51 protein-coding genes and 4 pseudogenes (1 of these 55 cut by a window edge) are annotated in these 56,614 nt (G+C 62.5%); 27 read left to right on the top strand and 28 right to left on the bottom strand.

Translation table 11 applies throughout. The annotated features are described in order from the left end of the window. Window positions 1–126 precede the first annotated feature (126 nt). The 6 genes and pseudogenes from F6X37_RS27630 to F6X37_RS27650 all read left to right on the top strand — a co-directional run. Window positions 127–234, top strand: a pseudogene (locus F6X37_RS27630) (IS6 family transposase); the annotation flags it as partial. A 359-nt stretch (window positions 235–593) separates the two neighbouring features. Continuing rightward, window positions 594–2,303, top strand: a complete 1,710-nt coding sequence (locus F6X37_RS27635) for a phosphodiester glycosidase family protein (protein ID WP_187613493.1) — start codon at window positions 594–596, stop codon at window positions 2,301–2,303. Window positions 2,304–2,694: 391 nt separating this feature from the next. Then, window positions 2,695–3,855, top strand: a complete 1,161-nt coding sequence (locus F6X37_RS27640) for a phosphodiester glycosidase family protein (RefSeq protein ID WP_187613494.1) — start codon at window positions 2,695–2,697, stop codon at window positions 3,853–3,855. Between the two features lie 196 nt (window positions 3,856–4,051). Further along, window positions 4,052–4,375: a hypothetical protein gene (locus tag F6X37_RS27645; RefSeq protein WP_187613495.1), complete on the top strand. Its 324-nt coding sequence runs from the start codon at window positions 4,052–4,054 to the stop codon at window positions 4,373–4,375. 6 nt (window positions 4,376–4,381) lie between these two features. After that, window positions 4,382–4,540 carry a hypothetical protein gene (locus tag F6X37_RS37175; RefSeq protein ID WP_262420046.1) on the top strand — a complete coding sequence of 53 codons (159 nt, stop codon included), beginning with the start codon at window positions 4,382–4,384 and terminating at the stop codon, window positions 4,538–4,540. A 26-nt stretch (window positions 4,541–4,566) separates the two neighbouring features. Then, window positions 4,567–5,193: pseudogene (locus tag F6X37_RS27650) on the top strand (MBL fold metallo-hydrolase); the annotation flags it as partial. A 209-nt stretch (window positions 5,194–5,402) separates the two neighbouring features. Here F6X37_RS27650 and F6X37_RS27655 read toward each other — a convergent pair. Then, entirely contained in the window at window positions 5,403–6,332 is a 930-nt protein-coding gene (locus F6X37_RS27655; RefSeq protein ID WP_187613496.1) for a LysR family transcriptional regulator, read from the bottom strand. 303 nt (window positions 6,333–6,635) lie between these two features. Here F6X37_RS27655 and F6X37_RS27660 point away from each other — a divergent pair, with 303 nt between their 5' ends. The 3 genes from F6X37_RS27660 (at window position 6,636) to F6X37_RS27670 (ending at window position 10,421) form a co-directional block, all read left to right on the top strand. After that, on the top strand, window positions 6,636–8,516 hold the full coding sequence (locus F6X37_RS27660; protein WP_262420047.1) for an ATP-binding protein: 1,881 nt from the start codon (window positions 6,636–6,638) through the stop codon (window positions 8,514–8,516). A 229-nt stretch (window positions 8,517–8,745) separates the two neighbouring features. Then, entirely contained in the window at window positions 8,746–9,858 is a 1,113-nt protein-coding gene (locus tag F6X37_RS27665; protein ID WP_187613497.1) for a BMP family ABC transporter substrate-binding protein, read from the top strand. Window positions 9,859–9,884: 26 nt separating this feature from the next. Beyond that, a complete protein-coding gene (locus F6X37_RS27670; protein ID WP_187613498.1) occupies window positions 9,885–10,421 on the top strand; it encodes a nucleoside deaminase in 537 nt (178 codons plus the stop codon). A gap of 149 nt (window positions 10,422–10,570) precedes the next feature. Here F6X37_RS27670 and F6X37_RS27675 read toward each other — a convergent pair whose 3' ends face one another. Further along, a complete protein-coding gene (locus F6X37_RS27675; RefSeq protein ID WP_187613499.1) occupies window positions 10,571–11,638 on the bottom strand; it encodes a purine-nucleoside phosphorylase in 1,068 nt (355 codons plus the stop codon). 175 nt (window positions 11,639–11,813) lie between these two features. On the opposite strand from F6X37_RS27675, the gene F6X37_RS27680 reads away from it, so the two are divergent. Beyond that, entirely contained in the window at window positions 11,814–11,936 is a 123-nt protein-coding gene (locus F6X37_RS27680) for a hypothetical protein (protein ID WP_410451432.1), read from the top strand. Here F6X37_RS27680 and F6X37_RS27685 read toward each other — a convergent pair. The 6 genes and pseudogenes from F6X37_RS27685 to F6X37_RS27710 all read right to left on the bottom strand — a co-directional run. Beyond that, window positions 11,929–12,162 (bottom strand): annotated as a pseudogene (locus tag F6X37_RS27685) (GntR family transcriptional regulator); the annotation flags it as partial. The gene F6X37_RS27680 and the pseudogene F6X37_RS27685 overlap by 8 nt on opposite strands. Before the next feature lie 52 nt (window positions 12,163–12,214). Beyond that, window positions 12,215–13,825 carry a histidine ammonia-lyase gene (gene hutH / locus F6X37_RS27690; RefSeq protein ID WP_187613500.1) on the bottom strand — a complete coding sequence of 537 codons (1,611 nt, stop codon included), beginning with the start codon at window positions 13,823–13,825 and terminating at the stop codon, window positions 12,215–12,217. A 19-nt stretch (window positions 13,826–13,844) separates the two neighbouring features. Continuing rightward, window positions 13,845–14,636, bottom strand: coding sequence for an ABC transporter ATP-binding protein (locus F6X37_RS27695; RefSeq protein WP_090811163.1), 792 nt, complete (start codon window positions 14,634–14,636; stop codon window positions 13,845–13,847). A 25-nt stretch (window positions 14,637–14,661) separates the two neighbouring features. Then, a complete protein-coding gene (locus F6X37_RS27700) occupies window positions 14,662–15,408 on the bottom strand; it encodes an ABC transporter permease (RefSeq protein ID WP_184012210.1) in 747 nt (248 codons plus the stop codon). An 18-nt stretch (window positions 15,409–15,426) separates the two neighbouring features. After that, window positions 15,427–16,149, bottom strand: a complete 723-nt coding sequence (locus F6X37_RS27705) for an ABC transporter permease (RefSeq protein ID WP_187613501.1) — start codon at window positions 16,147–16,149, stop codon at window positions 15,427–15,429. Between the two features lie 94 nt (window positions 16,150–16,243). After that, window positions 16,244–17,104: a transporter substrate-binding domain-containing protein gene (locus F6X37_RS27710; protein ID WP_187613502.1), complete on the bottom strand. Its 861-nt coding sequence runs from the start codon at window positions 17,102–17,104 to the stop codon at window positions 16,244–16,246. Window positions 17,105–18,090: 986 nt separating this feature from the next. Here F6X37_RS27710 and F6X37_RS27715 point away from each other — a divergent pair. Together F6X37_RS27715 and F6X37_RS27720 are read left to right on the top strand one after the other, a co-directional pair. Beyond that, complete coding sequence (locus F6X37_RS27715; protein ID WP_184058641.1) at window positions 18,091–18,690, top strand: LemA family protein; 600 nt, start codon at window positions 18,091–18,093, stop codon at window positions 18,688–18,690. Between the two features lie 52 nt (window positions 18,691–18,742). Further along, window positions 18,743–20,692: a M48 family metallopeptidase gene (locus tag F6X37_RS27720; RefSeq protein WP_187613503.1), complete on the top strand. Its 1,950-nt coding sequence runs from the start codon at window positions 18,743–18,745 to the stop codon at window positions 20,690–20,692. 83 nt (window positions 20,693–20,775) lie between these two features. On the opposite strand, the gene F6X37_RS27725 is transcribed toward F6X37_RS27720, so the two are convergent. Next, window positions 20,776–21,693, bottom strand: a complete 918-nt coding sequence (locus F6X37_RS27725; protein ID WP_184058637.1) for a mechanosensitive ion channel family protein — start codon at window positions 21,691–21,693, stop codon at window positions 20,776–20,778. A 438-nt stretch (window positions 21,694–22,131) separates the two neighbouring features. Here F6X37_RS27725 and F6X37_RS37180 point away from each other — a divergent pair. From F6X37_RS37180 to F6X37_RS27750, 5 genes and pseudogenes are all read left to right on the top strand, one after another. Then, window positions 22,132–22,454 (top strand): annotated as a pseudogene (locus F6X37_RS37180) (hypothetical protein); the annotation flags it as partial. Next, window positions 22,447–22,698 carry a helix-turn-helix transcriptional regulator gene (locus F6X37_RS27735; RefSeq protein ID WP_187613505.1) on the top strand — a complete coding sequence of 84 codons (252 nt, stop codon included), beginning with the start codon at window positions 22,447–22,449 and terminating at the stop codon, window positions 22,696–22,698. The pseudogene F6X37_RS37180 and the gene F6X37_RS27735, both read left to right, overlap by 8 nt. Before the next feature lie 150 nt (window positions 22,699–22,848). Beyond that, the gene (locus tag F6X37_RS27740) at window positions 22,849–23,334 is read left to right on the top strand and encodes an Hcp family type VI secretion system effector (protein WP_187613506.1); all 486 of its coding nucleotides are present in this window, start codon (window positions 22,849–22,851) and stop codon (window positions 23,332–23,334) included. Window positions 23,335–23,346: 12 nt separating this feature from the next. Next, window positions 23,347–23,865 (top strand): DUF2778 domain-containing protein, encoded by a 519-nt coding sequence (locus F6X37_RS27745; protein WP_187613507.1) that lies wholly within the window; start codon window positions 23,347–23,349, stop codon window positions 23,863–23,865. Then, window positions 23,846–24,106: a hypothetical protein gene (locus tag F6X37_RS27750; protein WP_187613508.1), complete on the top strand. Its 261-nt coding sequence runs from the start codon at window positions 23,846–23,848 to the stop codon at window positions 24,104–24,106. The genes F6X37_RS27745 and F6X37_RS27750 overlap by 20 nt, the downstream gene beginning before the upstream one ends. A 268-nt stretch (window positions 24,107–24,374) precedes the next feature. Here the strand turns inward: F6X37_RS27750 and F6X37_RS27755 are convergent, their stop codons facing one another. Beyond that, entirely contained in the window at window positions 24,375–24,638 is a 264-nt protein-coding gene (locus F6X37_RS27755; protein ID WP_187613509.1) for a DUF1348 family protein, read from the bottom strand. Between the two features lie 91 nt (window positions 24,639–24,729). Continuing rightward, entirely contained in the window at window positions 24,730–25,587 is an 858-nt protein-coding gene (locus F6X37_RS27760) for an oxidoreductase (protein ID WP_187613539.1), read from the bottom strand. 115 nt (window positions 25,588–25,702) lie between these two features. Here F6X37_RS27760 and F6X37_RS27765 point away from each other — a divergent pair, with 115 nt between their 5' ends. Together F6X37_RS27765 and F6X37_RS27770 are read left to right on the top strand one after the other, a co-directional pair. Further along, window positions 25,703–26,677: a LysR family transcriptional regulator gene (locus F6X37_RS27765; RefSeq protein ID WP_187613510.1), complete on the top strand. Its 975-nt coding sequence runs from the start codon at window positions 25,703–25,705 to the stop codon at window positions 26,675–26,677. A 199-nt stretch (window positions 26,678–26,876) separates the two neighbouring features. Next, window positions 26,877–27,734 (top strand): MBL fold metallo-hydrolase, encoded by an 858-nt coding sequence (locus F6X37_RS27770; RefSeq protein WP_187613511.1) that lies wholly within the window; start codon window positions 26,877–26,879, stop codon window positions 27,732–27,734. Between the two features lie 180 nt (window positions 27,735–27,914). On the opposite strand, the gene F6X37_RS27775 is transcribed toward F6X37_RS27770, so the two are convergent. Further along, window positions 27,915–28,847 (bottom strand): LysR family transcriptional regulator, encoded by a 933-nt coding sequence (locus F6X37_RS27775; protein ID WP_187613512.1) that lies wholly within the window; start codon window positions 28,845–28,847, stop codon window positions 27,915–27,917. A 189-nt stretch (window positions 28,848–29,036) separates the two neighbouring features. On the opposite strand from F6X37_RS27775, the gene F6X37_RS27780 reads away from it, so the two are divergent. From F6X37_RS27780 to F6X37_RS27790, 3 genes are all read left to right on the top strand, one after another. Next, window positions 29,037–29,837, top strand: coding sequence for a putative hydro-lyase (locus F6X37_RS27780; protein ID WP_260330548.1), 801 nt, complete (start codon window positions 29,037–29,039; stop codon window positions 29,835–29,837). Between the two features lie 149 nt (window positions 29,838–29,986). Continuing rightward, window positions 29,987–31,294: an MFS transporter gene (locus tag F6X37_RS27785; protein WP_187613513.1), complete on the top strand. Its 1,308-nt coding sequence runs from the start codon at window positions 29,987–29,989 to the stop codon at window positions 31,292–31,294. Window positions 31,295–31,344: 50 nt separating this feature from the next. After that, complete coding sequence (locus F6X37_RS27790; RefSeq protein ID WP_187613514.1) at window positions 31,345–34,977, top strand: hydantoinase B/oxoprolinase family protein; 3,633 nt, start codon at window positions 31,345–31,347, stop codon at window positions 34,975–34,977. 145 nt (window positions 34,978–35,122) lie between these two features. On the opposite strand, the gene F6X37_RS27795 is transcribed toward F6X37_RS27790, so the two are convergent. The 5 genes from F6X37_RS27795 to F6X37_RS27815 all read right to left on the bottom strand — a co-directional run bounded on the left by F6X37_RS27795 (window position 35,123) and on the right by F6X37_RS27815 (window position 41,149). Beyond that, window positions 35,123–35,458 (bottom strand): helix-turn-helix domain-containing protein, encoded by a 336-nt coding sequence (locus tag F6X37_RS27795; RefSeq protein ID WP_409259726.1) that lies wholly within the window; start codon window positions 35,456–35,458, stop codon window positions 35,123–35,125. Window positions 35,459–35,538: 80 nt separating this feature from the next. Then, on the bottom strand, window positions 35,539–37,494 hold the full coding sequence (locus tag F6X37_RS27800) for an ABC transporter ATP-binding protein (protein WP_187613515.1): 1,956 nt from the start codon (window positions 37,492–37,494) through the stop codon (window positions 35,539–35,541). Beyond that, window positions 37,494–38,486 carry an ABC transporter permease gene (locus F6X37_RS27805; RefSeq protein WP_090811125.1) on the bottom strand — a complete coding sequence of 331 codons (993 nt, stop codon included), beginning with the start codon at window positions 38,484–38,486 and terminating at the stop codon, window positions 37,494–37,496. Before F6X37_RS27805 ends, F6X37_RS27800 begins: the two co-directional genes overlap by 1 nt. Then, complete coding sequence (locus tag F6X37_RS27810) at window positions 38,483–39,436, bottom strand: ABC transporter permease (RefSeq protein ID WP_026226132.1); 954 nt, start codon at window positions 39,434–39,436, stop codon at window positions 38,483–38,485. Before F6X37_RS27810 ends, F6X37_RS27805 begins: the two co-directional genes overlap by 4 nt. 132 nt (window positions 39,437–39,568) lie before the next feature. Further along, complete coding sequence (locus tag F6X37_RS27815; RefSeq protein ID WP_187613516.1) at window positions 39,569–41,149, bottom strand: ABC transporter substrate-binding protein; 1,581 nt, start codon at window positions 41,147–41,149, stop codon at window positions 39,569–39,571. Between the two features lie 315 nt (window positions 41,150–41,464). Here F6X37_RS27815 and F6X37_RS27820 point away from each other — a divergent pair, with 315 nt between their 5' ends. From F6X37_RS27820 to F6X37_RS27830, 3 genes are all read left to right on the top strand, one after another. After that, the gene (locus F6X37_RS27820; protein ID WP_187613517.1) at window positions 41,465–42,355 is read left to right on the top strand and encodes a GNAT family N-acetyltransferase; all 891 of its coding nucleotides are present in this window, start codon (window positions 41,465–41,467) and stop codon (window positions 42,353–42,355) included. A gap of 260 nt (window positions 42,356–42,615) precedes the next feature. After that, a complete protein-coding gene (locus F6X37_RS27825) occupies window positions 42,616–44,016 on the top strand; it encodes an aspartate aminotransferase family protein (RefSeq protein WP_187613518.1) in 1,401 nt (466 codons plus the stop codon). Window positions 44,017–44,104: 88 nt separating this feature from the next. Further along, complete coding sequence (locus F6X37_RS27830) at window positions 44,105–44,608, top strand: Lrp/AsnC family transcriptional regulator (RefSeq protein ID WP_090811115.1); 504 nt, start codon at window positions 44,105–44,107, stop codon at window positions 44,606–44,608. A gap of 92 nt (window positions 44,609–44,700) precedes the next feature. Here the strand turns inward: F6X37_RS27830 and F6X37_RS27835 are convergent, their stop codons facing one another. The 11 genes from F6X37_RS27835 to F6X37_RS27885 form a co-directional block, all read right to left on the bottom strand. Further along, on the bottom strand, window positions 44,701–45,102 hold the full coding sequence (locus F6X37_RS27835) for a helix-turn-helix domain-containing protein (RefSeq protein ID WP_184071916.1): 402 nt from the start codon (window positions 45,100–45,102) through the stop codon (window positions 44,701–44,703). An 11-nt stretch (window positions 45,103–45,113) separates the two neighbouring features. Next, window positions 45,114–46,286, bottom strand: a complete 1,173-nt coding sequence (locus tag F6X37_RS27840) for an NAD(P)/FAD-dependent oxidoreductase (RefSeq protein ID WP_187613519.1) — start codon at window positions 46,284–46,286, stop codon at window positions 45,114–45,116. Beyond that, entirely contained in the window at window positions 46,283–47,659 is a 1,377-nt protein-coding gene (locus F6X37_RS27845) for an NAD(P)/FAD-dependent oxidoreductase (RefSeq protein ID WP_187613520.1), read from the bottom strand. The genes F6X37_RS27840 and F6X37_RS27845 overlap by 4 nt, the downstream gene beginning before the upstream one ends. After that, window positions 47,638–47,949 carry a (2Fe-2S)-binding protein gene (locus tag F6X37_RS27850; RefSeq protein WP_184044624.1) on the bottom strand — a complete coding sequence of 104 codons (312 nt, stop codon included), beginning with the start codon at window positions 47,947–47,949 and terminating at the stop codon, window positions 47,638–47,640. The genes F6X37_RS27845 and F6X37_RS27850 overlap by 22 nt, the downstream gene beginning before the upstream one ends. Continuing rightward, on the bottom strand, window positions 47,946–48,722 hold the full coding sequence (locus F6X37_RS27855) for an amino acid ABC transporter ATP-binding protein (protein WP_187613521.1): 777 nt from the start codon (window positions 48,720–48,722) through the stop codon (window positions 47,946–47,948). Before F6X37_RS27855 ends, F6X37_RS27850 begins: the two co-directional genes overlap by 4 nt. A gap of 18 nt (window positions 48,723–48,740) precedes the next feature. Then, window positions 48,741–49,397 carry an amino acid ABC transporter permease gene (locus F6X37_RS27860; protein WP_018422365.1) on the bottom strand — a complete coding sequence of 219 codons (657 nt, stop codon included), beginning with the start codon at window positions 49,395–49,397 and terminating at the stop codon, window positions 48,741–48,743. 114 nt (window positions 49,398–49,511) lie between these two features. Next, window positions 49,512–50,315 (bottom strand): ABC transporter substrate-binding protein, encoded by an 804-nt coding sequence (locus tag F6X37_RS27865; protein WP_090811104.1) that lies wholly within the window; start codon window positions 50,313–50,315, stop codon window positions 49,512–49,514. 77 nt (window positions 50,316–50,392) lie between these two features. Then, a complete protein-coding gene (locus F6X37_RS27870) occupies window positions 50,393–51,670 on the bottom strand; it encodes an NAD(P)/FAD-dependent oxidoreductase (protein WP_187613522.1) in 1,278 nt (425 codons plus the stop codon). An 81-nt stretch (window positions 51,671–51,751) separates the two neighbouring features. After that, window positions 51,752–52,420: a haloacid dehalogenase type II gene (locus F6X37_RS27875; RefSeq protein ID WP_187613523.1), complete on the bottom strand. Its 669-nt coding sequence runs from the start codon at window positions 52,418–52,420 to the stop codon at window positions 51,752–51,754. Between the two features lie 106 nt (window positions 52,421–52,526). Next, entirely contained in the window at window positions 52,527–54,020 is a 1,494-nt protein-coding gene (locus tag F6X37_RS27880; protein WP_187613524.1) for an aldehyde dehydrogenase family protein, read from the bottom strand. A gap of 459 nt (window positions 54,021–54,479) precedes the next feature. Beyond that, on the bottom strand, window positions 54,480–55,094 hold the full coding sequence (locus F6X37_RS27885) for a cupin domain-containing protein (RefSeq protein ID WP_090811100.1): 615 nt from the start codon (window positions 55,092–55,094) through the stop codon (window positions 54,480–54,482). 317 nt (window positions 55,095–55,411) lie between these two features. On the opposite strand from F6X37_RS27885, the gene F6X37_RS27890 reads away from it, so the two are divergent. Both F6X37_RS27890 and F6X37_RS27895 read left to right on the top strand, forming a co-directional pair. Continuing rightward, window positions 55,412–56,296 (top strand): GNAT family N-acetyltransferase, encoded by an 885-nt coding sequence (locus tag F6X37_RS27890; protein ID WP_187613525.1) that lies wholly within the window; start codon window positions 55,412–55,414, stop codon window positions 56,294–56,296. 6 nt (window positions 56,297–56,302) lie between these two features. After that, a protein-coding gene (locus F6X37_RS27895) for a 2-hydroxyacid dehydrogenase (protein ID WP_187613526.1) crosses the window boundary here: on the top strand, window positions 56,303–56,614 show its start. 612 nt of this gene lie beyond the right edge of the window; only the first 312 of its 924 coding nucleotides appear in the window; its start codon is at window positions 56,303–56,305; its stop codon lies beyond the right edge, outside the window.

Genomic DNA, 56,614 nt, shown 5'->3' on the forward strand with positions numbered 1-56,614 from the left:
GCTGCCGCCCTTTCGATGTTCGATCATGATCGCCGCGCGTTCTTCCGCGCTCAAATGCTTGTAGTTCTTCTTCATCGCAACACCCTACCTCATTCAAGGTGTTGCACTTGGAACTAGAGACTAAGCATCCTGCTCGGTGGCATCGAGGTAGCTCACATGATCGCCAAGGGGCAGATGCAAAACAACGGGGCCCGACAAACTTTCGCCGAGCAATTCTATTCGTTGGTGAAATAGGTAGTCCTAGTCATATCCGGCTTTGCTCAAATTGCAATCGGTATCGCGACAAAACCGAACCTCTACTGCCGACTTCCACGCGCATCAATCCGAAGCGATAGCAATTCCCGCCTCCGCCGTCAACGACATTCTGGACGGTACCGGTCTGATGCTTACGATATATTCGCAATGAATTATCTCAAAATCAATTTCGTTATTGATGCGTACTGCATATCAAATAATCTTTCACAGTGATGTCACCATAGCAAATTAATATTCAGTTAAGCTAAGGTTGTTCAGGGTTATGATCTGAACAGGCCTGATTCGCTTCTTTGACGATTTGACAAGTAAGAAGAAAATTTGATTTGGAGAGTCGGTTGATGAAGAAGTTGGCGGATAGATATGTAGTTGGAGAATTGGTACTGGCGGCTGCGGCAGCCTTGATTCTATCGGGGTGTGGAGATTCCATTTCTGACGGATCTTCGTCGTCCTTATCTACTGCGGCGCCCTCCCCGGCGGTCTCATGGCAACTACCCGCGGGCGAATTGCCGCTCGGACCGCCGGGGCTACAGGAAGCGCGTACGACCACACAGGTCAGCCCCGGTGTCACGTATTACCAGATCACTCGCGGCCAGGCGGCCAGCACCGATTCCTGGACGGTCACGGTTCAGTTCGCGAAGACACAGATCGCTGCGGCCCCTGCCGCTGCAGCGATGGCGGCAGCAGGTTATCAGGTACGCTATGACCCGGCGGGAACCGGACCGGACGGGTCGCCACTTGGTTTCAACGCGTCGATCGGCCAGTATGCAACTCAGGCCGCTGCACAGGCTGTTGCAACGGCAATCGCTCAACAAACCAGCAACGCGTATAAGCCCACAGTCCGCAATACAGGTCTTGACGGTAACGCGTCGTCGACCGGGCCATGGCTCGTCAATGTCCTGGCCATTTCACCTACGTTCAACGGAAACCTTCAGAACATAATCGCGGGCGGCAATGCATCCGGCAGCGGCGGCATGCTGGGCACGGGCGGCGAAACGCCCCAGGCAACGGCCGCGCGCCTGGGGGCCATTGCTGCAATAAACTCCGGTTTCTGGTCGACCAATGCCAACCCCGCCGGTGTCCAGTTGAAGGGTGCAGCCAGCACGATTGTCTCCAACGGCAAACTTGAGGGTATGGCTGCTAATGGAGAGCCGGGTGTTTCGTTTGCGCAGGTGGACGGGCACCCAACCGTTGCTTTTTTACCCAACCTGTCGACGACAGTGACCGTGACCAGCGCGAAAGGCACGAGCACGCCAATCGTCGCGTTTAACAGCTCGATTCTTGGTCAGATATTCAATTGTGGCAGCCCGGATGAAACGCCTGCCCCGGAGCGTGCACACGACTACACGTGTACAAACTATAACGATCTCGTGCTGTATGACAGCAATTTCAACGGTGGCCTGACGTCCTCAACCACGGTTGATCCGGGCTACAGCGGGCCGACCTACGAAGTATTGGTGAGCAGCAATGGTCAGGTCCTGTCAGGAAGTGCGACGCTGGGGGCGCCCCCGCCTAATGGCGGTTACGCTTTGCAAGGGCTTGGTACGAGCGCCGCATGGCTGCAACAAAATGCGCCGGTTGGGACGGCGCTGACAGTCGCGTCGCAGGTCAAGTCGAACAACGCTCCGGTGACACTGTCGCCGGGCGTGTCGCTGACCGCTGCCGGCCCAACCTTGTTGCCGGCTGCGACAGTTCAGGAAAGAGCCGTGACAGAAGGCTGGTCGCCTGACTATGCAGGCGTCGATCGATCAAGCTTTTACTGGGGATGGTTCAACGCACGTAACCCGCGCACGATGATCGGCACGGCTGCGGACGGCACGATCCTGCTGGTCGAGACTGACGGACGGCAACCCGGCCTTGCTTTGGGTACGACAATCCAGGAAACAGCAAACGTCATGGAGTGGCTTGGGGCGAGCAAGGCGATCAATCTCGATGGTGGCGGGTCGAGCGCGATGATCGTGAACGGTGCGGATGTCGGTCACCCATCCGACAGTGCGCCGGCGAATCCGACACAACGGGCGGTAGCGTCTTCAATCGTATTGACTCGGTGAGCCACGTCCCTCACGGTGTGCGAGGCGTAGGTTTGGTTGTCCTAAGGATTGGGAAAGGCCATCGCCAACCCATTTTAAATGACGAGTACATCGAAGCAGCCCGATTTCTGATTTCTCGTTGCAAGAAGTTCTACGAAAAATTGAACTGCTGGATTTTTCAATTTCTCATTTATGGTCAAATCAGAGTGATATGCAAATATAACTCAGTGATGAAATATCAAAAATGGTGCTTGCATCGCCATTTTTAATACTACCCTATGGAAAGATCATGCCAAAACACTGCACGTCACTAGTGAATTCGCTCGCGAGTGCCTTGGTAGTTTCAATCGCCCTTGGAATCAGCGGGTGCACGGGTTTGAATCGGGAGAAGTCAACATCCTCATCGCCCCCCTTGCCACTTGCCGTCGGCAATCCAATTTCAGAATGGCGGGCAAGTCTTAAAAAAATACAGGATGAAATCGCGAACAACAAGGATTCACCTTTATTATATTCATTCGATAATGATCATCTCATTCCCGTGGTTAAATATATTTTTATTCGGAGCGCCAAATACGACTACAATTCAAACTCCGACTCCAATCCATATTTCAATCTTTTTCCTATTGCCAAAGTTGAAGTATTGAATCAGCCTGCCACATTACTCATAATACCAAAATTCAGGAATTTAGGAATTTTCCCGGTGTTGCTGGGAGACAGAAATAGTGCTGCCGATGGTTCGAATCGCTGCGAAAATAACCCTTCTGCAAAGACAGTTGCCGACAACACCCCACAGACGGCGGAAATTTTTACGCCAAGCGAAGCTTATTCAAGATTGAAAGATCCTGAATTCATGATTAACGCAAATTATTTTGATGTGCGCCCACAGCTAAATGGGCAAACATGGAAAACTACGAAATGTTCTGTTCCCCTTGGTATTTATTACGATAACTACAGTAGTGGCCCAACTGGAGGAACCCATAATAGCGGCGCGGGTGACGAAAAATATTTCGCCGGACCGCGACATTACATTAACGAAGATGGGCAAAATGTTGCGCCGGTAGACACAATGATCTTTTATGAGAGTGCGCCGTCCAGTGATTACGTTCGTGTTATAAACAATGATCTTAATTCCTCCCAGTCGCTGGGTGTAATCAGGACGCTAACGTCCCGGACCGTTGGAATCTCAGGAAGCAGCCTGTTTGGCAGATCGGAGAGTGGCACTGCTCCAGACGCTGGCAATAAGCAAACGACCAGGGTTGCTCTAGGTTACGATTCGTCACTTGATCGTCTCTACATCTTTGAAGGTGGGAACTACAGCAATGGGGTTTCCCGGGAGCAGGTTGCCGGCCTCTTCCGATCGCTTCATGTCCCTGTCGCACTCGAACTAGATGGAGGAGGGTCTGCTTCACTCGCTGTATCAAGATTTTATGCCAAGAGTGTTGGTGGAACATTACCGACCTCGTCGTGCCAATCACTCACAGGAGTTTGGTGTTCGCCTGTTACGGCAAGCGACGGACCTCGGCCAGTTCCATCCTGGATCGGCTTCCTGCCGACTGCAACTTCATCAAGATAAAATTCTACCAGACGTGACAAGGAGATTTCATGTATCGGTCAATAGTGCCAGCAATATCTTGACGTGGAGCGAGCTCCAATATTTTTGCGCCGGCTATAGCCATCACAACGATCATTGAGTTCGATTGAGCATTGCATTATCAATATTCTTTGCCTTGAAGGTCCACCTTGCAGTTATCAATTCAGGAGATTACATCATGATCGAAAACAAGCTCATTAAATCTGTTTTTTTTCTTTATGCGATACTTATGCCAGTATTGTCATTCGCTGGGCCATATGATGAGACTGGTTACATAACGTTGGTAAAATCTAACAATCAAGGCAACACTTGTTACATCGATTTGGGGAATGCGGCTGGCACTCTTATTCAGAGTGGGGAGTGGAATTGTAATTCGGCCGTCGGGCAAAGCACACTTTCTTTGGCGACAGTCGCCAAAACGCTTGGGCTCAACGTAAGGGTAACCTTCGAGGGAAATGGCGCGGTTTCCAAGCCGGTTTATGCAATTGCTATATTAAAGTAATATTGAGTGTTTCGCGTCGAGCAGGCCTGCGAGCATGGTGCCGGCGAGATCGCGCTCGGCCTCGATCTGCCGGATGCGGTCGTGCGCATCCCCGAGCACCGCGCGCGCGAACTGCAGTTCGAGTGCCGCGTCGCGCGTACCGGCAGGCACCCGACGCGCAGATAGCGGCGAGGTTCAATCGTGGGTCACCCTCAGGGGGCATCAAGCGATGGGGCGGCCTCCTGAGAACTAATTTATCGCTTGCTGGCGTCGAACCATCGGAGATCGACACAATCCTGCTCACACACGCCCATCCCGACCATGTCGGAGGACTAGTGGACACAGCCGGACAAGTTACCTTTCCGAATGCGGAACTTGTTGCTCATCAGCGAGAGGTCGAATTTTGGCAGGATGACGGAAATCTAAGCCGTGCCAGCGAGCGTGCCCGCGGTAACTTCCTGATAGCCCGTCAAGTGTTCGACGGCTACCGCGACAAGCTCCGTACTTTCGACGAGGGCGAAGTGCTGCCCGGTATCAGAGCGATGCCGCTACCGGGACACACAGATGGACACTCCGGATATCTCCTCGAATCCCATGATCAGGGCCTGCTTGTTTGGGGAGATATTGTTCATTTTCCTCACATCCAGATTAAACGGCCAGACGTATCGATTGCATTCGATCAAGACCCTGCCCTGGCAGCCACCACACGTTCACGACTTCTGGACCTGGTCAGCTCGGAGGGACTTTTGATCGCCGGTATGCATTTGGGGGAACTCGGCTTCGCGCGAATAAAGCGAACGAGCGGAAGCTACGGTCTGCTTTACGAGACCGAAGCATGAGGCCGCGAACAGAAGCAACCATGTCTGATACCGGTCCGGCACTCTGCACTGGACCAACGACGAACGCTACGCCAGCGTTCCCACATCAACGCCTTCTGGCTTTCGCTGTAATAGATCCGGCGCCTCTGTTTCATTTGCAACACTCCCGCCGCTCATGCGACGTTCATTGTGTTGCATCGACCGGTTGAATCCGCTGTAGTCGATCCGGGCTAAGCTTGACGCGCCCACGCAGTCTGATGCCGAGTCGCCCCGTTGCCTCCAATCTCGCCCATCAGATAATCGATGAACGACGCTATTCGCGAAGAAACGGCTGTATTGCGGTAATAGACAGCATGGATTGGCTGACGGACGTCCTTGGTCTGACGGGCGAGGATCTGCACGAGACGCCCTGTTTCGCGGTCCCGGTCGGTCATGAAATCCGACAGGCAGACAACGCCCACGCCTTCGAGCGCCAGTTGACGAAGCGTCTCGCCGCTCGATGAACTTGCCACCGGCTCGATACGGTACGGCTCACCGTCGGCACCGAGCAACGGCCAGACATTGAGCGACTCTGGTTGTGTAAAGCCCAGCAGTACGTGCTTGCCAAGGTCAGCGACCTCGCGCGGATGTCCGTGCGCCTCAAGATAGTCGGGACTCGCAAGAACACGCATGCGGCTACTGCCAACAAGCCGGCTATGCAGCGTCGAATCCTTGAGCCGGCCAATTCGAATAGCGACATCGGTGCGGCTCTCGAGTAGATCGATGATGCCGTCGTTCGTGTTCAGCTCCAGGTGAACGTGCGGATAGCGCACGCGGTAGCCTTGCACAAGCGGTGCGATCACGTGCAGCATGAAAGGCGACGCTGCATTGATCCGCAGGAGCCCCGATGGGTTTTCCCGCCGCGCGACCATCTGTTCCTCCGCGCTTTCCACGGAATCGATGATGGCGCGCGCGTGTTGAAGGAACGCGCGCCCTTCCTCGGTCAGCTCCATCCTGCGCGTGGTCCGGCGCATCAAGGTCGTTTTCAGCTTTTCCTCGAGGCGCCCCAGCGTCCGGCTGGCCGCCGACACTGTCAGGTCGAGATGTTGGGCAGCTGCCGTCATCGAGCCGGTATCGACCACGGCCATGAAAGTCGCCAATTCGTCGAGGGTGATATTCATTCTTGATTTCTTTTCAAAAGAATTTTGTTTATAGAGCGGTTTGTGAACAAAAGTAAAGCTGGCAGACTCGGTCCGTCAGAATCCTCAATTCCTTCACGAGGGAATACAGCCGCCGGAGGGCGAGACAAAACTTTCTCCAATGTCACGGAGATTTAATAAATCCAACAGGCTGTTTCTGGAGACATACGCCGCGACGTTCAGGCTTGCGCAGACCAGGCGGGCAACTACTCTGCTTAGCCGGAATGCGACTGACACCGGCATAAAGCCGGCGCGCAACTCACCTCGATCAATGCGAGCACAAACATGACGGTTACCGAGCGACCCGCGAATTACGGCACCAGCATGATCGACCTGGGCCGGTTTCAGATCGATTTGGAGATGCGGACGCTGCACCAAAGCGGCACGCTCGTACCTGTCGGATCTCGCGCCTTCGATATTCTTGCCGTGCTCGTGTCGGCCGCTGGACGACTCGTTACGAAAGACGAATTGTTGGATAGTGTCTGGCCGAAAACCGTCGTCGAAGAAAACAATATCCAGGTCCATCTGTCCGCGTTACGCAAAATACTTGGTGAGGATCGCAACCTGATTGTCACGATCCCTGGTCGCGGGTATCAGTTGCGACGACGACCCGTTGAGAGCCCGGCTCCTGCGGTCGAGTCCCGAGCCTTCAGACGTAGCCTGCCGCTACGCGAAACCCGGCTCACAGGCCGCGACGCAGCCGTTCGGCAGATCAGCATGTTGCTCCAGACTACGCAGGTATTGACGCTCACTGGAGCCGGCGGTATAGGGAAGTCGAGCCTGGCTATAGAGGTAGCACGGCAGGCATCGAACGATTCTTCCCGCGCTGTGTGTTTTGTCGAACTTGCCACGGCAACAACCGAAGATGCGGTCCTATGCGAGGTCGCCGAAGCATGCGGGCTGTCCACGCTCGATGCTGCAGTCGACATTGCGCAACTGGCTGCGGCGGTTTCCGGCAAACGTCTGCTCCTCGTGCTGGATAACGCCGAGCATGTGATCGACGCGGTCGCGCGGATCGTCGACGCACTCGCAGCGGCAAGCAAAATTCTGCGTGTGATGGTAACGAGTCGTGAACCGCTTCGCCTGATGCAAGAGACGGTGTACCGGGTCGAGCCACTCGACGTGCCGCCTTCGCATTCAACCCATGCGGAGATCGTCCAGTTTTCAGCGGTAAAGTTGTTTTTGCTGCGCGTCAATTCAATCCAACGGTATGCATACGCCGGCTGCGAGGAAATTCATCTCATCGGCGAGATCTGCCGCCGGCTGGACGGCATTCCTTTGGCGATCGAGCTGGCAGCGGCGCGCGTCGCTGGCCTCGGCATTGGGGGTGTTCATCGCTATCTGCACGACTGTTTCAGTTTGCTGACGGGCGGCTACCGGACCGCTCTGCCACGCCATCAAACCTTACGTGCGACGTTCGACTGGAGTTTCTTCATACTGAATCCATGCCATCAGTTACTGTTCAGGCGCCTCGCGGTATTCAGCGGCGGCTTTACGTTCGATGCGATGTGCGCGGTGGTGTGCGACGAGAAATACGCTGTGGCGGACGCGATCGGCGGCATCGGCGATCTGGTGGCGAAATCGCTTGTCAACATTGAGCTGGAGGGGCCGGTAAGCAGGTATCGCCTTTCCGATTCGGCACGTGCCTATGCGCTGGAGAAGCTGCATGCGCAAGGCGAGCAGAGGCTGATCGCGGCGCGCCATGCACGCTATGTCTCCCATTGCTTGCGACCGTGTCTGGCTGACAGTGTCGCTGAACAATTGGACCTGGAAATCGATTTCCGGCAGTCGCTGGATGATGCACGCAGCGCTTTCGATTGGGCGTTCTCGCAGCATGGCGATACGCGGATTGGAGTCGAGCTCGCGGCAGGTCTCACAGAGGCGCTGCTCGATGCGGGCCTGATTCACGAATGCTGCACGCGTGCCGAGCAGGCCATCGATGCGCTTGAAGAACTGCCCCCTGCCTCGGTGGACTCAGACACCGAAATGCGCGTACGTGCCACTCTCGCCTCGGCATTGATCTATGCTCAGGGGCCCGTGTCAAAGTCGGCACAATCGTGGACGGAAGTGCTGGCTCTTGCTGGCGATACAGGCGACGGTTCTGGTGCAAATAGTGAAGGTGAATCGGTTAAAGTGTTGCCGCCCGATCTCATCATCCGACAATGATGTCCGAGCGCGGCCTGTCGCTGGCCCACACGACGATCGCTGTCTCCTATTCGAACTCCGCGATCCGCAGGCCGATTTCCCAATGGCTTCATATCCATTCCGTTATACAACACATAACGAATCAATATTTCGGCCTTGATATTGACTCACCATCATCGCTGACGCGACGCAGCCAGTCGTCTGGACCACTGGCGTCGTCTCCTTCCCGTTCCCTATCTTCGGAGACTCCATGAGAACAAACTTCGCTCGCGCGGTGGTGCGCTCACTGCGCCCTGCGGTTACGCTTTTAGCCGCGCTTGGCATCTATGTCGCGTTGAGCCCCACTGCCACCGCCGCGGTGCCGATGGGCGTCGCGTTCGTCTACCTCGGCAACCCCGGTGACGCTGGCTGGACCTACGCACACGAACAGGGTGTGAAGGCGATCGAAGCGAGGTTCGGTGACAAGATCAAGGTCACGCGCGTCGAGAACGTACCCGAATCCGCTGACTCGGAGCGCGTGTTTCGCGACCTCGCGAACAAGGGCAACAAGATTATCGTGGGCTCGAGCTTCGGATTCCAGGACTTCGAACTGAAGACTGCAAAGGATTATCCCGACGTCGTCTTCGAGCATGCGACCGGATACAAGAAGGCCACGAACTTTGCGACCTATGACGTGCGCACGTACCAGAGCGCCTATCTGGCTGGGCTCGTCGCCGGCTATACGACGAAGACGAATACGCTCGGCTTCGTCGCCTCGGTGCCGGTCCCGGAAGTGGTGCGCAACATTAACGCCTTCACTATGGGTGCGCGTTCGATCAATCCGAATGCGAAGGTAAAGGTCGTATGGATCAATAGCTGGTTCGATCCAGGCAAGGAGAAACAGGCGGCCGAAACGCTGATCGGCCAGGGAGCCGACGTGCTGATCCAGAACACCGATTCGACGGCGACAATGCAGACTGCCGAGCAGAAGAATGTGCACGCGTTCGGTTGGGACTCGGACATGAAGAAGTTCGGCCCGAATGCCCAACTGGGCGCATGCGTGAGCTACTGGGGCGTCTACTACTCTCACCTGATCGAACAGGTGCAATCCGGCACGTGGACCAACGCGCCGACGTGGTGGGGTCTCAAGGAAAAAGCAATCGACCTCGCTGACATCAACACTTCAGCCGTATCGCCTGCCGCGCAAAAGGCGCTGGCGCAAAAGCGCGACGACATTATCGCGGGCAGATTCGATCCGTTCTCCGGACCGATCAGGGATCAGAATGGCGCGATCAAGGTGGCAGCCGGCACGTCGCTGCCCGACGCCGAGTTGCTGCGGCTCAACTGGTTCGTGCAGGGGGTCGAGGGCACGTTACCGAAGTAACTCAGCCAACGTGGAGGAGACACACTTTGAGCCTTGTCACTTCTCCGAAACAGAACGCGTCGGCGTTCCCTGAGCGGGGGCTCGCGCCGACACGCGAGCAGATCGTCCGCCATCTGCGTCATGCAAGCGTCATCGCAGAACGTGCGATGCTGTTGGGCCGTCACCCGTTTGGCGCCATACTCGTCGGGGCCGATCAGGAGTCGGTTCTAATAGAACAGGGCAATGTCGATTCCGTCAATCATGCGGAAGCGGTGCTCGCGCGTATCGCCGCGCTCAACTTTACGCCGCAATTCTTGTGGGGTTGCACGCTCTATACGACGGTTGAGCCATGTTGCATGTGCGCAGGCACGGCATATTGGGCCAACATTGGGCGGGTGGTTTTTGCAATGACGGAAGAGCGCCTGCTGCAAGCCACGGGCAATCATGCAGAGAATTCGACGATGAGTGTGTCGTCGCGGTATGTCTTCGACCATTGCCAGAAGCGCATTGAACTGGTCGGGCCCGTGGCCGAGGTCGAGGAAGAAGTGATGCAGGTGCAGCGCAGGTTCTGGGGACGCCGATGAGCATGGCGCATCGCGGCCTTATGTTCGCATCATGCCGCGCGCGGAGCCGCCACCGCCCGCGCAGCGGCCGCCGCGGCAACTGACGACAACGGTGGACACGATCGCTGTGCAGACCGGCACGCGGTACGCTCCACCACGCCGCAAACGCGCTACCGCTGCGGTACGCCGTCGCGCCACTCGCCCCAATGCGTGACGATGTCCTGCACGAGCGGATTGCCCGCGAGGAACAGATTGTCGATCGCGATCGTGAAGCCCCCCTGCGACGAGTAGTTGAGCAGATTGTCCGCGCTCGACTGGCCCGCGTACGGCCGGTCGAAGTCCGAGCCAGCGCGCAGCACCGCGACACGGTTCAAGTCAACGCGATGCACGGTCGCCGCGCGCGTCAGCGCCTCGAAGGTGGCGTTGTCTTCCTGCTGCGTCGTGCAATAGGTGCCCTTGCCGTCGGTCAGGATCTTCGTCCATTGCCGCGCGCGCTCGCCGAGATCGGTGCCCGACCACCAGGTATCGCCCGCCAGCGTGTCACACTGGATCACGGTCGGCGGACGGTTCGCGGGCGCATAGTTGTATTTGGCGCGGGCAGCCTGCGCCTGTGCGTCGTCGGTCAGCGTCACGTTGCGCGACAGCGCGAATGCCGCGTTCGAAAGCGCCGGATTGAGCTGGAACACTTCGGTGCGATAGTCGAGCGGCGGCTTCTGCGTCGGGCCCGTCGTGTTGATGCCGAGATAGCCGGTATTCCAGCCCGGCGGAATTTCGCGTCCGTCGATTTCCCATTGAATCCCGAAGTCGACGAGCCAGTTCGCCCACGCAGCGGAACCGACGGTGCCCTGAAGCGGATCAATACCAGCGATGCCCGCCACCATGAAGTACGTATGACGCAAGTCGAAACGCGGCGAGAACGTCAGCGCCATGATCGATGCGGCGGCATTCGCGTGCCCCATGCCCGTCGTCATCACGCAGACCTCCTGGCGATTGCAGTGTACGGCAGGGTAGTCAGGAGACAGGCCCGCGACGGTGATGTCCTGCCACGGGCCGAGATGATCGAGCCACACCTTGCCTTCCGGACCGAACATCGAAATGATCATCACCTTGACCGGCCGGCCATGCGACGCGCCGTCGTCCTGCGCGAAGCTGTCGTCGGCATGCGCGATGGCCGGTGCAACTGCCGCGCCTGCCACGAGCAACGATGAAATCGCTGCACCAAAAGCACGATTTAGCATAAGAGGTCCCACCTGATATGTAAGAACTGCGGTTGCGAAAAGTGAGTCGCGTGCCGTGTTGTCGACTGACGTCGTGGTTTTTTGTCGGCGTGCAGCGTGGGACCTGGGCGTGAGCCGTTCAGGTGACAGTGAGTATAAGCAGAGAAAAATCTGAATTGCCAAGCGGACGAATGTCATGCTCGGCTTCAACCGTTTCAGGAACGCCGCGATCACTCTGGCAGGCATTGAGTTGACGCATCGCATTCGCAAAGGCCAATTCAACCTGGCGAAGCTCGGCCTCAAAGATACCGCCGCGTGAGCACACGTTGTGCGCTCAACTCGCGCAACACGCGCGAAACGGTCATGCGTGCGACTCCGGACTCCTTGACCAACTCGGTTTCCGAAGGGATTGCGTCTCCAGGCTTCCAAGTGCCATCGGCTATGCGCTCGATTACATAGCGCTTTATCTGTTCGTATGCTGGCGCAAGCTTGCGCTGCAGCTTCAACCGCTTCGCCTCTCCACCCGCCTGCGCCGCCTCAGTCATGACTGTCCTGGTTGCACCGTGAACGATTTGCGCGCGCCGCGCGACGCCAGCCTCAAGTACCCACCGCCCCGGGCAAAGCATCGTTCGCCGAGGCCGCCGCGCTGCCCGCCACGCAGTCCGTTGGTGCCGGAATGCAGAAATCCCGTGAGGGCCGGACCGTCAGCGGGCCGGGCAACGGCGGCGGACCATCATCCATGATCATGTGGAATGCGCGTGTCATGTCGTCCGCAAGCGGACGGTCGTCACGGTAGGTCGGCAAGACAGCGCGAACCTGGCTATACAACGCCTGCGTATACGGCGCGCGCTCGGCCGCGACAGGCTGCAGGTCGTATGCCTGAACCGCGGCAAGCAGTTCAATGCCAAATATGCGGCCGCTGTTGTCGATGACGGCAAGCGCCTTGAGCGCGGCCGGCGTGGCGTGGCAAAGGTGATCTTCCTGCAAGCCGGACGTCACACCGCCGTCGAGGCTCGCGGGCGCGGCCTCGCGGCGGTTCTGCGCGACCAGCGCCGCCGCCGTGTATTGCGCGATCATGAAGCCCGAGCGCGTGCCGCTCGCTTGCGCGAGAAACGCGGGCAACCCGCTCACGAGCGGATTGACGAGACGATCGAGACGCCGCTCCGCCATCGCGGCCACCTGCGCGAGCGCAACCGCGAGGCTGTCCATGGCGAGCGCGATCGACGCGCCGACGGCGTGCGCCTGCGAGAACACGCGCGGCTCCTCGGGCGTGCCGGCGATGATCGGATTGTCAGTCGTCGAGGCGAGTTCGCGGTTCACGACTTCGGCCGTCGCAGCCAGCACATCGCGCGCCGCACCGTGCACATGCGGAATCGTGCGCATGCTGAGCGGATCCTGCGTACGCCGTCCGAGTGCCGCCGCCAGCAGACCGCTGCCCAGCAGCGCCGCGCGCATGCGCGCGCCGACCTGCGCAAGGCCCGGTGAGATGCGATACGCGAGCGAGCCCGCGTCGAACGCCACCATCTGCCCGCCGAGATTCTCGAAGCTCATCGCCGCCACGGCGTCAGCCCAGTCGAGCAGCCGGTGCGCGCGTTGCAGCGCGAGCGCCGCGAGCCCGGTCACGCATGGCGTGCCGTTCACGAGGCTCAAGCCTTCTTTCGCTTCGAGCGACAAGGGTTCGAGCCCCAGCCGGCGCAGCGCCTCGGCGCCGCTGATGCGCTCACCGCGCCAGTTCACGTGCCCCGCGCCGACGCACACGAGTGCGATATGCGCCATGTGGCTCAGATAGCCGACCGAACCGAGCGCGGGCACTTCGGGCAGGCAATCGGCCTGGAGCAGCGCGACGAGCCGCTCGACGAGTTCGACGCGCACGCCCGAATGCCCGTGCGCGTAATTGTTGATGGCTGCGGCCATGATCGCGCGCGTCTCCTGCGCGCCGAGCGACGCGCCGACGCCCACCGCGTGGCTCATCAAAATGTTGTGCGAAAGCGTGTGCTGTTCGGCCGGCGACACCACCACGTCGCACAACGCGCCGACCCCGGTGTTCACGCCGTAGGCGCGCATGCCGCGCGCGATAATCTGCTCAACGAGCGCGCGCGCGGCGCCAATGCGCTCGCGCGCTTGCGCGGAAAGCTCGAGCGGTGCGCCTGCCGCGACGGCGCAGACTTCGCGCCAGTCCAGCGGGTTTCCGGTACGGATGACGGTCATGATGAACCCCGACGATGGATCAATGTGCGTTGCGGTCCTGATGGCTCGACACGAACTGGCGGAAGCGCTCCGACTTCAGTTCGCCGAATACCTCCGCGGGCGTGCCGTCCGAATCGACCTGGCCCTGATCCAGGAACATCACGCGATTGGAAACGTGTTTCGCGAAGCCCATCTCGTGCGTGACGACGAGCATCGTGCGGCCCTCGTCGGCAAGCGTGCGCATGACGCGCAGCACTTCGCCCACGAGTTCGGGATCGAGCGCCGAAGTTGGCTCGTCGAACAGCATCACCTTCGGATGCATCGCGAGTGCGCGCGCGATTGCCACGCGCTGCTGCTGGCCGCCCGAGAGATGTGCGGGATAGTGGCCGCGCTTGTCGGCGAGGCCGACCTTCGCGAGCAGCGCCTCGGCTTCCTCGACCGCTTCGGCGCGGCTGCGCTTTTGCACGCGCATCGGGCCTTCGATCAGGTTCTGCAGCACCGTCATGTGCGACCACAGGTTGAAGTTCTGGAACACCATGCCGAGCTGCGAGCGCACGCGGTCCACCTGGCGGCGGTCGCCCGGTTGCAGCTTGCCGTCACGGCGGCGCTTCATCTTCAGCGCTTCGCCGGCAAGCGCGACGGTGCCGTCGTCGGGCATCTCAAGTAGGTTCAGGCAGCGCAGGAACGTGCTCTTGCCCGAGCCGCTCGCACCCAGGATCGAAATCACGTCGCCTTCGTGGGCGTCGAGCGAAATGCCCTTGAGCACGTGATGGTCGCCGAACGACTTGTGGATGTTCCTCACGGACAGGGCGACCGGTGCGACTGCGTTCATACGATTCTCCGGAAAGATGGGCCGATCAAGACGCGACGCGGCGGGTTTCGAGTTGCGTGGCGGGACGGCGCACGACGGTGGGCGCGGCGCGCAGATGGCGCGAGAGGCGCCGCTCGACGAGGCCGATGAGGCGCACCACGAGGAAATTCAGGCATAGATAGATCAGCGCAGCGCACGTGAACACCTCCGTCGTGCGATAGGTCTGCTGAATGATCTGTTGCGCGACACCAGTCACTTCCCAGACGGTGACAAGGCTTGCGAGCGCCGTCGACTTGACGAGCAGCACGGCTTCAGTCGAATAGGCGGGCAGGCACTGCCGCAACGCGATGGGGCCGATCACGCGGCGCAGCAGCGCGAAGCCCGACAGGCCGATTGCATGACCCGCCTCGATCTGCCCGACCGGCACGGCCATCAGGCCGCCGCGGATGATCTCGGCGGTGTAGCCCGCCGTGCACAGCGCGAGCGAGAGCACGGCGCACACGTAGGGCTCGCGCAGCACGGGCCACAGGAAGCTTTCGCGGATCACGCCGAACTGTCCGAGCCCGTAGTAGACGAGAAACATCTGGATCAGCAGCGGCGAGCCGCGGAACACGAGGATATAGGCGCGCGCGAAGCGGTTAGGCAGCCAGTGCGGCGAGACGCGCATCGTGACGATCACGAGCGAAAGCAGGCCGCCGAGCACGAGCGAGGTGAAAAAGAGGCTCAGCGTGGTCGGCACGGCGGCAACGAGCTGGCGCGTCGTGTCGAGAAGAAAATCGAAATCGATATGCATGATGAGGCCGCCCTTGCGTCAGTTGCGCGCGAAGTTGCGCTTGAAGGAGCGGCCGACGATCGTCTCCGCCCGGCCGAACACACGGTTCGAAACGCCCGTCATCGCGAGATAGAGCGCTCCGCCAACGACGAAGAACAGGAAGTACTGGTGTGTCGATCCCGCCGCGACCTGGCTGGCACGCAGCAATTCGACGAGACCGGTGACCGAGATCAGCGCCGAGTCCTTGAGGCTCAACTGCCACACATTGCCGATACCCGGCAGTGCGAATCGCAGCACCTGGGGAATAAGGATGCGGCGCGCCATGGTGAGCGTCGGCATGCCGATCGCGCGCGCAGCTTCGAGTTCGCCGCGCGAGACGGCTAGCACGGCGGCGCGATAGACCTCCGTCTGATATGCGCCGGAAATCATGCCCACCGCGAACGCGCCGATCACGAACGGCGGCACGCCGATGAAGCCGTCGGCACCGAACCACTGCCCGATCGAGGACACCAGCGTCGAGCCGCCAAAGTAGAACAGATAGATGACAAGCAGTTCCGGCACGCCGCGGAAGACGGTCGTGTAGAAGTCGCCGATCACGCGCGCCGTGCGAAAACGCGAGAGCTTTGCCGCTGCGACGAGCGCGCCGAATACCGCGCCGATCGCGAGCGCCGCAAGCGTCAGCACCACCGTCATGAACAAACCGAGCAGGAGCAGGCCGCCCCAGCCATCGGTCCCGAAGCCGAGCATTTCGAAAAGAGCCATCAAGCCACCTCACCAAGCCTGCGAAACAAGCCGCGCGGCATCAGCCTTTCGAGCCGGATCAGGCCGAAGCGCGCGGTCACGTTGTGAGCGACGCTCAGGGCGTCACGTCGGTCTTGAACCACTTCTCCGAAAGCTTCTTCACAGTCCCGTCGGTAATCGCCGACGTTATCGCCGCGTCGAACTTCGCCTTCAGGTCCGCGTCCTGCTTGCGGAACGCGAGGCCTTCGCCCGGCCCCCAGATCAGGCCGCCGATCTTCGGGCCGGCCGTCACCGTCGGCACCGCTTCCTTCTTGTCGGCATTTGCGGCGTAGTACGTCACATCGTCGAACGACGCGTCGATGCGGCCATTGGACAGATCGAGATCGCGTTCCGGCGAGGTCTTGTAGACGCGGATCGACGCGACATCCTTGAAGTTCTCGTTGATGAAGCGCGTATAGACCGTGCCGGACTGAATGCCGATGGTCTTGCCCTTGAGCGCCGTGCGCAGCGCCTGGACGGCGGGCGCGTTCGACTTGGCGTCGGTGTCGAGCTTCAGCGACGCCGGGGTGTCGGTTGCCTTCGGCAGGATCTTCGTGTCGGTGACCGCGAAGGTCGCCGGCGTGGACGCATACGGCTTCGAGAAGGCAATGATCTTCTCGCGCTCTGGCGTGATCGAGATCGCATCCATCAGAACATCGAACTTTCCGGCTTGCAAGCCGGGAATCATGCCGTCCCAGTCCTGCGCCACGAGATTGCACTTGAGTTGCGCCCGCGCGCACAGGTTAGCGGCGAGTTCGGGTTCGAAGCCGCCCAGCTTGCCGCCCGGCAGCGTCATGTTCCAGGGCGCATAGCCGCCTTCGAGGGCGATCGTCACTGTCGTCCAGTCCTTCGCCTCGGCGGTGTTGCCCGCAAGCGCCGCCGCTCCAAATGCGGCACCGATCAAACTCTTGACCAACCATCTGCACTTCGCCTGCATGTCCACACTCCTTGGATTGCCGAAAACTTCATTACGGTAGCGCGCCAATCGCGGTTTCGTCTTGTCTAGACAAGATGCGGGAAGTCGAATTTTGGCGCAAGCGCAATTTCTGAAAATGTCGCCGATTCAGGGTATCCACCAGGTCAGGGTCTCGGATCTGGCGCTTTACCCCGCCTGGCGGCGAACGCACAGTGGCAGTCACGGGTAATCGCATCAGCGACGATGCCGATGCAGTTCGTCGCTGGGCGATAGCCGGGGAAGGCCTTGTCTGCAAGTCGCGACTGGACCTCATCGACGATCTGAAGGCAGGCCTTCGCCGCTGCACTTGATTTGTGCTCACCGTGCGCAACTGACACCGACGATCAGCGCGTTGAATGCCTTCCTGCGCGAGCGCTGCTCTGCATTGCTGGCCAGCTACCTCTCGGGAGGCTCCCGATCTGCGTAACGAAGTTCGCCCTTTCCTGATCGTCTCAATGAGTCGACCGAAGGCTCAGGCGCTAGCTCAGTGTCTTGAACTGGATACCCGGCCAGGTGAGTTTTGGCAGCCTGCTTTCCAGGCAGGTGCGGAGTTCCGGCACCTGCGCCGCTTGGTCGGAATCTTCCGGTCTGATGAGGTAATACGCGTCACCACTTCCAACGGCGGTTTTAAACGGCAGCACGAGTTGCCGCTCGTCGATCGCGTCCTGTCGACCAGTTGCATCTCGCCGACGACGTTGCGCTCGCTGTCCGCGCGAACGTCGCGGTCATCACGACGCTCTCCGCACGGATCGCCATCGTGGAAAAGCGTCTTCGAAAAAACGTCGCACACACGCGGACTGCGCCCTCTTTACTCCAGTACCCGGCAATTGATGAAGCACGCTTAATTCGCACCCTTTGTCTTATAACAGTTTCACGAATTGATTGAATTAAATGTCATTTCACTTATCCTGTTTCCATAGTCGCGCGATGGTCCAAACCAGCAGTCCTCTCGTCGGAGGTCACGGCCAATGAGTCCCGTCGTCGTCACCCTGCTCGTGCTGCTGGGGGTCGGGCTACTGCTCGCGCTCCGCCTCATGGGCATCTACAACGGGCTAGTTGTCGCCCGGAACCGCTTCGCGAACGCCTTCGCCCAAATCGACGTGCAGCTCAAACGCCGCTACGAGCTGATTCCGAACTTAGTCGAAGCGGTCAAGGGCTACATGGGTCACGAAAGGGAGACGCTCGACGCCGTCATCAAGGCCCGCAACAGCGCGATGGCAGCCGAGCAGAAAGTCGCCGCCAACCCCAGCGACCCGGCGGCCATCAGGGGGTTTAACGAGGCCGAGGCCCAGCTCGGCGGCATTCTGGGCCGGCTCTTTGCGCTATCCGAAGCGTACCCGGACCTCAAGGCCAACCAGAACATGCTCGCCCTGCAGGAGGAACTGAGCTCGACCGAGAACAAGATCGGCTTCGCCAGGCAAGCCTTCAACGACGCCGCCACCGACTACAACAACCAGCGCGAAGTCTTCCCAGCCGTCATGGTGGCCGGCATGTTTGGTTTCAAGGAAGCGTCACTGCTCGAAACCACAGAGGCCGAGCGCGCAGCGCCCAAGGTGTCGTTCCGGTAACCCGGAACCGCCACGGCTCCGTGCGCTTCACGCTCTCAAAACCGCGCCGACCATGGCCACCAATTTCTTTCAGCAGCAGGATTCGGCACGGCGCAAGACCTTCCAGCTGGTGGTCTATTTCGTCCTCGCGATCCTGATTCTGATCGCCCTCGTGTACGGTCTGTTGGTGGCGCTCAGCATGTATGGCGCTCACGAGCCAGTGTCCTGGTGGCAACCTGACATGCTCCTGCTCGCGGCGCCGGCGGTGGGCATCCTGGTCGGCGGTGCCAGCGCGCTCAAGGTGGCCCAGCTCGCTTCTGGCGGGCAGGCCGTCGCCTTGATGTTGGGCGGTAAGGAGGTGCCCGGCACGACCACCGACGCGCGGCAGAAGCGGCTGCTCAACGTCGTCGAGGAGATGGCCCTCGCTGCGGGAGTGCCGGTGCCCCCCGTATATGTTCTGCCGGAGACCGGCATCAATGCCTTCGCGGCCGGCTACGCCCCGGGCGATGCTGTGGTCGCCGTCTCCCAGGGCTGCCTCGACTACTTGACCCGTGACGAGTTGCAGGGCGTGGTGGCGCACGAGTTCAGCCATATCCTCAACGGCGACATGCGGCTCAACATCCGGCTGATCGGCCTGATCTTTGGGATCATGGCGTTGTCGATCATCGGCCGCAGCCTCATGTTCGCTTCCCGCGGACGCTCGTCGGGAAGACAGGATTCCCGCGGCGGCATGGTGCTACTGGGACTGGGCGTGTTTGTGCTGGGACTGGTGGGAGCGTTCTTCGGTCGGCTGATCATGGCAGCGGTGTCCCGGCAGCGCGAGTACCTGGCCGACGCGAGCGCCGTCCAATTCACGCGCAACCCCGACGGGATTGGCGGGGCGCTCAAGAAGATCGGCGGGCTGGCCGAGGGGTCGCGCATCGACACCCCCCGGGCCGCCGAGGCTGGTCACATGTTTTTCGCCAACGCTTTCGCCGGCGAGGGGCTCGCCGGACTGCTGGCCACCCACCCGCCCCTCGTCGAGCGCATCCGCCGGCTCCATCCCCAGTTCGACGGCCAGTTCCCCGAAGTGCGACCGGTCGATGTCGATCGGGAACAACTCAAGGGCACCCGCCCCAGCCGCGTCCCGCCGTTCGCCGGGGTGCCCACGTTACCGGGGCTGCCGCAGGTGCCGGTGCCGGTATTGGGCTTCGCCGAGGAAGCGGCGTCTCGGGTCGGCCACGTCCATCCGGAAGTGATGAGCTACGCCCAGGCACTGCACGACGGTATGCCCGACGCGCTCCGGGTTGCCGCCGAGGAGCCGTTCAGTGCTCGCGCCGTAGTCTGCGCCCTTCTTCTGGACCCGCTGGAGGACCTGCGGGAACTTCAGCTGGCCCAGCTGAAGGCCGGCGCCGAACCGCGGGACTTTGCCGAAACCTTGCGGCTGGTCGCCCCGGTCCAGGCGCTGCCGGACACGCATCGGCTGCCCCTCCTGGATCTGGCGCTGCCAGCCCTGCGGCAGATGTCGCACCGCCAGCACCAGGCTTTCCGCGCACAGGTCGAATTGCTCATGATCGCCGACCAGCGGCTGAGCCTGCTCGAGTACACGCTCCGCTGCGTGCTGCATCGCCATCTCGACGCCCAGTTCCTGCCGCAGCGTCAGACGCGTCCCTTGCACAGCTCGCCGCAAAAACTGGCGCAGCCGGTGGCGACGCTGTTAGCGCTGTTGGCCTGGGAAGGCCGGCCGGAACCCGACCGGGCCGCCCGAGCTTTCGATACCGGCATGCGCGGCTACATCGGCGGCGACCACACCCACCGCTTGCCGCCCCGCGAGACACGTTCCCTCATCGAGCTCGATGCGGCCCTGCGAACGCTCAATCAATCCGTTCCGGCAATCAAGCGCCGGATCGTCGCCGCCTGCGCGGCGTGCATCCTGGCGGAGCAGCAGGTCACCGTCCGTGGAGCAGAGCTGCTCCGCGCCGTTTGCGACACGCTCGACTGCCCGCTACCGCCGCTCGTCGCGAGCGAATCGGACAGACGATGAACGACATTGCATGCAGGGTTTTGTCGCGGCAAGGAACGCAGAACAACTGCGATCGCTATGCCGCGGGATCGAAGAACCGGGGGTTACACCCCCTGCTCCGGTTTTCTGATCGCGGATGACCCTGCCTGACCGGCGGCTGCGCCGGTGACCGACGCGGCCGTCGCGCTCGGCACGATGTGCAATTCACGGGTGCGCAACGGCAGCGAACATTGCGCGTCGGTCAGTGTTTGACGCACCCGGCGCGCCAGTTCCCAGCGCATGGTCCAGAACATGTCGGTGTTCGACCAGACGCGGATATTCAGCACCGCCGTGCTGTCGTCGAAACGGATGACCATCACCTGCGGCGCGGGATCGCGGAGCGCACGGGGGTCGGCCGCGGCGAGCGTGCGCAGCGCCTCAAGCGCGCGATCCACATCGTCACCGATCGAGATCTCCACTTCGAGATCGAGCCGGCGCATCGGATTACGGCTGAAGTTGCGGATCGAATTGCTCCACAACGCGCTGTTCGGCACGTATTCGCAGATGCCGTCGGGTTTGGTGAGACGCGTCGTGAACAGATTGACTTCGTCGACCGTGCCCGCGACACTGCCGGCTCCGCCCTCGATATACTCGCCGACCTTGAACGGCCGCAACACTAGCAGCATGATGCCGGCCGCGATGTTCTGCATCGTGCCTTGCAGCGCGAGGCCGACCGCAAGACCGGCTGCGCCGAGCACGGCAATGATGCTGGCCGTCTGGATGCCTAACTGCGACAGCGCACCGACGATCGCGACAATGCGAATGCCCCACAGGCCGATGTCGCAGAGGATCGGTCGCAGCGTGGCGTCCATGCGTGATTGACGCGCAAGAAGCCGGCTCAGCGACATCGAAGCGCGGCGCGCGACCCACCATCCGATCACCAGTATGCCCGCAGCGGCGCCCAGATGAATCGAGAACGCGGTGAGCATATCCAGCAGGAAGGCCCATCTGCCCGGACTGATTTCGACGAGAAGATTCTCCATGTGTCTTGACGATCCCTATATTGGACAGCGGGTAGATTGGCGCGCGCGAGCTTCGACGGTATATGTGGACGAACTCGACTTGCTTCCGGGAATTTAACCAGATAACTTCCGTTTTGGGCATTATCAGCGGTTAAAGCTGCGTGTTTTTTCTGAGCTGTTATCCAGATCGCTTCTGTCGTAACGGCAGCCGCCCGAGCTAGCGGCTGCCCGCCCCGAGTTCCGTGAACGGCCCCGCCGGCGTGACTTCGAGGAGACGGAAACGATGTCCTCACGCCCCGTTCGACCTTCTCTGCAGGCGTTTCGATAACCACTCAAGATACCCACAGAAGCTGGGCACAAGCCTGTGGACAACAGGCTCATGACTCGCTCAACTCATTGAGCGCATTGGTTTTCACTCACTTGCTTCCGATAGGTCGGCTGCGTCGCGGCCGCGCGCATGTGGGACGAGCCGCCGTCGCCGCGGCAGCGCTCTCGCTCACCTACATCGTGCGGGCGCGCTGCACGTACCGATTGAAGGATCGGTCGCGCTCTTTCTCGCTGGCGCGGCGCTGCACCTGTTCGCCACCACTTCGATGGGCATTTTCATCGCCACGCTCGCGCGCAGCATGCCGCAGTTCGCGCAGAACGTCATGTTCGCCGCGCCCACCACGCATTTCGTCGAGCTCGGCCAGGCCATACTCTTTCGTGGCGCGGGCATCGCCGTGGTCTGGCAACCCTTCCGGTGGCTCGCGGCGATAAGAGGTCACGCAGCGCATGAATGAGCGCCTGCTACGCCGCGCCGAGGTCGAGCAGCGTATCGGCCTGACCGGATCGACGATCTATCTGAAGATCGCGCAAGGCAAGTTCCCCAAACCCATCAAGGTCGGCGTGGCGGCGGTGCGCTGGCGTGAAAGCGAGGTCAATCGATGGATCGCAGGACATCCACCCGACCCGCATCGCGCGGGTCTTTTTTTGCCTGCGCGCTGCGCTCGATCAGATCGCAGTCACACTTCCGATGTTTGTTAAATCACGTCAAGGTATTGATAGTGTATAGCATCACCCGTTGCAAATGCTTGCGTAGCCGCGTAAAAAATTGTCCGTTCGTAGCGCATACCTTATTAAAAATGAGGTAGTAACCATGCAGCGCTCATTTAACCATTCAAGGAAAAATTCAAGATGCCAATTCCTGCACATATGTGGCTGAAAGATGATGGCAGCGCAGACATCAAAGGCTCGTCAACCGTTCAGGATCGCGAGGGAAGCATTGAAATTATCAGTTTCGGCCACGGCGTGAATCTGCCGGTCGATGCGGCTAACGGCAAGATTACCGGCGCGCGTGCGCACTCGCCGATTGCGTTCGAAAAGGAGTTCGATGCGGCGACGCCTTATCTTTACAAGGCCGTGGCGAAGGGGCAAACGCTGCAGTCCGCCGAGATCATGTGGTATCGCATCAACGATGCAGGCAAAGAGGAAGTCTATTTCGTGATCACGATCGAAGGTGTGAAAGTGTGTGGCATCAACCCCGGCATGGCTAATACCAGGCTGGCGCAGGCATCCGCACTCAATCACGTTGAAGCGGTCTCCATGATGTACGACCGCATCACGTGGCATTACCTTGATGGCAATATCAAATACACCGATTCGTGGAATGAGCGCGGATAAGGGGGCGTGACAATGGCCTATCAGGGTAAGTTTTTGGTGAACAACGAGCAGTTTTCACCGCTCACAATTTTCGGTGTCGGCACGTTCGACGCGTATTCTGGAAACGATCAATACCGCAATCGCGGTGGCTGCACGGCTGTGCCAAGTAACGGTCCGATCCCTGCCGGAAAATACTGGATCGTAGACCGGCCCACTGGCGGTATCGGGTCTCAAGCTTGGGCTTCGATAAAGGACACAGTTAATTCAGCGATTGGGAGTGCGGTACATCATCGCGAATGGTTCGCACTGTATCGGGATGATGGCCTCATTGACGACGTGACATGGATTGATGGTGTCAAGCGCGGACAATTCCGGTTGCATCCGGCAGGTGGCGAAGGTATTTCACTCGGCTGTATTACGCTTCCGAGCCGCACGGATTTTCTGAGAATCCGTAACGCGCTGCTGCACACCATGACCATTCCTGCCGGCAATTCGGGGCTTCGCGCCTACGGAACAATTGAGGTCATCACGTATGGCAACACTTGTCCGTAGGCTGTTCAAGGTGGCGCTATTTGTCGGCCTGTTCTGCCTTTCCGTGCCCTACGTCCACACATACCCTATACCGATGCCGGAAAGGCAGGCGCTTGCGTGGTTACACGCTGCAAATCGGCTTGGCATTCGCGACCCGGATGATTTATACATCCCGGTCATGCTGCTGGCTGATCTGCTTGTGGCGACGCTCGCCTATGTGGTGATCATGAGGCTATGGCGGCGCTATCAACGCAAAAACTAACAGGGTCGATGAGCAGCGATCAGGCCGAATTCATTCCTGCGCGGTCCCGTCCAGTCCGGCGCGTGATGATCGCGTTGCGGGGGTTAACTGGTGGGTCAGAAAGTGCGCGTTTGCTCAGAGCCAGGCGGGACAAGGCTTTGCACGGCGCGCGCGAATTTTGGTCTGGAAGGCGATCCCTTCGATGATCCCGGTGATATCCGCGATTCTGGTGGAACTCGTCCTGATCTCGCTCATCGTATCGACCAACGACGGTGCTCAGCGCAATTTTTCAAAGACCCAGCTCGCTCAGACCTGGGTGATCGTCGGGGCGGCGACCCAGCGGCGAATGGAACTTGCGATCGCTTGCCTTGAACGGCATGTCGTTGATACAGGCATACCGGTGGTGCATCAGACCATCAGGTCCAAACTCCCAGTTCCCGTTTCCGTAGGAGCGGAACCAATTGCCAGCGTCTTCCGCAAGTCGAACCTTCTCGATTGCCGATTCAAGGGTGAACGGCGGGATGTGCGGGCGCACTTCAGCGTTTATGGACATCACAGACTCCCCTTATCCAGGCGGGATTTAGATAGACATGGGCACTACTCAGCAGCGCAACCGCGCTACACGTTCGTCATCTCGAGAGAACTCAGTCTGAGAAATCGGTTGACGCCGACAGTGCCTTCCATGTTTCAGTTTCCGTAGCCACATAGGCGTTCTTTTCGGCTATCGCCTTCAGCGTGTCGGTTCCGAGCGGCAGACGCAGTGGCGGTCTCGGTACATCGACAAGCGTGACGAGGGCCTTCGCAAGCTTCTGCGGGTCGCCTGGCTGATTGTGATTCATTCCTTCAGCGAATCGACGCACGTTGCCCGACGTCTCGTCGTAGTCGTCGATGACCTCCTTGCCGACGACGAGCGACGACGCATCGAGGAAATCGGTACGGAAATAGCCGGGCTCAACGACGGTCGCGTGAATGCCGAGTGGCTTCAACTCCGCGTGGAGCGCTTCCGTAATGCCTTCGACGGCGAATTTCGTCGAGCAATACACCCCGAATCCCACCGCCGAGCGATAGCCGCCGATCGAGGACACGTTGATCACATGGCCCGAGCGCTGTCCCCGCATCACTGGCAGCACCGCACGCGTGACATTGAGCAGTCCAAAAACGTTGGTGTCGTATATGCGACGCACGTCTGCGTCGGCCGATTCCTCTACGGCTGCGAGCAGTCCGAAGCCGGCGTTGTTGACCAACACGTCGATCCTGCCAAACTTTGCCAAAGCGGCCTGCGCGGCTCTTTTGGCCTGCTCCTCGTCAGTTACGTCGAGCGCGACCGGCAACAGCGCAGGTGATTCGCCGAGACGCTCAATGATCGCCCGAACGTTGCGTCCCGCCGCAACCACTGCATTGCCGTCCGCCAGGGCCGCTTGTGCGATCAGTGCGCCTAACCCGCGTGAGGCGCCCGTAACGAACCAGACGCGCTTGAACTCGTGCTTCGCAGCGTTGCTCATGATTTGCTCCCGTTTCGTGGTGAACGTGAAGAGAAGCATAGGGCGCGCGATTAACAGCTACTAGGCGTCGAATGCTAGACTCATAATCAACCAATATTTGCGAATGGAGTCAGCCATGAATGAGGTCCGGGCGATTTCGGTGTTCGTCCGCGCAGCAACGCTCGGCAGCTTCCGTCGGGCAGCTGCGGACCTGGGCATCTCGCCGCAGGCCGCGAGCCACGCGGTCATGCAGCTCGAAAAGTCGCTTGGCGTCCGGCTGTTTCATCGGACAACGCGAAAGTTGAGTCTGACCGAAGAGGGGCAAAGACTATTGCAAGGTGTCGAGCCAGCGCTCGCTATGTTGTCGTCCGCGATTGACGATGCTCGCCGTTCAGGGGAAGAAGTTGCGGGGCCCCTACGGCTAAGCGCTCCGACGGCACTCGGGCGAACGGCACTGTGGCCATCGATCCTTGAGTTTGCGGCGCTATACCCTGACGTGCAGATCGATATTCGCTTCGACGATCATTTCACGGACCTCGTCAGCGATCGCGCCGACGTCGGCTTCCGCGGCGGGTCCCCGCCTTCCGAGGGGGCGATTGCCAGGCGACTGCTACCGATTCAGTTGATCGTATGCGCGTCGCCAGCCTATCTCGAACGGTACGGCACGCCGAAAACCGTGGACGAGCTCGATGCGCATCGTTGTTCTGGATACCGGCGTGCGAACACCGGCAAGCAGGCGCTGTGGGAATTTATGGTGGGCGGGGAGATCGTGTATCGAGAGATGGCTGCTTCGGTCTGTTCGAACGATATCGACGCGGAAACCGAAGCGGTACTGGCCGGCGTGGCAATTGGGCAGCTTGGAAGTTTCTCGGCCGTCTCACACATCCGGGCTGGACGGCTCGTGCCTTTGCTCACTCAGCATTTGACCCAGCGCGAGTCGATTTACGTCTACTACCGTCGCCGGACGGAACAACCGCTCCGCGTGAGAACCTTCATCGACTTCATCCTTGCGCGCCTCGCGGACAACAGTCAATTTTTCCTCACAGCAGAGGAGTTGGTTACTTCGACGAGCAGAAGCGGCCGCGCCAGGAGCAGACGAAGTGCCGCGTAGGGGTGTCTGTTGCGGCAAGCGTAGCCAGCCGTGGTAAATCACGCGCCAAACGCAAACAAGGCTTCGTAGCGGGACAAGGGCGTGGCGAACGAGCCGTTTGCGCCTGTACGTCAATGATCGTGTAACAATCCCTCCAACGACCGCGAGACGCCAGCGAGCGTCGAGCCGGCGGATGCGCACGTCAGCCCGGGAGCATCAGATGAAGCCCATACGTAATACCGACTCTGCTTCAGGAGAGTGGTACATCGACACTGCATGCATCAATTGCGGTGCATCTCGTCACGTCGCGCCTGGGCTGATTGTCGAGCGCAACGACAAGAGTGTCTTCGTTCGCCAGCCGGCCACACCGGAAGAGCAGCTTGATGCCTGGCGTGCGGTGCTCGTCTGCCCTACGGCGTCGGTACGCAGCGAAACGAAACAGCCTCGTCCGAACGCGGCGATCTTTCCGCAGCAGATCACCTCGGATGTGTGGCGCTGTGGATTCAACTCACGGTCGTCGTTTGGCGCACATTCTTATTTTGCCGCGCGTCCGGAAGGCAATCTGCTCATCGACTCTCCGCGCTATGCGGCGGACCTCGTGAAATGGTTTGACGGCGCTGGCGGTATTGCGCACATTCTGCTGTCGCATCGTGACGACGTCGCAGACGCGGACAAATACGCGCGTCAATTCGGCGCGCGCGTCTGGATTCACCGCGAGGACGTGTCGGCCGCCCCATACGCGACGGATCTGCTCGACGACGGTTCAGCACTGAGCATTGCGGCCGGCGTGCGCGCGATCCCTGTACCCGGGCACACTCGGGGTAGCGTCGTGTACCAGCTCGATGATCGCGTGCTGTTCTCGGGGGATTCGCTTGCCTGGAGCCCACGCCAGCAGGACCTCGTCGCGTTCAGGGACGCGTGCTGGTACTCGTGGACAGCGCTCACCGAATCGCTCGGCAAGTTGGCCGCGTATCGCTTCGAATGGCTGCTTCCTGGTCACGGTTGGCACGCGCATTTGCAGGCTGCGGAAATGAATGCCCGCTTGCTCGCATTGGTTGCACGCATGCGAAAGGACTGAATTCGCTGTTTTTCGCTAAAACGCGTCGTCCTTGCCCCTGTGGAAACGCTTGAACTCGAACCGCACGTGCCAAACAATCGCCTCGACCAGGATCGACGAAGTCGTCAACGATCTGGAGCGCGGGGTCGAATGACTCTTCCTGGGTCGCTTGCCGCCTCCAGAGTCCGCAAGAGCCGGGCTCTATAGCCGCTCGATCAGGCGTCGGTCTCCCTGCTCGCAGTATTCATGACACGCCGCACGTGCCGCGTTCGCTGCGCCGTGCACGAAAAGCGGCGCATCCGCGCGTCGGGACATCGACACCACGATGGACGGCGGCGAGGGCTGCAGCGGCAGTTCGACCACCTCGCCTCGCGCGATCAGATCATCGACGAACAGACGCGGAATTGCCGCCACGCCGAAGCCATCGCGCACGAGTTGCACGATCACCGAAATCGATGGCGAACCCGTAATGCGCGTATCCGCGAGCGGCACGCCGTTGGCGAGTGCGAGCTTGCTGACGATGTCCTCCAGCGCGCGATGAGGCGCCGTTCCGCGCCCGAATGTGAGGATCGGATGACGCAGCACGCGTTTCGCGAGTCCGCTGCGCGAAGGCGGTAGCAGCCCCGCGCGCGCGATCCAGTGCACCGGATAGTTCGCGAGCGCATCGCAGACTATCGATTCCTCGTCGCTGCCTTCCACGCGAACGATGAGATCGAGTTCGCCCGCCATCAGACGCCGCTGCAGCACCACGCTCACGTCCACCGCAAGCTCCACTTCGAGCTGCGGATAGTCCTTCGAGAGCCGCCGCAGATAGTCGGCAAGCCAGCTATGCACGACCGTCTCGATCACGCCGAGTCGCAACTTGCCGCGCATCGCGCCTTCATTTGACGCGGCGGCCTGCAACTGGCGCGTCGCCTCGACCACGGCCTTCGCGTAGCTGAGCAGATATTCGCCGTTCGGCGTGAGCCGAAATTCGCGGCTCTCGCGATCGACGAGCACGGTATGCAATTCGTCTTCCAGTGCCTTCAGGCGCTGCGAGATCGCCGCCGGCGTGGCGTGAAGCGCGGTCGCCGTCGTGCGGAAACTGCGCAGCTTGGCAAGCGTGACGAAGGTTTCGAGGAAGCGCGTATTCATCAGTCAAAGGTGGGCAGTGCAACGGGAGCAAACCGCTCCAAAAATCTCAACGTGACTCGGGAAAACCCTCGATTCCGTTAAGAAATTCTATTCACCTGGCGCAAAGAAAACTAGCTGGCGTCAAATTTTCTTCTTTTCTATGCTTCGCCTGACGGTAGGCAAGGCGCATCGCCCACCGCAGACAATCCGATGCAACCGCCAGAGCACGCTAACACCATGACTCCATCCGAATTCCGCCAGGCCGTCCGTCACCGCGACTTCCGTGGCCCGACGGCCGGCCATTGCGGCGACTACGCGCAAGCCAATCTCGCGATCCTGCCCGCTGCGCACGCGCACGATTTCCTGCGCTTTTGCCATGCGAATCCGAAGCCATGTCCGCTGCTCGGCGTGGGCGAGCCTGGCGAGTTCCGCGTGCCGATGCTCGGGCGCGACATCGACATCCGCACCGACGTGCCCGCGTACAACGTATATCGCGACGGCAACCTGAGCGAGCGCGTCGAATCGATCGAAGCGCTCTGGCAGGACGATTTCGTCGTATTTGCAATTGGCTGTTCGTTCTCGTTCGAGCACATGCTCGCGAAGGAAGGCATCGGCCTGCGCCACGTCGAAGAAGGCCGCAACGTGCCGATGTACCGCACCAGCATCCCCAACCAGCGGGCGGGCGTGTTCGGCGGCGAACTCGTCGTGTCGATGCGGCCGCTGCGCGGCGCCGACGCGATCCGTGCCGTGCAGATCACGAGCCGCTTTCCGGGCGTGCATGGCGCGCCCGTGCATATTGGCGATCCAGCGGAACTCGGCATCGTCGATCTCGCGCGCCCCGAGTTCGGCGACCCGGTGACGATCCGCGCGGGCGAACTGCCTGTCTACTGGGCTTGCGGCGTGACGCCGCAAACGGCACTGATGGCCGCGAAGCTGCCGCTCGCGGTTGCGCACGCGCCGGGCCACATGCTGATGACGGATATCACTAACGCGTCGCTGGCTATTTTCTGACCGTCCCGGCGGCGCGCCGCGCCGTCGTGCAACAAGCGATTCACAGCACCATGAAGCCATCGGGCCGCGCGGCCCGGAGGGAATGACGCATCCCTACGTTCGTGCGTGGCTTCGATCGTTTCCCATGCGTCTATCCATAGGAGCAGCAGATGGACAGCAAGACACTCACGGCGAGCGTCGACGATGCCGCCGACATGAAGTCAGGAACGGGAAGCCCGCAGCTTTCCTGGTATGCCGAAGCCGGTCCGCACGCGCGTCGCGCGTTCTGGAGTTGCAAGGTCGGCTACATGCTCGACGGCATGGACACGCAGATGCTTTCCTTCGTCATCCCGACGCTCGTCGCTACCTGGGGCATCTCGCTCGCGGACGCCGGCTTCATCGGCACGTTGACGCTGCTGTCCTCTGCGCTCGGCGGCTGGATTGCCGGCATTCTTTCCGATCGCATCGGCCGTGTGCGCACGTTGCAGCTCACCGTCTTGTGGTTCGCCGTGTTCACCGGCCTATGCGGCCTCGCGCAGAACTACGGCCAGTTGCTCGCGGCTCGCGCGTTGATGGGCTTCGGCTTCGGCGGCGAGTGGACGGCGGGCGCGGTGCTGATCGGCGAGGTGATCCGCGCGCGCGACCGCGGCAAGGCGGTCGGTCTCGTGCAGTCGGGCTGGGCGCTCGGCTGGGGCGTGGCGGCCCTGCTCTATGCGGTGCTGTTCTCCGTGATGGCGCCTGAAATCGCGTGGCGCGCATTGTTCCTGATCGGACTCGTGCCTGCCCTGCTCGTGCTCGCGATCCGCCGCTATGTGAAGGAACCTGAAGTATTCGAACAGGCCAGGGTTCAGCAGTACGACACTCAAGACCCGCCGCGCTTCACTGAGATCTTCTCTCCCAAGCTGCTTTCGACGACGCTGCGCGCCGCACTGCTTACGACGGGCGCACAGGGCGGCTACTACGCGATCACGACGTGGCTGCCGACTTTCCTCAAGACCGAACGTCATCTCACGGTGATGGGCACCGGCGGCTATCTGGCGATGATCATCGCGGGCTCGTACGCGGGCTATCTGTGCAGCGCATGGCTCACGGACCGCATCGGCCGCAAGCCGAACTTTATTTTGTTCGCGCTGGGCTCGATGGCGATTGCCTTCGCGTATACCTCGTTGCCGCTCACGAATGCATCGATGCTGTGGCTCGGCTTTCCGCTCGGCTTTTTCGCGTCGGGCATTTTTTCCGGCATGGGCGCGTTTCTCACCGAACTGTTTCCGACCCGTGTGCGCGGCTCGGGCCAGGGGTTTTGCTACAACGTCGGCCGCGCGATCGGGGCGCTGTTTCCGGTGCTGATCGGCGTGCTGTCGAGCCGCTTCGGCCTGGGCACGAGCATCGGGATTTTCGCCGTGGCCGCGTATGGCGTACTGATCATCGCCGCGCTTACGCTGCCCGAGACGCGCGGTCGCGAACTTGAATCGGCCTGATTTTCACCTTGCGCACACCACTACCACTTTCGCATCACGACCACGACACCATGAAGCACGATCACGCCTCCGATGTTTGCACGCCGTCCCGCTGGCAGTTCTGGATCGACCGGGGCGGCACGTTCACCGATATCGTCGCGCGCCGCCCGGATGGCACGCTCACCACGCACAAGCTGCTTTCCGAACACCCGGAGCAGTATCGCGATGCGGCTGTCGCCGGGATTCGCCATGTGCTTGGCCTGCGAGCCGGAGAACCCATTACGTCGCGCGACGTCGAGATGGTCAAAATGGGCACGACGGTCGCGACCAACGCGCTGCTCGAACGCAAGGGCGAGCCGGTAGCGCTCGTCACCACGCGAGGCTTGCGCGATGTGTTGCGGATCGCGTATCAGAACCGCCCCCGCCTGTTCGATCTCGACATCGCGTTGCCGGAAGCGCTCTATGAGAGCGTGGTGGAAATCGACGAACGCATGAGCGCGCAAGGCGAAGTGGTCGCGACGCTCGATCACGCGGCAGCGGAGCGCGCACTGCGCGAGGTCTACCACAAGGGCATCCGCGCGCTCGCAATCGTGCTGATCCACGGTTATCGCCACACGTCGCATGAAAGCGAGCTTGCGGATCTGGCGCGCCGAATCGGCTTCACGCAGATCTCGGTTTCCCACGAAGTCTCGCCGCTGATGAAGATGGTCTCGCGCGGCGATACGACCGTGGTGGATGCCTATCTGTCGCCCATCCTGCGCCGATATGTGGATCAGGTCGCCAGCGAAATGCCGGGCGTGAACCTGCAGTTCATGCAAAGCAGCGGCGGACTGACACGCGCCGATGTATTTCAGGGCAAAGATGCGATTCTCTCCGGCCCGGCGGGCGGTATCGTCGGCATGGTGCGCGCGGCACAGGCAGCGGGCTTCGAGCGTGTGATCGGCTTCGACATGGGCGGCACGTCGACGGACGTCTCGCACTTCAACGGCGAGTTCGAGCGCGTATTCGAAACGCAGGTGGCAGGCGTGCGGATGCGCGCGCCGATGATGAGCATCCATACCGTGGCGGCAGGTGGCGGCTCGGTGCTCGGCTTCGACGGCGCCCGGCTGCGTGTCGGCCCCGACTCGGCGGGCGCCAATCCGGGTCCGGCGGCGTACCGGCGCGGCGGCCCGCTCGCGGTCACCGACTGCAACGTGATGCTCGGCAAGATTCAGCCCGACTATTTCCCGCGCGTCTTCGGTCCGAACGCGAACGAGTCGCTCGATCGCGAGGTCGTCGCTGAACGCTTTCGGGCACTCGCCGATGAAATCTTCGCGGCTACGGGTCAGCGTCGCACACCAGAAGAGCTCGCTGAAGGTTTCCTGGAGATCGCCATTGGCAGCATGGCTAACGCGATCAAGAAAATTTCAGTGCAACGTGGCCACGACGTCTCGCAGTATGTGCTGACGACTTTCGGCGGCGCGGGCGGCCAGCATGCGTGCGGTGTGGCCGACGCGCTCGGCATGACGCGGGTGTTCGCGCATCCGCTTGCCGGTGTGCTCTCCGCTTACGGCATGGGCCTCGCGGATCAGACGGCGATGCGCGAGCGAGCGCTCGAAATCTCGCTCGACGACTCATCGCTTGCGACGCTGGAAGCCGCGCTCGAGGCGCTCGCGGCCGATGCAACCGGCGCACTGCTCGAACAGGGCGTGGACGCCGCGCGTATCACGACTGAGCGACGTGTCCATCTGCGCTATCAGGGCACCGATTCATCGCTCGCAGTGCCAGCGGGCAGCGTCGATGCGATGCGCGCCGCTTTCGAAGCTGCGTATCGTCAACGCTATGCGTTCCTGATGGCAGATACGCCGCTCATCGCGGAACTGGCTTGCGTCGAAGCGATCGGCCATGCCGACGCGCCAGTCGATGCCGGCAGCCTGCCGCAGCGCGCGGCAGGCGACGCGCCCCATGCGCAGTCGGTTGTGCGCATGTATTCGAGCGGTAGCTGGCACGACGCATCGCTCTACCAGCGCGAAACGCTGTGCGCAGGCGACACGCTCGACGGCCCGGCGATCATCGCCGAAAAGAACGGCACGACCGTGGTCGAGCCGGGATGGCAGGCGGTGCTGACCGTTCAAGGCAACGTGGTGATGACCCGCGTGCAACCGCTGCCCACGCGCCGCTCGATCGGCACCGAGGCCGACCCCGTGCGCCTCGAAATATTCAACAATCTGTTCATGTCGATTGCCGAGCAGATGGGATTGCGTCTGCAAAACACAGCGTATTCGGTGAACATCAAGGAGCGCCTCGACTTCTCGTGCGCGATCTTCGATGCTGCGGGCAATCTGATTGCGAACGCGCCGCACATGCCCGTGCATCTGGGATCGATGGGCGAGAGCATCAAGACCGTCATCGAGCGAAATCGCGGCGCGATGCGCGACGGCGATGTGTTCATGCTCAACGACCCGTATCACGGCGGCACACATTTGCCCGACGTGACCGTCATCACGCCCGTGTTCGCAGACGGTTCGGCCGAGCCGCTCTTCTACGTCGGCTCGCGCGGCCACCATGCGGATATCGGCGGAATCACACCCGGTTCGATGCCGGCCGCTTCGTCGCATATCGAAGAAGAAGGCGTATTGGTCGATAACTGGCAGCTTGTTTCAGCGGGCGTGCTGCGCGACGCCGAAACACGCGCGCTGCTCGCATCGGGCCGCTATCCGGCACGCAACGTCGCACAGAACATGGCCGATCTGCGCGCGCAGATCGCCGCGAACCAGAAGGGCGTGGACGAGCTGCGCCGCATGGTCGCGCAATTCGGCCGCGACGTGGTGCTCGCCTTCATGCAGCACGTGCAGGACAATGCCGAAGAAGCGGTGCGCCGCGTGATCGGCGCCCTCAAGGACGGCGCGTACCGTTACGAACTCGATAACGGCGCGGTGATCGACGTCGCCATTCGCGTCGATGCTGCGACGCGCAGTGCGACCGTGGACTTCAGCGGAACGTCCGTGCAACTGCCGAACAACTTCAACGCGCCGAAGGCGGTCTGCATGGCAGCCGTGCTGTACGTGTTCCGCACGCTCGTCGGCGACGACATCCCGCTCAACGCGGGTTGCCTGAAGCCCCTCTCGGTGATCGTCCCGGAGCGCTCGATGCTCAATCCGGTTTATCCGGCAGCGGTGGTCTCGGGCAACGTGGAGACATCGTCCGCGATTACGAATGCGCTCTATGGTGCGCTGGGCATCGTCGCGTCCAGTCAGGGCACGATGAACAACTTCACGTTCGGCGACGCGCGCTACCAGTACTACGAGACGATCGCAGGCGGCAGCGGCGCGGGCGATGGCTTCTGCGGCGTCGACGCGGTACAGACGCACATGACCAACTCGCGCCTGACCGATCCCGAAGTGCTCGAATGGCGCTATCCCGTGCGGCTCGAGTCGCACCTGATCCGCGCGGACTCGGGCGGCGCGGGACGCTGGCGCGGCGGTAACGGCGCGATCCGGCGCATCCGCTTTCTCGCGCCGATGACCGCGTCGATTCTCTCGAACAACCGCATTCACGCGCCTTTCGGCGCGGCAGGTGGACGCGCGGGAAGGCGGGGCAGCAATCGCGTCGAGCGCGCGGACGGCGAGATCGTCGCATTGGGCCATATCGCGAGCGTCGAGATGGCCGCGGGCGACGTGTTCGTGGTGGAAACGCCGGGTGGCGGGGGTTTCGGGGAAGCGTAATGCTTCATGGACTGCGGATGTTCAATGCCAGACAGCGGCGTCGGCTCGCCGATGCCGAGCAGGTTGCCCACGCTATTTCGGAACCAGGCAGCTCTTTCGCCTACCCCACTGCAACGCGTCCAGCTCAGCTCCATCGGCCCTCGCTTCATCTGAATGCGCTGCCCGATTCTGGCGAAGCAACGAAATGCCCCGGCGTCACGCCGACCGCGCGCCGAAAGTGTCGGCCAAGGTGACTTTGATCGAAAAATCCGACTTCGGCAGCGACCTCGCAGGGCGGGACGCCGTCACGCAATAGCCGTTTAGCGTGCTGAATTCGCACCAGACACACGTAGCGATGAGGCGAAATACCCACCTCTTTGCGAAACAGGGTGGCGAAGCGCGAAACACTCAACCCGGCGGTGCCGGCGAGCGTCGCGAGGCTGACGGGCTGCGCGAACGAACTCTCGATAAAAGCCACGGCCCGCCTGATCGCGCGCGACATCGCCACGGTCCTGTCGCCTGCGCAGTCGTAGAAGACTCCGGTCATGTTCTATCCCCTCGCGCTACGTTTTCCTAGCGGCATCAGACCCGCACCGTGCCAGACTTCGCGAGCACGCTCGCCGCAGCAGCACCGTCGGGCGGCCCGCTCTGGTATCGCTCCAGTTCCGCTTCGCTGCGATGGCACAGCACCTGCGCGCCGCTCGCGAGCGTGCGCACGCTCGGCGACGTGCGATTGCAGACACCGTCGATGCGCATCGGGCATCGCGCGAGAAATGTGCAAAGCTCCGGCTCATGAGTCGACTCACCGATCGGCGGCAACGTCTGATGACAACGCTCGCCCGCTTCTTCGAGCCAGCCGGCGCGAAGCTCCGGCGCCGACGACACGAGCAGATGCGAATACGGGTGATAGGGCGGCGCCGACAACGCGTCGCGGTTGCCCGTCTCGACGCGGTGCCCCGCGTACAGCACGACGATGTCGTCGCTGATCGCACGCACCTTGGCGATGTCATGCGTGATGAACAGATATGACACGCCGAGCTTCTTTTGCAGATCGCGCAACAACTCGAGAATGGCAGCGCCGACCACCGTATCGAGCGCGGACGTGACTTCGTCGCACAGGATCAACTTGGGTTCGGCGGCCAGCGCCCGCGCGAGATTCACGCGCTGTTTCTGCCCGCCCGACAGCTCTCCGGTGCGCCGCTGCGCCAGCTCGGCAGGCAGGCGCACCAGGCCGAGCAGTTCGGCGACGCGGCGCCGCGCGGCCTCGCCCTTCATGCCGTGATAGAACTTCAGCGGACGCGCCAGCGTGCGCTCGACGGTGTGGGTCGGATTCAGCGCGGTGTCGGCGTTCTGGAACACGATCTGGATACAGCGAAACTGTTCGCGGCTGCGGCGGCTGAGGTTGGCGGCGAGCGGCTCACCGTCGAGCAGCAGATTGCCGCGCGCCATCGGCACGAGCCCGGCGATCACCTTCGCGAGCGTCGTCTTGCCCGAACCGGATTCGCCGATCACGCCTACCGTCTGACCACGATCGATCACGAGGTCCACGTCGCGCAGAATGACCTTGTGCGGCCAGCCCTTCGCGTCGGTGCGGCCGTAGCCGGCCGTCAGACCGCGCAGTTCGAGCAGCGGCGCGTTCGGCTGGGCTGCGTCGGGAGCCGCCGAGGTGGAGGCAGCTGGGGCCACGGGCGTCACGGCAGCAATCAGACTTTGCGTATACGGGTGCGCCGGCGCATGCAGAATCTGTTCAGTGCGGCCTGTTTCGCGGATTTCACCATTGCTTAGCACGACGATGCGATCCGCCATCTGCGCGACCACCGCCAGATCGTGCGATACGTAGACGGCCGTCATTCCGCATTGGCGGATCACGCTGCGAAACGCTTGCAGCACGTCGATCTGCGTGGTGACGTCGAGCGCCGTGGTCGGTTCATCGAGGATCACGAGTTCGGGGTCGGTGATCAGCGCCATCGCCGCCATCAGCCGCTGCAACTGGCCGCCCGACACCTGGTGCGGGTAGCGCCGGCCGATCGTCTCCGGCTCCGGCAGCGCGAGCGCGCGGAACAGTTCGACCGCTTTGGCCCGCGCGGCGCGCTTGCTGAGCGTGCCGTGAATCAGCGCGCTTTCGATCACCTGGTCCATGATCGGGCGCGCCGGGTTGAACGCCGCGGCCGCGCTTTGCGCGATGTAGGCAACCTTGCGGCCACGCAATCCCGCGAGCGCTTTCGGCGAGAGCCCGAGCACGTCGGTGTCGCCCACCCGGATCGCGCCGCCCGCGATGCGGCAGCCGCTGCGTGCATGGCCCATCAGCGACAGTGCGATCGTGGTTTTGCCCGAGCCCGACTCGCCGATCAATGCGAGCACCTCGCCGCGCGCAATCTCGAAGTCGATGTCATGCACGATCGTCGTATCCGGCTCGCCGGGCCGGCTTCCCACCACGCGCAGCCCCCGTACCTCGACCAGATTCGACGGGGGTAGCGGCGCGGTCCTCGAGATGGCCTCAAAGGCCGCGTGAGCACGTCTGAAAAAGGGTGCCTTCATCAGTGGCCTCCATCGGCATCAGGCATGCCCTTGCGGCGGCCATGATGCGGCAGTCCGTCGATCAGCAGGTTCACGCCGACCGTGAGGATCGCGATTGCGATCGCGGGCAGGATCACGACCGGCACGCCTTCACCGAGGCCGGCGATGTTCTCGCGTACCAGCGAACCGAGATCGGCATACGGCGGCTGCACGCCGAGACCGAGAAAGCTCAGGCTGCTCAATAGCAGCACGACGAAAGTGAAGCGCAGTCCGGTGTCGGCGAGGATCGGATGAATCATGTTCGGCAGCATCTCGAAGCACGCGATGTAGAGCGCGCTTTCGCCGCGCGCCCGCGCGACCTGCACGTATTCGAGCGTGCCGATATTGACCGCCAGCGAGCGGGCGATCCGGTACGAGCCCGGCATGTAGCTGATCGCCGCGGTCACGATCAGCAACGGCAGTGACGAGCCGAACGCGGCGACGATCATCAGCGCGAACATCTTCGACGGGATCGACGTCACCGCATCGAGCAGCCGGCTCATGGTTTCGTCGATCCGGCGGCCGGCCACGGCCGCCAGCAGTCCCAGCATGGTCCCCGTGAGCGCCGCGAGCAGCGCCGCCGCCAGCGCGAGCACGACGGTCAGGCGCATCCCGTAGATGATGCGGGTCAACATGTCGCGACCCAGGTAGTCGGAGCCGAACGGCAGCTTCGCGCTGAAGCCCGCGAATACGTCAGGCGTGAGGATCGCGCCGATCGAATGCGGCGCGAGCCACGGTGCGAACGCCGCGACGAACAACGCGCAACTGACCATCGCCAAGCCGATCCAGCCGCCGGTCGACAGGTTCATGCGTTGCGCGAGGCTGCGGCGGCGCACCGGTCGAGGCGCCGGGCCTCCGCCGCCGCCCCAGGACCGCGCGGGATCGGCGCCCTCCGGCATCATGCTGCTGCGTTGCACCGGTTCGAGCGCGCCGAGCCGGTGAGGCGCATCGGAAGAAGGTCGAAGAATCGTCATGTCCGCAGCCTCGGGTTCGAGATGATGGCGCACAGGTCGGCTAGCAGCACGAGCAGCAGATAGCCGAGGCAGAACAGCAGCGTGCAGGCCTGTACGAGCGGGAAGTCGCGGTTGCTGACCGCGTCGACCATCAGGCTGGCAAGGCCCGGGTAGTTGAAGATGGTCTCGACGACGATCACGCCGCCAAGCAGATAAGACAGGCTCAGCGCGATTGCATTGGCGATCGGGCCGATCGCATTCGGCAGTGCGTGGCGCAGTACGACGCGGGCGGGGCTCGCGCCCTTGAGCATCGCCATTTCCACATACGAAGAACTGAGTTGCTCGATCACCGCGGCGCGTGTCATGCGGGCCATCTGCGCGATCACGACCGCGCACAGCGTGACGACCGGCATCGCATACGCGCGCAGAAAGTCGTGCAGGCTCTCGATCTCACCGCTGTACGACAGCGCCGACAGCCAGTGCAGCTTGACGGCCAGCACCAGCACCGCCAGCGTCGCGATCAGGAACTCGGGCGTGGCGACCAGCGACAGCGTACCGAGGCTCACGATCCGATCGATCAGCGAGTCGCGCTTGACTGCCGCAAGAATGCCCGCCGACACCGCGATCGGCACCGACACCCCGGTGGTGATCGCCGCGAGGGTCAGCGACTTCGGCAGGCGCCCTTCGATCATCTCGGACACCGGCAGATTGCTCGACAGCGACACGCCAAAGTTCGCGTGCAGCAGACCGACGAGCCAATGGAAGTACCGCAGGTATGCCGGCTGGTCGAGGCCGAACTGCAGCCGCAGCGCCGCGACCGTATCCGCCGTCGCCGACTGGCCGAGTGCGGCCTGCGCGGCATCGCCCGGCAACAGGTTGGTGATCACGAAGATGATGATCGAGACAATCAGCAGCGTCAGCGCAGTGACGGCGACGCGCCGGCCGATCAACTGGGCGATATTCCCGTTCATGGGCATGAGCTCCTCGGTTAGGCTGCGCGACACGGCGAGTCATACATGAGCCGTGCCGCTCGGGCGCGCTGCGGCTGCCTGCCGCGAGCGGCGCGGCGGGGGCCACCCGCCGCGTCCGGGCGCTTCAGCGGGTCACGCGTTCCACCACACGTACTCGGCGAAGTTGAAGCCCATCATCGCGCCGGTAGGCACGGGCTGGAGCCCTTGCAAGTGCTTGTCGTTCGCATCGAGCAGGCTCAGGAAGGTCGGGATGCCAATGCCGCCCTGCTCCGATACCAGCACCTGCATGTCGCCGTACATCTGCTTGCGTTTCGCATCGTCGGTTTCGGAGCGGGCCGCGGCCAGCAACTGGTCGAACTTCGGGTTGTTCCAGCCCGACTCGTTCCACGGGGCGTCCGACTTGAAGAACTGCGTGAACAGCACATCGGCGCTCGAGCGCGGATTGACGTTGCCGAACCCGAGCGGATGCTTCATCCAGTGCGTCGACCAGTAACCATCCGCCGGCACGCGGTTGATCTCCAGGTTCACGCCGATCTTCGCGGCGGACTGCTGCAGCAGCACACCCATCTCGATCGAGCCGTTCGCGTCGGTCGTCGCATAAATCGGCGGCAGCGCCGTACCGATCGCGCCTGCCTTCTGGAAGTGGAACTTCGCCTTGTCCGGATCGTGCGGGCGCTGCGGCAGCGACGCATTGAAGTAGCGGTGTCCGGGCGGAATCGGCTGATCGTTGCCGATCACCGCATAACCGCGAAACACCGCCGAGCGGATCTGCTCACGGTCGAACAGATACTTCATGCCCTGCACGAAATCGGGGTTGCCCGTCAGCGGGTTGTCGCGGCGCATGATCAGATCGGTATAGAGGCCCGACCTGGTCTCGCGCACCTCGTAGCCCGGCGTCGCGGCAATGCGCTGCGTCGCGCGCGGATCGACGGAATTGATCAGGTGAACATCGCCGGACAGCAGCGCATTCACCCGTGCCGAGTTATCGCCGATACCGATCAGCTCGATCTGGTCGAGGTAAGGGCCGCCGCCGGTCTTCCAGAAACTGTCGTTACGGATGCCGACGGTCGAAACGCCGGGCTTGAACGTCTTCAGCTTGTACGGGCCGGTGCCGACGGCCGTCGTGAAGTCCGCCGTGCCGTCCTTGATGATCACGAATTGCGGCGTGGCAAGAATCACCGGCAGGTCCGCGTTGGCGGACGCGAGCGTCAGCGTGACTTCGTTGGGACCGGTCGGCTTCGCCTCCACGAACTGATCGGCCAGCGTCTTCACCTTCGACGCCGTTGCCGGATTCTTGTGACGCATCAGCGAGTAGACGACATCGGCGGGCGCGAGTGGCTTGCCGTCGTGGAACGTGACGCCTTTGCGCAGTTTGATCACCCACACTTTCGCGTCGCTGGTGTCGATCGATTCGGCGAGATTCATCCTCGGCGTCAGCGACGAATCGAGCTGCGTCAGGCTGCTATAGAACATGAAGAAGCGGATGTAATCGGAGCCTGCCGAACCCTTGGCCGGGTCGAGCGTATCCGCGGTCGAGGATGCGTCGTAGGCCACCCGGATCTTGCCGCCTTTCTTCGGCGTGGGTGCCGCGAATGCCGGGCGAGCCCCCGCCAGCAGACCTCCCGCGCCGGTGGCAAGGATGCCGCCGGCGGCCAGCAAACGCATCATGTCACGGCGGCTGAAGCCGCCCGTTTTGATTGGGTCGTCGTACATGCAACTGCTCCTCACTCGGGATTGAACGCGGGGTATCCAGCATTGGTGTTCGACGGCGCTCCGCGTGCTGGTCGCGGCGCGGTGGCATTGCATGAATCGATTTAAGCACTGCAAAAAATGGCGTTGATCGCGTATCGGTGGACTCGACCATTCGAAAACATGGTTTTGAGTGGTCAAAACAGCATGATTTGCCGCTCCTGGCGTTGACCCTGATGTTCTGGACAGGACGCCCCCCCACGATGAGAAGTTCGTACTAGTCAATCACCGGGCAACGTGCAACAGTCGCGGCACGGCCGACTATTCACGGAGCGCCCCGTGTCCGATCCAACGCCTCACGCACGTTTCACCTACAGACGCCTGACAGCCGACGACATCACTGCCGCTCAACGTCTGTCCGCCGCGATTGGCTGGCCGCATCGCCGTGAAGATTGGCGGTTCTCGGCGCGTACCGGGATCGGCTTCGTCGCCGAGACGGCGGGCGCGCTGGTCGGCACCGTGGTCTGCTGGAAGTTCGGCGCGGATCAGGCGACGCTGGGCATGCTGATCGTCGCGCCGGAGCATCGCGGCGTGGGTATCGGCCGCACGTTGCTCGCGCACGCGCTCGACGAGCTTGGCAAGCGTGACATCACGCTCTATGCGACCGAGGCTGGCCAGCCGTTGTGCGACGCGCTCGGCTTCGAGCGCTGCGGCGCCCTCGACCAGATGCAGGGTGCGGCGTTCCGGCCGCCGCTCGTTGCGCTGCCCGCCAACGAGCGGCTGCGCCCGCTCGGGACGAGCGACGCGCAGCAACTCGTCGCGCTCGAATCACGCGCTAGCGGCCTCGATCGCAGCCACGTACTGCCGCCGCTGCTCGATCTGGCCGACGGTATCGCGCTCGATCGCGACGGCGAACTGCTCGGCTTCTCGCTGTTCCGCCGCTTCGGACGCGGCTTCGTGATCGGCCCCGTCGTCGCCAGCGCGTTTCCCGACGCCGTGCGGGCCAAGGCGCTGATCAGCCATTGGCTCGGGCTGAACGAAGGCGCGCTGGTGCGCATCGACGTGCCGCACGGGCACGGCCTGCGCGAGTGGCTAACCGGCCTCGGTCTCGCACGCTCGGAGACGGTCGTGAAGATGCGCCGGCTTGCATCCGCGCCAGCCGATGGCGAGTCGAGCCGCGCCGACCCGGGGCTGCATCAGTATGCGGTGATCGCGCAGTCGCTCACCTGAGCCAGGTGAAGCCACGCTGAACCTGAACCCGCTGCACCGCGACGCCTCTCTCTTCCACACGCAAACACGCTCGCTCATGCACGGCAGCGTTGGGGTTCGCCCTGCTATTAAGCACACGCAGCAGAAAATGCTGTCTGCAGGGTGAAAAACGCTGCGTCGACGCTCTTTAGGCTTTTTTTTGGCTGAACGGCACGCATACGGCTGTCGCTACCATCGAGGGGTGACTCTTACCTGATCGCCACGTGCGGGGAACCACCATCATGTCAAACTCATCGCTGATCGACGCCGACCGCAAGCACCTGATTCACCCGGTCATCAACTATCGCGCGCACGAAGCGCGCGGCACCACCGTACTCGAATCCGGCCAGGGCGCGTATCTGCGCGATATCGACGGCAATGAACTGCTCGACGCATTTGCGGGCCTGTGGTGCGTGAACGTGGGTTACGGCCAGCAGAGCATCGTCGAAGCGGCGACGCGCCAGATGATGAAGCTGCCCTACGCGACCACCTACTTCCACTTCTCGTCGGAACCCGCGATCGAACTGGCCGAAAAACTGGTGTCGCTTGCGCCCGCTTCGCTGCAGCACGTCTATTTCACGCTCGGCGGCTCCGATGCGATCGACTCCGCGATACGCTTCATCACGCATTACTTCAATGCAACGGGGCGCCCGGCGAAAAAGCAGATGATCGCGCTCGAACGTGGCTATCACGGATCGTCGTCGGTCGGCGCGGGGCTCACTGCGCTGCCCGCGTTCCACCGCAACTTCGACCTGCCGCTGCCGCACCAGCACCATCTGCCGTCGCCGTATGCGTACCGTCAGCCGCAAGGCAGTGACGCGCAAGCGCTGATCGCCGCATCCGTCGCCGCGCTCGAAGCGAAAGTCGCGTCACTCGGGGCGGAGAACGTCGCCGCGTTCTTCTGCGAGCCGATCCAGGGTTCGGGCGGCGTGATCGTGCCGCCGGTCGGCTGGTTAAAGGCGATGCGCGACGCGTGCCGCCGCCTCGACATCCTGTTCGTCGCCGACGAGGTCATCACGGGCTTCGGTCGTACCGGCCCGCTCTTCGCGTGCGAGGCCGAACAGGTCGAGCCGGATCTGATGACGGTGGCGAAGGGGCTGACCTCCGGTTATGCGCCGATGGGCGCGGTGCTGATGTCCGACGAAATCTACCAGGGCATTGCAGGCGATGCGCGCGATACCGCGGTCGTCGGTCACGGTCAGACCTACTCCGCGCATCCGGTAAGCGCCGCCATCGGGCTCGAAGTACTGCGTCTCTATCAGGAGGGCGGTCTGCTCGCGAACGGCATCGCGCAGGCACCGCGCTTTGCCGCCGGGCTCGACGCGCTACTCGCTCATCCGCTGGTGGGCGACTCGCGTCATCGCGGGCTGCTCGGCGCGCTGGAACTGGTCGCGGACAAGAACTCGCGGGCACGCTTCGATCCGTCGCTGAAGCTGCCGGACCGGATCACGGCCGCAGCCTACCGCAACCGCCTCGTGTTCCGCGCATTCGGCGACAGCATTCTCGGTTTCGCGCCCGCGCTGTGCTTCGGCGAGGCCGAGTTCGAACAACTGTTCGGCCGTCTGCGGCGCACGCTCGACGACGTGCTCGAGCAGGCGGAGGTGCGTGCCGCATTGCGCGGCGCGAGCCGCGCGGCCGCCTGAGCGCGTGATAACATCGGCCTGCGCGTTGCTTGACCAAGGCGAAGCGCAACGAAGCGAAAAGCAGAACCTTCGACGGGCAGACCGATACATGACGACAAGCGGCGACACGAAGCTGGACCGGATCGACCTGCGTATTCTTTCGCAACTCCAGAAGAAAGGCCGTATCACGAACGTCGAGCTTGCGGACGCCGTGGGGCTCTCGCCGAGCCCCTGTCTGATTCGCGTGAAAAGGCTTGAAAAGGCCGGCTATATCGTCGGCTACGGCGCACATATCCAACTGCAGAAACTCGGTGACGTGCAGATCGTGTTCACCGAGGTCACGCTCGCCGACCATCGTCGCGAAGACTTCGCCAAGTTCGAGGCGGCGATCCGTCCTGTGGACGAGATCATTGAATGCCATCTGGCGAGCGGCGGCTACGATTACCTGCTGAAGTTCGTCACGCGCAGCGTCAATCATTATCAGAGCGTGATCGAAGGGCTGCTGGAGCGCGACATCGGCATCGAGAAGTATTTCAGCTACGTCATCATCAAGACGCCATTCGTGAAATCCGAATACCCGCTGGAAACGCTCTTCTCGCAGCAGCATCAATGAAGCGGTGATGGTTTCGGCTGCGCGCGCCGGCCTGATCGGGTCGAATGCGTTCGAGGCCACCGGCGCGACGCCGGTGGCCCGTCGACTTGCAGTCAACCATTCGCGCTCAGCCATTCCCCCGGCGTTCTGCCAAGCACGCGTTTGAAGTGCCGGCATAGATGGCTTTGATCGAAGAAGCCCACCTCGGTCGCGACGATCGACGGCGGCAAGCCTCGTCGCAACAGGCGCTGCGCATGCCGTACGCGCACTAGCCGCACATATTGCTGTGGGGACACGCCAATCTCCGCGCTGAAGCGCACCGCAAACCTCGAAATACTCAACTGCGCGACGGCCGCCAGTTCGGACAGGCTGATTGGCTCGGCGAAACAGGCATCGATGAAGTCGAGCGCACGCTGCACGGCGCGGCTCACGCGATTCGGCGCGCGCGTCGGATGACGGCTCGCGCCCGCAAGCTCAGGCGCGGATGATGACGAAGTTGGGCTCAGGCTCAGCATCGACGCTCCGCTCACGCAACGCGCGACGTGGGCGGCACTGTCGGTGCCGTCTCCCGACTGGCCGCGAAGCGGCGGATGTCGAACGGCTCGAGCGGCGTGCTGGTGGCGCCGGTGTCGATCAGTTCGGCCATCGTGTCGCCCACGCCCGGACCAAGCTGAAAACCGTGGCCGCAAAAACCGAACGCATAGAACAGGCCGCCGGTCGTCCCGCTTGCGCCCATGATCGGCTTGTCATCGGGCATATAGCCTTCCACGCCGCTCCACACCCGGATGATGCTCAGCTTGCGCAGCATCGGCGCGACCCGCTGCAGCTGTCTGAACTGCAGCAACGTGCTTGACGGGAGAACCTTCGCGCGGCGTTCGTCGAGATACGCAGGCGCACGCGCGCAGCCGCCGATCACGATATTGCCGCGCGCGACCTGGCGGAAATACACCACCTCTTCGATCTGCGGCGACGACACGCCGACCACCGGCTGGATCGCATACGGCACGGGTTCGGTAACGGCCATCTGTGGACCGTTGACGGCGATCGGCACCGCTTCGCCGAATTGCTCCGACAGCAGGTTGCCCCACGCACCCGCCGTGATCAGCAGCACGGGCGCATGAAACGTGCGGCCGTCGGCGCTCGTGGCGCGAAACTCGGCGCCCTCTTTTTCCACCGTCACGACATCGCAGTTTTCGACGATCTGCGCACCGAGCCGAGCCGCGGCGCGGGCGAACGCGGGCGCCGCGAGGCGCGGATTCGCGTGCCCGTCCATCTGCGAATAGGAGCCCGCCAGCACCTCCGCACCGAGAAACGGAAACCGCGCGCGCAGCGCGTCGCCGCGCAACAGGTCGAGCTTGAGACCGTAGTGCGCGGCCTCCTTCGCATAGGTTTCGAACTGGTCGGCCTGCTCTTCGCGATAACAGACGCGGACATGGCCCGACATCAGAAACTCGGCGTCGTGCTGGATCAATTCCGGCAGACGCCCCCAGATTTCGCGCGAACGGTTCGCCAGCGGCAACTGCGGCAGAAACCGCCCTTGACGGCGCACGTTACCGAAGTTGGTGCCGCTCGCCTGCTGCCCGACGAGCTGGCGCTCGAGCAGGATCACCGAGCGGCCCCGCTGCCTCAGAAAAAATGCGGCGGACGCACCCATGAACCCGCCGCCCACGATCAGAACATCGGCTTGTGCACGGTTCACTCGGTATCCTCCACGGTTGCAATGGCCAGCGGCTTGACCGGCGCCTGTCCACGAAGTCTGCCAACCTGCTCGAGCGGCACGTTCGCCGCCGCCGCGATCACCTCCGCACCCGCATGGCCGCAGTAACGTCCCTGACAACGCCCCATACCGACACGGCTAAAGGCCTTGGCACGGTTCGCTTCCTGCGCGCCTTCATCGCGCACCACGCGGCGCAGTTCGCCCGCGGTGATGCCTTCGCACCGGCAAACGATCGTATCGTCGGACAGACGCGCCGCCTGCGCGGCAGGCCACGCAAACGCCTCTGCCAGACCCAGCCGGAAGCGATCCATTTTGCGCTGTTCGCGCGTCAACGCGTCGAGCGTGGTCGCCGCAACGGGCCGCCCGAGATCGCTCAGCGCAGCGTGGGCCGCGAGCCGTCCGGCGACCTCGGCGCCGTCCGCGCCGAGCACGCGCGCGCCATCGCCCGCAATATAGACGCCCTTTTCGCTACTGCGACCGAGTTCGTCGATTTGCGGCACCCATTGCCGCGTGATCGCGTCGAACCGGAACGCACAGCGCGCGAGATCGGCAAGCTGGGTTTCCGGCCGCAGGTGATAGCCGAGACCGACCGCGTCGCATTCGACCTGCGCGACGTTGCCGCGCGCATCGCGAAAGCGTACGCCAAGCACGCCGTCGTCCGCAGTGCCGAGAATTTCGAGCGGCTCGATGCCGTTTTCCACCCGCACGCCTGAGCGCTTCAACGCGCTCACGAGCGCGCGGCCCTTGCGCAATACGTCGACGCGCGCCAGCAATTTGGGCAGCGCGCGCAAGCGCGCACCGGTCTTCGACGTGTCGAGTACTGCCGCTACCCTGGCGCCCGCCTGCACATACTGGTTCGCGACCAGATACAGCAATGGGCCGGTACCCATGAAAACGACCTGACGGCCAATCGCGCAGGCCTGCGACTTCAGCGCGATCTGCGCGGCACCGAGGCTGTAGGTACCGGCGAACTGCCAGCCTTTGACCGGCATCAACCGGTCGGTCGCGCCGGGGCACAGGATCAGCGCGTCGTAGCGCAACACGCTCGCGTGTCCTTCATGCACGATATGCAGCTTGCCTTGCGCGACGTTCCACGCCAGCGTCTGCGGACGGTAATCGATCTGCGAGCGCAGTCGCTCGAAAGTTTGATGGAGGTTCTCCGCGCGCGCGGCTTCCGTGCCGTACAGCTTCGAATACGACCGCGTGAAGCCATCGGGCTGACGCCGGTAGATCTGGCCGCCATCGCGCCTGCCTTCGTCGACGACGATCGGGCGGATGCCGGCCGCCAGCAGCGTTTGCGCGCAGCGCACCCCTGCAGGCCCTGCGCCGACGATTACGATGCGAGGTTCGGCCATTGCGCCTCCGGTTGCGTCGTGACGACGCGCATGCCTGCTTCGACCACCGTGGTGCAGGCGCGCAGCCGCTCGCCGTCGGCGGTCCATACCCAGCAGTCCTGACACGCGCCCATCAGGCAAAAGCCCGCGCGTTGTTCCGCGCCGAACTCGGACTGCCGCACATGCCGCACCGAGCACAGCATCGCAGTGAGCAGCGTGTCGCCGGCCAGCGCTTCGACCGGCGCACCGTTGATCGTCAGTTCGACTTTGGCGCGAACCGTCTCGCCTACGCGTACGAATCTGCCGTTCATGCCGCGGCTCCTGCCATACCGTCGGGCGCGACATGAGCGTCGCTGCGATTGGTCAGCACGTGGCGCAGGAACTCGCGGGTGCGCGCCTCGCGCGGCGAGCCCAGCACCTGATGCGCCGTGCCCTCCTCGATGATGAGCCCCGCGTGCAGAAAACACACCCGGTCTGCCACCTCACGCGCAAAGCCCATTTCGTGGGTGACCACCAGCATCGTCATGCCTTCCCGTGCGAGGGTGCGCATCACGCCGAGCACTTCGCCGACCAGTTCTGGATCGAGCGCCGAGGTCGGCTCGTCGAACAGGATCGCCTTCGGCTTCATCGCGAGCGAGCGCGCAATCGCCACCCGTTGCTGCTGCCCGCCCGAAAGCTGATGAGGATAGGCGTGCAGCTTGTGGCCGAGCCCCACCTTGTCGAGCAGTTCAGACGCTTCGCGTTGCGCGTCCGCGCGCGCGAGGCGCTTGACATGCACCGGCCCTTCCATCACGTTCTCGAGCGCCGTACGGTGCGGGAACAGGTTGAAGCGCTGAAACACCATGCCGACCTGGGTGCGCAACTGGTTGATGTTACGCGCGCGCTGTTCGACGCGCTCGCCGAGCAGACGAATTTCGCCTTCGTCGTATGACTCCAGCGCGTTAATGCAGCGCAGCAGGGTTGACTTTCCCGAGCCCGACGCACCGATCAGGCAGACCACTTCGCCCTGGCGGACGTTGAGCGAAATGCCCTTGAGAACGGGTACGGTGCCAAAGCTCTTGTGCACATTCGTGATTTCGATCATCGCATCCTCACTTCGCACTTATCTCGCCCTGTGCCGACCGAAACGTCGTTCAAGCGTGCGGGTCATGCTCATCAGCGGCAAGCTCATCGCGAGATAGCCGAGCGCGACGAGCGTATATACCGTCAGATTCTGAAACGTCGACGACGCGATCAGTTGGCCTTCGCGCGTCATTTCGGCGACCGTGATGGTCGACGCGAGCGATGAATCCTTCAGCATCATCACGAGCGTGTTGCTGTACGGCGGCAGCGCGACCTTGATCGCCTGCGGCAGGATCACCCGTATCATCGTCTTCACGCGGCCCATGCCGATCGACTGCGCGGCTTCGTACTGACCCGGATCGACTGCCTCGATACCCGCCCGGAAAATTTCCGCGACGTAAGTCGAGTAACCGAAACCAAGCCCAATGATGCTGGCCTGCAGCGCCGACACCTGGATGTGGATTTCCGGCAGCACGAAGTAGATGTAGAACAGCAGCACGATCATCGGCAGGCCGCGCACGACGTTGATCATCGTGCTCACACCGCGTACGACGAGGGGATAGCGCGACATCTTCAGCAATGCCCAGGTCAGGCCGAGCACGGTGCTCAACACCAGACAACCCAGCGTGATGACGATGCTCATCACCGCGCCTTGCAGCAAAATCGGTACAAAGTCGGCTATATCTTGCCAGTGCATGTCGTGCCTTCCATTGCTCTTCGTATTCGTTCAGTCCGCCGCGCCGCTGCGCGACGGACCTGGCAGGACGAGTCCCGCGTCGCCGCGGGCACGGCTCTTTTCACGCGAAGCCAATCAGCTCACCAAGTGCCACTTTTTGAGGATCGCGTCGAGCGTGCCATCGGCCTTCATTTTCGTCAGCGCGTCGTTGATCTTCGCCATCAGCGCGCTGTTGCCCTTCTTCACCGCGATCGCGATGTCGAACTTTTCCATCGGCACATACGCGTCGTCGACCCGCGTCCCCGCCATCGCGCCCGCGGCTTCCTGGGCCTTCAGGATCGGATAGTCGTTGAAGCCTGCGACGATGCGGCCAAGCGCGACATCGCGCGTCATGTCGGCGGGGCTGTCGTACATCTTCACTTCGGTGAAGATGCCGAGTTTCTTCAACTGATCGCCGTAGTCGGTACCGGTCGGCGCCCCGACCGTCATGCCCTTCAGGTCCTGCACCGAGTGATAGACCGCCTTGTTCGTGTCCTTCACGATGATGCCTTCGCCAAACGCCGTCACCGGCTGCGAGAAATCGACCACTTCGGCGCGCTTCGGCGTCGGCGTCATGCCGGCAACGATGATGTCGATCTTGCCCGATACCACCGACTGGATCAGCGCCGAGAACGGCACCGCGTCGTACGACACGTTAAAGTTTTCGCGCTTGCCGATCTCCTTGACGACATCCGGCATCAGGCCTTCGATCTGCTGCGTCTTCACGTTCATGAACGTGGTCGGCGCGCTCGACGGCGGCGAGCCGGCGGTGAGCGTCGCCGTTTCGGCAGCGTGGGCGGCGCCGAACATCATCGTCATCGCGAGGCCCGCGCCGGCGGCAAAGCGCTGCACAGTGTTGAAGCGGACGGCGGCTGCAGGCTGGAACATGAAACGCAACATGGGGATTTCCTCTGGGAATAGTGATTTTCAATCTACGCGCTGCCCGACCATCTAACGGTAGCGATCAGTCGATCCATTCAATGCAGTACATCCTGCAACCTGTAATACGCGCCGACGAGCGGCAGAAACCACGCGCGTCCAAAATGTCCTGGAATCGCGGGCCATTCGAGCGTTCGCCACGGATTGCGCGAGGCGGCGCCGAACATCACGTCGGCCATCAGACGACCCATGTGCACGGACATCTGCACACCGTGGCCGCTGTAGCCCATTGAATAGAACAGTCCTTCATGCTGGCCTGCGCGCGGCAGCCGGTCGGCCGTCATGTCGACGAGGCCGCCCCAGCAATAATCGATGCGCACGTCGGCCAGTTGCGGGAAATAGCGCGCGAGCCCATCACGCAGAATCCGCCCGCTTTTCTCATCCGAACGCGGATTCGACATCGCGAAGCGCGCGCGGCCGCCGAACAGCAGACGCTCGTCCGGCGTGGCACGAAAATAGTTGCCGATGTTCAGCGTCGTCACATACGAGCGGCGCGTCGGCAACACCGCATCGAGGCGCGCCTTGCCAAGCGGCTCGGTTGCGACGATGAAGCTGCCGACGGGCGCGATGCGGCGCCGGAACCATTGCAGCGGACCGACCTGCGACGCGCCGGTGGCAATCAGCACGCGCTCGGCGCGTACCGTCCCGAGCGGACACTGCACGTCGAACGCGTTGCCGCCGAGCGGCTTGAGGTTCGTCACCGGCGTGTTCTCGTAGATCTGCGCCCCACGCCGTGCGGCTGCCGTGCCGAGACCCACGCCGAACTTGCCCATGTGCATCTGCATGCCGTTGTGTTGCACGAGGCCGCCGAAAAAGCTGTCCGACCCGATCTCGTTGCGAATCTGCTCGGGCGGCACGAGTTCGACATCGGGATCGACTTCGCGCCGCAACACCTCGTACGACTTCGCGAGCGACGCGAAATGCTGCGGTTTCGCGGCGAGTTTGATCTTCCCGGAGTGGCGCAGATCGCAATCGATCTGCTCCTCCCCGATGATCGTTTTCACCGTTTCGACGGCGCCGGCATACGCACGGTAGAACTCCGACGCGCGTTCGCTGCCGATGCGCGCGGACAACGCGGCGTAGTCCTGCGCGACGCCCGTATTGCAATGGCCGCCGTTACGGCCCGATGCCTGCGCCGCGAGTCGACCCGCCTCGAACACGATCACCGACATGCCACGTTTGGCCAGCTCCAACGCAGCCGACAGCCCGGTGAAGCCGCCGCCGACCACCGCAACGTCGACCCGCTGCGGTAGCGGACCCTGGGCGCCGCCGGTAAAGCGTGGCGCAGTGTCGAGCCAGTAGGAGTCGAGCTTCATCGTGATGCGTTCCTGTCGGTTGGTTGCGCCGCTTTCAGCGGCGCGCGGGAAGCGATGTCGTGAGAAGGCCGGACGTGCGAATCAGAGGCCGAGCAGCGATGCCAGTTGCGGGATGCCCGACACTTCGTTGACGCCGTAATACGGGTTCAGCGGCTCGTGACTGCGGTTGACGAACGCCTTGTGTTTGATGCCCATGTCGTACGCGGTCATCAGGTCATAGCGGAAGCTCGACGACACATGCAGCACGTCTTCCGGATTGCAGTCCAGTTGCGAGAACATGTACTCGAAGGCTTTCTGCAGCGGCTTGTATGCCTGTGCCTGCTGGGCGGTGTAGACCTTGTGGACCGGCGCGCCGAGCTTGTCGACGTTGCTGTGGATCTGGTCGTCCGATGCATTCGACAGGATCACGAGCTTGTACTTCGAGGCCAGTCGCGACAACCCTTCCGGCACGTCCGCGTGCGGGCCCCAGCTCGGCACGGCCTCGTAGATCTTCAGTGCGGTCGCTTCGTCGAACGGCACGCCGGTGCGTTCGCAGGTGCGGCGCACCGAGTTCACGACCACGTCGCGATAGGGCTTCCATGCGCCCAGCACTTCGTCGAGGCGGTAGCCACGGAAGAACTCGACAAACTCATCCATCTTCGCCTTGTCCAGCTTGTCGCCGTACAGCTCGCGCGCGGTCTGGCCCATCTGGAAGTTGGTCAGCGTGCCATAGCAGTCGAAAGTGATGTACTTCGGCTCGAAATCGATCATGGTCAACATCCTGTCGTCGTGGCGAACCTGGTTGCAGGCTCGGGGTTCAGTTTCGGGTTGAATCAGTGCGGTTGATGCTTGCGTATATCAGGTGTAAAGCCGGGCTTCACAGCGTTTCGAAATCGATCAGCACACTCTTGTGCCGCATGCTCGCCACCATCGCTTCGCGGCCGAGATCCTTGCCGATACCGGACTGGCCGAAGCCGCCCGTCGGAATGATCATGTCGCCGCTGCGGCCGTAACGGTTGATCCAGATGGTGCCCGCGGCGATGCGGCGCATCGCCCGCAGCGCCTGACCGATGTCGCTGCTATGGACCCCCGCCGCGAGACCGTAGATCGGATGCGCGGCGAGCGCGATGCCCTCTTCCTCGTCGGCGAATGTCTGTACCGTCAGCACCGGGCCGAATAGTTCCTCGCGCACGGCGGGCGTCTCTGAAGTCACATTGGCGAGCAGCGTCGGGCGGTGGAAATAGCCTTCGTCGGTGCCTTCGAAAAAGCCGCCGCCGAAGATCACTTCCGCGCCGCTCTCGCGGCTCTGCCCGATCAGCGCTTCGATGCGTCGCGCCTGGGCGCCACTGATGATCGGCGAATAAGCGGTGCGGCTGTCCCACAGCGGGCCGGGCTCGATCGGCTGCAGTTGCCGTTGAATGGCGGCGATCAGCGGCTCGGCAATGCGCTCGTGCACGATCAGCCGCGTGCCGGCCACGCAGGCCTGGCCGCCGTTGGCCGTAAAGCCGCGGGCGACACAGCGCGCCGTATGCTCGAGGTCCCGCACATGCTCGAACACCAGTTGCGGGCTCTTGCCGCCGAGTTCCAGCGTGACGGGCTTGGTGCCGTGCATCGCGGCGTCGCTCATAATCGCGGCGCCCGTGCGGGTCGAACCGGTGAAGCTCATCTTCGAGATGCCTGGGTGACGCGTCAGCGCGGCGCCCGCCGTCGCTCCACGGCCATTCACCACGTTGAAGATGCCCGGAGGAATGCCGGCTTCGATGGCGAGTTCCGCGAGACGCAGCGTCGAGAACGGCGTCATTTCCGACGGTTTCATCACGACCGCGTTGCCCGCCGCGAGCGCGGGACCGCACTTCCATGAACACATCGACAGCGGAAAATTCCACGGTGTAATCGCACCGATCACACCGTACGGCTCCGATGCAACAAAACCGAGACTGTCGCGGCGCGTGGCCGCGATATCGCCACCAAGCTTGTCGGCCAGCTCCGCGAAGAAGCGGATCGCCTCCGCGGTGAACGGCACATCTGATGTATAGCTTTCCGTCACCGGACGCGTCGAGCTGACCGTTTCGAGTTGGGCGAGGCTCACCGCATCGCGATCGATCAGATCGGCCCAGCGGCTCAGCACCTTCGCGCGCTCGCGCGGAGAGCGGGTGCCCCAGCCGCTCGTTTTCCATGCCGCTAGCGCATTGCTGACCGCGTGATCGACGGTGGCGTCCGACGCGTCCGGCACATGGCCAAGCAGCGCGCCGTCCGACGGCCGGTGAACGGCGATCTGCGCTTCGCCCGCCGAATAGTACGCACCGCCAATGAAATGCCCCTGCGGCAACGGCACGGCTGAAGGATCGAAATCGAGTGACGGAGTGGACATGTCCGGCCTGATCAGTAGGTTCAAGTGTGTGGTGCCGCGTGCGCATACGCACTGATGACTGCGGCACCACTCGGCACTGCTGTTCGCCATCGCGACCGCCGAATGAACGAACATCGGATGAAGTTCATTTTAATGAACACGAAATGAAATACTAGTGGTCAAAAATAAACTGTGTGAAAAGTTCGTTGTGCGCTGCAATACATTGCCTGCCTCGGAGAGCCCACCGCCGCACTGGCGGGCACGGGCCGCAAGCCCGCACGGCTGGGGCGCGCACGAGCGAGGCGACGCGACACGCCCGTTCCGTCGTGCAACGCAAAACCGAAATGTGAATGAGAGAAAGGCGTTGACGTCAGCCGCCGTCCGTGCGAACCGGACGCGACGCGTCAGAGCGAGCGGGGAAAAGAGAGGGAAGACAGCGCCGCTTGCCACACGACATGCGGCTCCGGTACAACAAACAGATCAAAGATGAATGACGGGCGGCTGCGTGTTCATGATCCACAGCAAACGAGCAGTCTTCCTGCTTTCGTTACGCACGCTATGCGGCACCGTGCTCTTGAACTGGAAGCTGTCTCCCGCGCGCAGTTCGGAGCGCCGGTCGCCGACATTCAGCACGACCGTGCCTTCCAGCACCAGGCCCGCCTTCTCGCCGATGCCCACCAGCACCTCTTCGGAACCGGAGCCGGCCGGCAGCATGATGATCATCATCTGCAAATCGTGATCGCCATGCGGCGACAGCAATTCTTTCTGCATGCCGTTCTTGCCGACTTCGAACAGCGGCCGCTCGGCCGCCTTGCGCACGAAATCGCCGGTGATCGGGTCCGAGACCGCGTCGTCTTCTTCGAGCAGCGCGGTCAGCGGAACCTCCAACGCCAGGCGCAGGCGCTCGAGAATACGCACCGACGGATTGGCCTTGTTGCGCTCGACCTGACTGACGGTGCCGACCGACACGCCCGCGCGCATCGCCAGTTCGTTGATCGACAAACCCTGCGCGACGCGCAGCGCGCGCAGACGAGCGCCGACGTCGCCGGGACCGGGGTCGGCCGTGCGCTTCTTGCTGAGCTCGGTTCGCTGCATGTGTCTCCCGTTGATGACGCTGCGGCCGGCTGCCCATGTGCCGCCGGTGCGGTTGTTGTGCTGGGCGCGCACGGTCGCATCCGATGAGGCGCCAGCCGCTTCGTTACAATGAACGCCCGTTCAATTTTCAGCATTATATTGAATATAGCACCCGCGGGGTGAACGCCAAAAATACCTGTGCAATTGCGTTGCGCGTCGCTGCCGCCGTGAAGCAGACCCGACCACACACCGGCCCGAATAACAAAAAGATCGTCCTATGAAGCAGGCACCGGGAATGCCACAGTCTAGGCTGATCATGCCGCCAGCAGGAGTTTGCAGTGTCCGAATCAACCGTGAAGAAATCACTGACCTATCGCCGCTTCACTTCCGATGACATCGCCGCCGCGCACGGCCTCTCGGTTGCGGTGCGCTGGCCGCACCGCGCCGATGACTGGCGCTTCATGTACGACGCCGGCACCGGCTTCGTCGCCGAAGACAATGGCGCCGTGATCGGCACCGCGCTCTGCTGGAAATTCGGCGCGGACCGCGGCACGCTCGGCCTCGTGATCGTCTCGCCGGACGAACAGGGCCGGGGCATTGGCCGCAAGCTGATGGAACTGGTGCTCGAAGAACTGGGCAACCGCGTGACCTTCCTGCACGCAACGGTCGCGGGCAAGCCGCTTTACGAAAAGCTCGGCTTCGTCAGCTGCGGCGGACTCAGCCAGCATCAGGGCACGCTCGGCAGCGTGGCCGCTGTCGCGCCGCCGCCCGGCGAACAGTTGCGTGCCGCGAGGCCGGACGACACGCCGAAGCTGATCGAACTCGCGTCGCGCGCGAGCGGCTTCGACCGCAGCGCGACGATACCGGCGCTGCTCGGGTTCGCGCAAGCCGTGGTTCTCGAACGTGACGGCGAAGTGGTCGGTTTCTCGCTGTTCCGTCCGTTCGGACGCGGCTACTCGGTTGGACCGGTGGTCGCGCAGCATGGGTCCGACGATCTGCGTGCTCGCGCACTGATTTCGTACTGGCTCGCGCAGCACGCCGGCGACTTCGTGCGGATCGACGTGCCGGACGACGCCGGCATCAACGACTGGTTGACCCATGTCGGCATGCCGCGCGTCGACTCGGTCGAAAAAATGGTGCGCAACGCGCCCGCCGACTTGCGCGAGGTGGCCCCGGACCCGGGCTGGCGCGCGTTCGGCATCATCAATCAGGCGATGGCGTAACCGCCAATGACCGTCCTCTACAAAGCCGATCCGGTGCGTGGAGCGCTATGGGCCGAGCGCTTCGCGCAGCTGGCGCCCGACGTGCCGTTCCGGGTGTGGCCGGACATCGGCGATCCCACGGCCGTGCGCTATCTGGTCGCGTGGCAACCGGGAGACCTCGCGCTCACGCTGCCGAATCTCGAAGTGGTGTTTTCGGTCGGCGCGGGAGTCGATCAACTGGATCTGTCGCAGATTCCGGCGCATCTGCCGGTGGTGCGGATGCTCGAGCCGGGCATCGTCGAAGGCATGGTCGAATATGTCACCGAGGCGGTGCTGGCG

Origin of the sequence: Paraburkholderia sp. 31.1 (assembly GCF_014397645.1) — a bacterium.
Lineage (GTDB): Bacteria > Pseudomonadota > Gammaproteobacteria > Burkholderiales > Burkholderiaceae > Paraburkholderia > Paraburkholderia tuberum.

What these genes read in the sequence shown, in the direction of transcription:
- F6X37_RS27770 (WP_187613511.1), top strand. Translation starts at nt 26,877, where the DNA reads ATGAAGCCCATACGTAATACCGACTCTGCTTCAGGAGAGTGGTACATC.
- F6X37_RS27800 (WP_187613515.1), bottom strand. Translation starts at nt 37,494, where the DNA reads ATGAAGGCACCCTTTTTCAGACGTGCTCACGCGGCCTTTGAGGCCATC.
- F6X37_RS27710 (WP_187613502.1), bottom strand. Translation starts at nt 17,104, where the DNA reads ATGCAGGCGAAGTGCAGATGGTTGGTCAAGAGTTTGATCGGTGCCGCA.
- F6X37_RS27790 (WP_187613514.1), top strand. Translation starts at nt 31,345, where the DNA reads ATGAAGCACGATCACGCCTCCGATGTTTGCACGCCGTCCCGCTGGCAG.
- F6X37_RS27805 (WP_090811125.1), bottom strand. Translation starts at nt 38,486, where the DNA reads ATGACGATTCTTCGACCTTCTTCCGATGCGCCTCACCGGCTCGGCGCG.
- F6X37_RS27850 (WP_184044624.1), bottom strand. Translation starts at nt 47,949, where the DNA reads ATGAACGGCAGATTCGTACGCGTAGGCGAGACGGTTCGCGCCAAAGTC.
- F6X37_RS27675 (WP_187613499.1), bottom strand. Translation starts at nt 11,638, where the DNA reads ATGCTAAATCGTGCTTTTGGTGCAGCGATTTCATCGTTGCTCGTGGCA.
- F6X37_RS27885 (WP_090811100.1), bottom strand. Translation starts at nt 55,094, where the DNA reads ATGCAGCGAACCGAGCTCAGCAAGAAGCGCACGGCCGACCCCGGTCCC.
- F6X37_RS27665 (WP_187613497.1), top strand. Translation starts at nt 8,746, where the DNA reads ATGAGAACAAACTTCGCTCGCGCGGTGGTGCGCTCACTGCGCCCTGCG.
- F6X37_RS27815 (WP_187613516.1), bottom strand. Translation starts at nt 41,149, where the DNA reads ATGTACGACGACCCAATCAAAACGGGCGGCTTCAGCCGCCGTGACATG.
- F6X37_RS27855 (WP_187613521.1), bottom strand. Translation starts at nt 48,722, where the DNA reads ATGATCGAAATCACGAATGTGCACAAGAGCTTTGGCACCGTACCCGTT.
- F6X37_RS27705 (WP_187613501.1), bottom strand. Translation starts at nt 16,149, where the DNA reads ATGGCTCTTTTCGAAATGCTCGGCTTCGGGACCGATGGCTGGGGCGGC.
- F6X37_RS27830 (WP_090811115.1), top strand. Translation starts at nt 44,105, where the DNA reads ATGACGACAAGCGGCGACACGAAGCTGGACCGGATCGACCTGCGTATT.
- F6X37_RS27645 (WP_187613495.1), top strand. Translation starts at nt 4,052, where the DNA reads ATGATCGAAAACAAGCTCATTAAATCTGTTTTTTTTCTTTATGCGATA.
- F6X37_RS27835 (WP_184071916.1), bottom strand. Translation starts at nt 45,102, where the DNA reads ATGCTGAGCCTGAGCCCAACTTCGTCATCATCCGCGCCTGAGCTTGCG.
- F6X37_RS27860 (WP_018422365.1), bottom strand. Translation starts at nt 49,397, where the DNA reads ATGCACTGGCAAGATATAGCCGACTTTGTACCGATTTTGCTGCAAGGC.
- F6X37_RS27745 (WP_187613507.1), top strand. Translation starts at nt 23,347, where the DNA reads ATGGCCTATCAGGGTAAGTTTTTGGTGAACAACGAGCAGTTTTCACCG.
- F6X37_RS27635 (WP_187613493.1), top strand. Translation starts at nt 594, where the DNA reads ATGAAGAAGTTGGCGGATAGATATGTAGTTGGAGAATTGGTACTGGCG.
- F6X37_RS27845 (WP_187613520.1), bottom strand. Translation starts at nt 47,659, where the DNA reads ATGGCCGAACCTCGCATCGTAATCGTCGGCGCAGGGCCTGCAGGGGTG.
- F6X37_RS27780 (WP_260330548.1), top strand. Translation starts at nt 29,037, where the DNA reads ATGCAACCGCCAGAGCACGCTAACACCATGACTCCATCCGAATTCCGC.
- F6X37_RS27655 (WP_187613496.1), bottom strand. Translation starts at nt 6,332, where the DNA reads ATGAATATCACCCTCGACGAATTGGCGACTTTCATGGCCGTGGTCGAT.
- F6X37_RS27660 (WP_262420047.1), top strand. Translation starts at nt 6,636, where the DNA reads ATGACGGTTACCGAGCGACCCGCGAATTACGGCACCAGCATGATCGAC.
- F6X37_RS27755 (WP_187613509.1), bottom strand. Translation starts at nt 24,638, where the DNA reads ATGTCCATAAACGCTGAAGTGCGCCCGCACATCCCGCCGTTCACCCTT.
- F6X37_RS27785 (WP_187613513.1), top strand. Translation starts at nt 29,987, where the DNA reads ATGGACAGCAAGACACTCACGGCGAGCGTCGACGATGCCGCCGACATG.
- F6X37_RS27875 (WP_187613523.1), bottom strand. Translation starts at nt 52,420, where the DNA reads ATGATCGATTTCGAGCCGAAGTACATCACTTTCGACTGCTATGGCACG.
- hutH (WP_187613500.1), bottom strand. Translation starts at nt 13,825, where the DNA reads ATGACCGTCATCCGTACCGGAAACCCGCTGGACTGGCGCGAAGTCTGC.
- F6X37_RS27720 (WP_187613503.1), top strand. Translation starts at nt 18,743, where the DNA reads ATGGCCACCAATTTCTTTCAGCAGCAGGATTCGGCACGGCGCAAGACC.
- F6X37_RS27715 (WP_184058641.1), top strand. Translation starts at nt 18,091, where the DNA reads ATGAGTCCCGTCGTCGTCACCCTGCTCGTGCTGCTGGGGGTCGGGCTA.
- F6X37_RS27680 (WP_410451432.1), top strand. Translation starts at nt 11,814, where the DNA reads ATGCTCGGCTTCAACCGTTTCAGGAACGCCGCGATCACTCTGGCAGGC.
- F6X37_RS27725 (WP_184058637.1), bottom strand. Translation starts at nt 21,693, where the DNA reads ATGGAGAATCTTCTCGTCGAAATCAGTCCGGGCAGATGGGCCTTCCTG.
- F6X37_RS27695 (WP_090811163.1), bottom strand. Translation starts at nt 14,636, where the DNA reads ATGAACGCAGTCGCACCGGTCGCCCTGTCCGTGAGGAACATCCACAAG.
- F6X37_RS27735 (WP_187613505.1), top strand. Translation starts at nt 22,447, where the DNA reads ATGAATGAGCGCCTGCTACGCCGCGCCGAGGTCGAGCAGCGTATCGGC.
- F6X37_RS27700 (WP_184012210.1), bottom strand. Translation starts at nt 15,408, where the DNA reads ATGCATATCGATTTCGATTTTCTTCTCGACACGACGCGCCAGCTCGTT.
- F6X37_RS27740 (WP_187613506.1), top strand. Translation starts at nt 22,849, where the DNA reads ATGCCAATTCCTGCACATATGTGGCTGAAAGATGATGGCAGCGCAGAC.
- F6X37_RS27865 (WP_090811104.1), bottom strand. Translation starts at nt 50,315, where the DNA reads ATGTTGCGTTTCATGTTCCAGCCTGCAGCCGCCGTCCGCTTCAACACT.
- F6X37_RS27810 (WP_026226132.1), bottom strand. Translation starts at nt 39,436, where the DNA reads ATGAACGGGAATATCGCCCAGTTGATCGGCCGGCGCGTCGCCGTCACT.
- F6X37_RS27750 (WP_187613508.1), top strand. Translation starts at nt 23,846, where the DNA reads ATGGCAACACTTGTCCGTAGGCTGTTCAAGGTGGCGCTATTTGTCGGC.
- F6X37_RS27775 (WP_187613512.1), bottom strand. Translation starts at nt 28,847, where the DNA reads ATGAATACGCGCTTCCTCGAAACCTTCGTCACGCTTGCCAAGCTGCGC.
- F6X37_RS27825 (WP_187613518.1), top strand. Translation starts at nt 42,616, where the DNA reads ATGTCAAACTCATCGCTGATCGACGCCGACCGCAAGCACCTGATTCAC.
- F6X37_RS27760 (WP_187613539.1), bottom strand. Translation starts at nt 25,587, where the DNA reads ATGAGCAACGCTGCGAAGCACGAGTTCAAGCGCGTCTGGTTCGTTACG.
- F6X37_RS27795 (WP_409259726.1), bottom strand. Translation starts at nt 35,458, where the DNA reads ATGTCGCGCGCGATCAGGCGGGCCGTGGCTTTTATCGAGAGTTCGTTC.
- F6X37_RS27765 (WP_187613510.1), top strand. Translation starts at nt 25,703, where the DNA reads ATGAATGAGGTCCGGGCGATTTCGGTGTTCGTCCGCGCAGCAACGCTC.
- F6X37_RS27880 (WP_187613524.1), bottom strand. Translation starts at nt 54,020, where the DNA reads ATGTCCACTCCGTCACTCGATTTCGATCCTTCAGCCGTGCCGTTGCCG.
- F6X37_RS27870 (WP_187613522.1), bottom strand. Translation starts at nt 51,670, where the DNA reads ATGAAGCTCGACTCCTACTGGCTCGACACTGCGCCACGCTTTACCGGC.